We start from the raw sequence: 54,706 nt of genomic DNA, 5'->3' as shown, positions 1-54,706 counted from the left end.
AAAGCCCGCCCGGCAAATACTCGATTGGCTCGGGGAGCGCGAACTATGATCGTGACCTTCCAGTCCCCCGCCTCGGGCGACGTCATCATGTTCGGCGATGTCGCCAAGCGCATGATGAAACTCATGGGCAAGGAGCCGACCGACAAAGGCATCGTAACCGTCGAACAGCTGCCGGAGGCGATCGCCCGGCTCAAGGCGGCGATCGAGGATGACAAGCAGCAGCGTGCCGGCCGCGATCCGGAAGACCAGCCGCAAAGCGAAAAAGCCGAAGGCGGCGGCAGCCGCCCCTATGTCAGCCTGACCCAGCGCGCCGTGCCGTTGCTGGAACTGCTGGAGTGGTCGCTGAAGAAGCAGAAGCCTGTGGTCTGGGGCGTCTGAGCCTTCCGGAGAGACATGCCAGACGGCTGAATATTGCATAGAATCTCGGCTCCCCAAGCAACCTGGAGATTCACGTGCGCGGCCTGTCGGCTTCTGTCCTCACCCTTTTTTCGGCGATCGTTTTCGCCCAGGCACCGGCTCCGATAGAGCGGGTCAAGATTACCGATAACGACCTGACCTGCCTCTCGGCCCACAATGAGCTGCAGGGGATGGACAAGATCGTCGCCGAGGCCAGGGCGGCCCAGGCCTCGGGACAGGACACGGCAACGGCCGGCCAGGCCGCGGGCGTCGCGGCGGAAGTGGCGAGCCGCACAGGGTTGTTTGGTTCGATCGGCGGCCTCACCGGGCATCTGCTCGGCACCGTGGCGACCAAGACCGCCGCCAACGTCGCCGAACAGCAGGGACAGATGAACGCGGCGCAGGCGGCCGAGCGCGAGAAACAGGCGCTGGCCCGCAAGGAGCATCTGACGCAGATCTTCCTTGCCAAGGGTTGCTCGGCGAGCGATCCCTCGGCGCCGGGCAAGGCGCCGAATGCCGCCGCCCCGGTTCAGGCACCGACTCAAGCGGCATCGGCGCCGCCACCTTCGGCAGCGGATGCCAGCGCCGAAACCCTCGCCGGGAAACGGGCGACGCCGATGCCGATCGCCGTCGATGCGATCAATCCAGAAGTCCTGCTGAGTTCGAACAAGACTCTGTTGATACCCACCGCCTACGTCACGCTGGTGACCGAGGGCCGCGTCTCGGCGACCAAGCAGTCCGGCGCTTTCCAGCAGGGAAATGCCACGGCGCGGGCCGCGGCGAATTTCAAGGTGAATGGCATCGACAAGGCCTATGCCCAAAAACTGGCGAAGGCGGCCATTGACAACCTGGTCGGGCAGTTGCGCGGTGCCGGCTATACCGTCCTGACCTATGCCGATGTCAAGGACCGCGACGTGTTCCGCAATGCCGCCCGCGAGGCCGGGCCGAAAGTGGATTCCGAGGGCAGCCTGAACACCCTGACCGTCGCCCCGAGCGACGAGCAGCTGTTCCAGAGCGGTTTCGCCGGGGGCCTGTTCAGCGAATTCATTGCCGGCGGCAAGACGCGCATCGCCGATGCCACGCTGATCATTCCGAACTATGTCTTTCATGCGCCACAAGCCTGGGCCGAAGGCAGCCGCGGCTACAACTCGGTGTCGGCTACCGCCAACGTGGTGCATGGCATGAACATGGCCAGCGCCCGCGCGACCTGGCTTGGCCAGCCGGTGTCGCGCATGATGCGCGGCATTCCCGGCGTGGCGACGACGAAACCCGTTATCAACGTCAGCGAGAAAGTCGGCGCCCTCTCGTCCGGAACCGATGCCTCGCCGGCGGCGGGAAATGCGCTGAGCAGTGCGCTGAGCGTGTTCGGCGGCGGCAACATCCAGCGTTCAGTGACCAACTACGAGCTGACGATCGACCGCGAGGCCTTCGCCGCCGGGGTCATGAACGGCGTGCAGAATTTCAACGCCGAGGTGGCGAAAGTCGCGGCGGCGGCGCAATAGGCCAGGCCGCCAAAAGTCGGTGCCGGCGGGACGCCGATTTTGCTCAGTGCGGCTTCTTCGAGCCGCCGATGAAATTCACCGGGAACACGGCTTCCGGCCCGGCGCCCTTGACCGGCATTTTCTCGTAATCCGGCATCTGCTCGCCGATGCCGGCGGCCTGGGTCAGCTTGCCCAGCAGAACCTGCAACTGGTCGGTAAGCCAGCCGTCCTCGCAGCGCGTCGGCATGAACAGCAGCTCGTGCACGCGATCGGGGATTTCCTCGGCGGGAATCACGTCGTTGGCGGCGTAGGCCGAGGTGAAGAAGGGCCCGGCGATGAAGCGCAGCAGCCAGCCCTCGTCCTCGTCGGGCAGCAGCAGGAAGATGCGGGCGCCTTCGGCCGTGGCGTTCTCGTCGTCGCCATCGTCGCCGAACACCGGCATAGCGGCGAAGGCCGCCTTGCCGGTCTGCTGCACGTAGGCAACGGCTTCGTTGAAGCTCAGCCGCTCAGTTGAGTAAGCCGGGTTTTCCTGCATGGGGTGCTCCTGGATGGGGTCATAACAAGGGGGCGAGCCATTTGCTGGCTTCTGGTAGTGAATACTGGGCCCGGCGCGCCCAATCTTCAAGCTGGTCGCGATCGATCTTGCTGATGGCGAAATAACGCGCCTCGGGGTGGGCCAGATAGAAGCCGGCCACCGAAGCCGCCGGCGTCATGGCGAAACTCTCGGTGAGGCGCATGCCGGCATTGGCTTCGGCGTCGAGTAGTTTGAACAGGCCGCCCTTGGCCGTATGGTCGGGGCAGGCCGGGTAGCCGGGCGCGGGCCGGATGCCGATGTACTTCTCGGCGATCAGCGCGGCATTGTCGAGGGTTTCGTCCGCCGCATAGCCCCAGTGGTTGCATCGGACTTCGCGGTGCAGCCACTCGGCGGCGGCCTCGGCGAGGCGGTCGGCGAGCGACTTCAGCATGATCGAACGGTAGTCGTCGTGCTGGGCCTCGAACTCGGCGAGCTTCTTCTCGATGCCGAGGCCGGCGGTGACCGCAAAGGCGCCGGCGTAGTCGCCGCTCGGGGCGACAAAGTCGGCGAGGCTCTGCTGCGGCTTGCCCTCGGGGCGCTCCTGCTGCTGGCGCAGGCCATGCCAGGTCATCAAGGCGGTACCGTCAGCGCCGAGGAAGGCGATGTCCTCGCCATTCGTGACTGGGCGCGTCACCGGGAACAGGCCGAAGACGGCGTTCGCCGTCAGCCACTCTTCTTCGATGATCTGTCCGAGCATGGCCTGGGCGTCGCGGAAGACATTGCGCGCGGCCTCGCCGACGACGGCGTCGTCGAGAATGGCGGGAAAGCGGCCGGTGAGGTCCCAGGTCTGGAAGAAGGGCGTCCAGTCGATGAACTTCGCGATTTCAGCGAGGTCGAGGTTCTTCAGCCCGGTGACGCCGAGTTTGTTGGGTTTCACGGGTGCATAGTCAAGCTTCGCGGCATTTGCGCGCGCGGCGGCGAGCGTGACCAGCGCCACGCCTTTCTTGTTGGCGTGTTGGGCGCGGGCCTTTTCGTAGTCGGCGGCGATTTCGGCCACATAGCAGTCGCGCATGTCGATCGACAGCAGTTTGGTCACCACGCCGACCGCGCGCGAGGCGTCCGGCACGTAGACCACCGGGCCGTCGTAGTTCGGCGCGATCTTCAACGCGGTGTGGGCGCGGCTGGTGGTGGCGCCGCCGATCAGCAGCGGCACCGCATTGTCACCCCCCATGCCGTTGCGCTTCATCTCGGACGCAAAGTGGCTCATCTCCTCCAGCGAGGGCGTGATCAGGCCCGACAGGCCGATCGCCTGCGCGCCGTGTTCCTTCGCCGCATGCAGGATCTTTTCGGCCGGCACCATGACGCCGAGGTCGATCACCTCGTAGCCGTTGCAGCCCAGCACCACGCCGACAATGTTCTTGCCGATGTCATGAACGTCGCCCTTCACCGTGGCCATGATGATGCGGCCCTTGGAGGTGGAGCCGGTGCGGCGCTTTTCCTCCTCGATGTAGGGGATCAGGTGGGCCACGGCCTGCTTCATCACGCGCGCCGATTTCACCACCTGCGGCAGGAACATCTTGCCGGCGCCGAACAGGTCGCCGACCACGTTCATGCCGTTCATCAGCGGCCCTTCGATCACCGACAGTGGCGGCTTGCCGGCGGCGGCCAGCGCGGCGCGGCATTCCTCGGTGTCGGCCACCACGTACTCGGTGATGCCCTTGACCATGGCGTGTTCGAGGCGCTTGCCAACCGGCCATTCGCGCCAGGCGAGGTCCACCACCTGCTCTTTCGCCGCGCCTTTGACGCGCGTCGCCAGTTCGATCAGCGTGTCACCAGCGCCGACTCTTCGGTTGAGCACGACATCCTCGACCGCCTCGCGCAACTCGGGCGCCAGTTCGTCATACACGCCGAGCTGGCCGGCATTGACGATGCCCATGGTGAGCCCGGCCTTGACCGCGTGGTAGAGGAAGACGGTGTGGATCGCCTCGCGCACCGCCTCGTTGCCGCGGAAGCTGAAGCTGACGTTGGAGACGCCGCCCGAGCTGCGCGCATGCGGCAGGTTCTCGCGGATCCAGCGCACGGCGTTGATGAAATCCACCGCGTAGTTGTCGTGCTCGGCGATGCCGGTGGCAATCGCAAAGATGTTGGGGTCGAAGATGATGTCCTCGGCCGGAAAGCCGTCCTTCACCAGCAAGTCGTAGGCGCGCTTGCAGATGCCGGTCTTGCGCGCGAAGGTGTCGGCCTGGCCCTGCTCGTCGAAGGCCATGACGATCACCGCCGCGCCGTAGCGCCGGGCGAGGCGGGCCTGTTCGAGGAACTTGGCCTCGCCCTCCTTCATCGAGATGGAATTGACCACGCACTTGCCCTGGAAGCGCTTGAGGCCAGCCTCGATCACTTCCCACTTCGAGCTGTCGAGCATCAGCGGCACCTTGCAGATGTCCGGCTCGGAACCGACCAGGTCGACGAAGCGCGACATCGCCGCCACCGAATCGAGCATGGCCTCGTCCATGTTGATGTCCACGATCTGGGCGCCGTTTTCGACCTGCTGGCGTGCGACGGCCAGTGCGTCGTCGTAGCGGCCCTCGAGGATCATGCGGGCGAAAGCCTTGGAGCCGGTGACGTTGGTGCGCTCGCCGACGTTCACGAACAGGCTGTCGTCGCCGATGTTGCAGGCTTCGAGGCCCGAGAGGCGAAGCTTCTTTTCCACCTGCGGCGTCTGGCGCGGGGCGACCCCCTGCAAGGCCTGGGCAATGGCGCGGATGTAGTCGGGCGAGGTGCCGCAGCAGCCGCCGGCGATGTTGATCAGGCCGGCCTGCGCCCAGTCGCGGATTTCGGCCGCCATGGCTTCGGGCGGCTCGTCGTAGCCGCCGAAGGCATTCGGCAGGCCGGCGTTGGGATGCACCGACACCAGGCAGTCGGCCAGCTTGGCGAGTTCCTCGAGGTGGGGCCGCAGGTCCTTGGCGCCGAGCGCGCAATTGAAACCGAAGGACATCGGCCGCGCATGGCGCAGCGAGTTCCAGAAGGCCTCGGCGGTCTGGCCGGAGAGCGTGCGCCCGGAGGCGTCGGTGATGGTGCCGGAAATCATCAGCGGCCAGCGCCGGCCGGCCTCGTCGAAGAACTTCTCGATGGCGAACAGGGCGGCCTTGGCATTGAGCGTGTCGAACACGGTCTCGACCAGCAGGATGTCCACGCCGCCGGCGGTGAGGCCGCGCGCGGCTTCCAGGTAGTCGGACACGAGCTGGTCGAAGCTGACATTGCGTGCGCCCGGATCGTTAACATCGGGCGAGAGCGACGCCGTACGCGAGGTCGGGCCGAGCACGCCGGCAACGAAGCGCGGCTTTTCCGGCGTCGAGTATTTGTCGGCCAGACCGCGCGCCAGGGTCGCGGCGGTGACGTTGAGCTCATAGGCCAGTTCGGCCAGGCCGTACTCGCCCTGCGAAACGCGCGTGCCATTGAAGCTGTTGGTTTCGAGGATGTCGGCACCGGCTTCGAGGTAGGCCTCGTGGATGCCGCCGATGACGTCGGGCCGCGTCAGGCACAAGAGGTCGTTGTTGCCCTTGAGGTCCTTCGGATGGGCCGCAAAACGCTCGCCGCGATAGTCGGCTTCGACCAGCTTCTTCCGCTGCACCATGGTGCCCATGGCGCCGTCGAGGATCAGGATGCGCTGCGCCATCAGGGCGCGCAATTCGGCGCTGCGGTCGGGTTGCCAGTGTTGGCCGGGGGCGGTGTCGGTCGGCTTTGCGGTCATGCGTCTCTCCAATCCATGACCGGGGCGGGGAGCGCGACTCACAATGCGGCTCACCGAAGCCCCGGTTTAACCAAGGTCAGGCGAGCGCCGTTCAAAACGGATTCCGAGCCTAGGGTGATGGCCGGCAGGCCAACCTTGCAGCGCTCCTCGGAAGCGAGGGGCGATTATAACGCCGTGGCGCCGGCGCCGACTTTGTCCCTTGCGCCGTGGCTCAGCACTGCGTCGAGCAGGCGTCGACCGGCAATCCGCGCTTGAGCCAGCCCGGGCCGGCTCCGCTGCCGGCCATGCCTTCCTTGACGTTGTACACCTGCGTGAAGCCTTGGCTTTGCAGGTAGCGCTGGACCTGGGTGGTGCGGTTGCCGGTGCGGCAGATCAGCGCGATCGGCGCGTTCTTGTCGCCTTTCACCTTGTCCAGCAGGGCATTGGTGAAGCCCGGCGCGCCTTGCGGATGCAGCATGTTGATCAAATTGGCACCCTTGGCGACGCCGGTTTCCTTCCATTCAGGCGGCGTGCGGATGTCGATCAGGGTGATCTTGCCGGCGGCCACCGCGGCCGCCGCGTCGGGTGCCGCCAGGTCGGGTTGGGCCTGGGCTGCGGCGGCGCAGGCGAAGAGGGTGGCAAGCAAGGCACCGCGCAGGGTTTGGGTGGCGTGGAACATGGAATCCTTTCGGCAATTCATCAACGGACAGGCTCCGACCGGGCCGGCCGCGCAAGGTTCAACCGACTGGCTGCTCCTCGCGGCGCGAGGTGTGGGTGACAAAGCCGTCGAGGGTGAAATGAACATGGAAAAAAGCGTTGTTGCCCGGCGTCACCGGCTCGACGCGCCACTCGCGCACCACTTCCGGTTTCAGCGGGAATTTCGTTTCGCCCGCGGCCCGGCCCAGCAGACGTCTTACCTGTTCCGCGCTCCAGCCCTTTTCGACGCGCGCGAAGTTGGCTTCGGTCAGCACCTGGTCGATCTTCTGCAGCACGCCGCCCTGGTTCAGCGTCAGCATGTAGCAGCGCGTGCCCTGCGGTTGGCGGGTGTATTCCCAGGTCACGCTGCCGTCGGCGTTGGGCCATTCAGCACCCGGAGCGCCGAGGCGTTCGCGCACCTCCTGCGCCGTCGAAACGCCGGGTTTGAGGTCGGCCAGATGTGCCGCGTCGCAGCCGTAAAAGCCGAGGACGGACGCCAGCGCGGCGAGCATGCGGGTGAGCGGGTTCATGCGACGATGATACCTGCAAACGCCGGCCGGGCCAGCCGCCGCCTAGTTCTGGTCGGGCCCGCCCACCGGCGCTTCCTCGCGGCGCGAGGTCCCGGTCACCCTGCCGTCGGGGCCGAAGTGCACATGGAACCACGCGCTGTTGATCGGCTCCAGCGGAGCGATGCGCCATTCCCATACCTCTTCGGCCTTCTGCGGGAAGCGGACCGTGCCTGAAGGCTTGCCCAGCAGGCGCCGCACCTGCTCCGGGCGCCAGCCGTGTTGGATGCGCGCGAAGTTTTCTTCCGTCAGCGCCTGCCCGATCGATTGCAGCACGGAGCGCGGGTCGAGCGTCAGCATCCAGGTGCGCGTTCCCTCCGGGCCGCGCGGATATTCCCAGGTCACGCTGCCGTCCGGATTAGGCCATTCCGCCGCCGGCGCGCCGAACAGCGCGCGGACCTCGGTGGCCATCGAACTGCCCGGCCTCAGGTTTGCCAGCCGTGTGGCGTCGCAGCCGCTTAGACCTATTGCGAACAGCAGTGGGAGTGCCAGGCAAACGGGTTTCATGGTGCCGAGGATACCGTCAACGCCCCGCCCAGGCATTGCAGTCGGAGTGCTGGGCTAAAATCGAAACATCCGGACAAGGAGTGCCCATGGAACATCTGACCCCGAAAGAAACCGCGCAGTTCCTCCACGACAACCCCAAGGCGCTATTCATCGACTGCCGCAGCGAGATGGAATTCCTCTTCGTCGGCCATCCCGCCGGTGTGCTGCATGTTTCGTGGAACGACGGTCCCGATTGGGATGTCAATCCCCACTTCGTAGGCGAGGTGAAAAAGTATGCGGGCCACGCCCACGACCGCCCGGTGGTGCTGATCTGCCGCAGCGGCAATCGCTCGGTCGATGCGGGCAAGGCGCTCGAGGACGCCGGCTTCTCCGCCGTATACAACGTCCTGCACGGTTTCGAAGGTGAGCTCGACGACAACCACCATCGTGGCTCGATGAACGGCTGGCGGTTCGAGGGACTGCCTTGGGAACAGTGCTGAGGCCGCGCGCGGGATGACCCGGCGCACGTCACCGTTGCGACAAACCTGCTAGCTGCCGCGCGAGTCCATCGACTGCGGCTCCGGCATTGCCACAACCGTTGTCGCCGCTGCCGTCAGAACCGCGGCCTGGGCCCGAGTCAGTGCATCGAATTCGACCAGCGATTCGTTCAGGCTGACCAGTTCCTCGCAGAGGAAAGCCATCTGGTCCCGTACCATTCTTGCGATCGCGGCTAACGCCAACTGCGGCGAACCCGCGCGCCGAATTTCGAAATCGATCTCGCGCTGCAGGCGCCTGCCCAGACGGCGCTGCTCGACGGACGATCCCGCCAGAAAGGCCTCGATGGCTTCCTTGCGGCGAGCCTCGAAGGCCTCGGGAGAAGCCCGAGCCAGTTGTTCCCAATCCTGAAAATCGAAGTCGGTATCCATTTGCAGGCCTCCTTTCGGAAATTTTTGCATGCCGGCGTTGCTCCGGGATTCGGTCGGTGTGGAATAGGTCACGGAGCAACGCAAACAGGGTATCAATTAATAGTGGATTCGACCAGTCGGCTGCCAGCCAGGTCTGGCGCGTGCCGTTTTCAGGGGAAAGCGGCGGCGCACCTTGCACGACGGAGAAAAGTCGGCCCCGGGGAAACGGCGGAGCATCGCGCACGCGTTCCGGCATGATGCATAATTGGCATCCAAGCAGACTCGGAAAGAGCGCTACAACAGCAGTATTCCCGGAGGAGAGTTATCGGGTGGTGCAGCTCCTGCAACTGATCATCAGCGGAGCGGCGATCGGTTGCATCTATGCACTGATCGCGCTCGGTTTCGTGCTGATCTACAAGGCGACCGAGACCGTCAATTTCGCCCAGGGCGACATCATGATGATCGGCGGCTTCGTCGGCCTCACCGCGATGACGGTGGCCGGCCTGCCTTTCTGGATGGCCTTCCTCATCACCATCACGGTCATGACCCTGTTCGGCATGGGCACCGAGCGCCTGGTGCTGCGGCCCCTGCTCGGCCAGCCGGCCTTCACCGTGATCATGATGACCATCGGCATCGGCTACCTGGCGCGCGGCGTGGTGACCATGATCCCCTACTGGGGCACCGAGACGCACACCCTGCCGGTGCCCTGGAAGGATGAAGTGTTCTGGATCGGCGAGACCGGCAAGGGCCTTGTGGTATCCCTCGAACATGTCGCCATCATCGTCGCCACCGTGGCCCTGGTGGCGCTGCTGTTCGCCTTCTTCCGCTACACGCGGCTGGGCATCGCCATGCAGGCGACCTCGCAGAACCAGCTCGCCGCCTTCTACATGGGGATTCCGGTGCGGCGCGTGAACATGCTGATCTGGGGTCTGTCCTCGGCGATCTGCGGCGTCGCCGCCCTGCTGCTGGCGCCGATCACCTTCGTCCATGCCAACATGGGCTTCGTCGGCCTCAAGGCCTTTCCGGCGGCGGTGGTCGGCGGCTTCGGCAGCATTCCCGGCGCGCTGGTCGGCGGCCTCGTCATCGGCATCGTCGAGTCCCTGGCCGGCTTTTACCTGCCCGAGGGCTTCAAGGACATTGCCGCCTACGTCGTGGTGCTGGTGATGCTGGTGTTCAAGCCCAATGGCCTGTTCGGCGAAAACCTGACGAAGAAGGTCTGATGCATTTCATATTCAAGACGGCTTACGCCCAGGATATCGCGCTGTTCAAGCACGGCGGCCAGAAATTCTGGTACGCCCTGCTGGCCGCGGCCCTGATCGCCGCGCCCTTCATTCTTTCCGAATACGCGCTGTCGCAATTCAGCTTCATCGGCATCTACGCCATCGTCTGCCTCGGCCTGATGCTGCTCTCGGGCTTTACCGGACAGGTCTCGCTCGGCCATGCCGGTTTTCTTGCAATGGGCGCCTATACCGAGGCCTGGCTGCAGTCCATGGGCTGGCCCTTCGTGCTCTCGCTTTCCATGTCGGCGCTGGTCGCCGGCATCACCGGCATCCTGGTCGGCCTGCCGGCGCTGCGCGTCAAGGGCATCTACCTGGCGATCGCCACACTGGCCTTCGGCTTCATCATCGAGGAAGCCGTGGTGCGCGCCGAGCACATCACCGGCGGCAACGCCGGCCTCCAGCTCGGCAAGCTGGTCATCGCCGGCATCGATTTCGACGACGGCAGGAACTTCTATTACCTGGTCACCGCCATCACCGTGCTCTGCGTGCTGGGCGTGCTCAACCTGCTGCGCAGCCCGACCGGGCGCGCCTTCGTTGCCATCCGCGATTCCGAGGTCTCGGCGCAGAGCATGGGCATCAACCTCGCCTATTACAAGACCGTAGCCTTCGCGCTGTCGGCGGCGCTGGCCGGCATCGCCGGCGCGCTCTACGCGCACAAGATCCGCTTCATCACGCCCGACCAGTTCGGCTTCCTGCAGTCCATCGAACTGTTGATGATGGTGGTGATCGGCGGCCTCGGCTCGATCCCGGGCGCGATCTTCGGGCCGACCTTCTGGTTCATCGTGCAGCAGGTGATCGTCATCGGCAAGGACTGGCTTCCGCCTGGGCTGGGCCAGCAGACCGGGCTGCAACCCACCATCTTCGGCATCATCCTGATTGCCGTTGTGTTGTTCGAGCCCATGGGGCTCTACGGCCGCTGGCTGAAGTTCCGCACCTTCCTGCAGATCTTTCCCTTCTATCGCAAGGGCATGTTCAAGCGGCAGAAGAGCTACATGAAATCCGAGAGAATGAAATGAGAAAACAGGTTCTCTCATTTCATCTTCGATGGGTTGGGTGGGCTCTCTCCCCGCTCCTCGGCCGGCCCTGCATGGCCGGCTGGCTGCGGCGGCGCAAAGCGGTGCTTTGCGAAACCCCGCCTACGCCCCCCTCTCCGCGAGAGGGGGTGACGGTTGTTCGCGGGCTGCGCCCGCTCGGGGAGGTCGCATGACCGCGCCGATGCTCGAAGCCGTCGACTTGTCGGTCCGCTTCGGCGGGCTGCTTGCGGTCAACAAGGTTTCCTTCGAGGTCTGGCCCAACGAGGTGTTCTCGCTGATCGGGCCGAACGGCGCCGGCAAGACGACGATCTTCAACCTGATCTCGGCGCTTTACCGGCCGACCACGGGCGAGGTGCGCTTCGAGGGCGAGGTGATTTCGCGCATGCCGCCGCATGTGGTGGCGCGCCACGGCATCGCCCGCACTTTCCAGAACATCGAACTCTTCGAGCACGCCACGGTGCTGCAGAACCTGCTGGTCGGCCGCCATTGCCACCGTCATACCGGCTGGGTGCAGGACCTGCTGTTCACCGGCTCGGTGCGCCGCGCCGAACTCGAGTTCCGCCGCCAGGTCGAGGAAGTCATCGAGTTCCTCGACCTGCAGCATTACCGCGACAGCCTCGTCGTCGGCCTGCCCTACGGCGTGCGCAAGGTGGTGGAACTGGCGCGCGCCTTGTCGATGCGGCCGCGCCTGCTGCTGCTCGACGAGCCCTCCTCCGGCCTCAACACCGAGGAAACCGAGGACATGGGCTTCTGGATCGAGGACATCAAGGCCGACCTCGGCATCACGGTGATCATGGTCGAGCATGACATGGGCCTGGTCTCGCGTGTTTCCGACCGCGTCCTGGCGCTGAACCTCGGCGAAGTGCTGACGCTGGGCACGCCGGAAGAAGTGCAGGCGCATCCTGGCGTGATCGAGGCCTACCTGGGGGGCGCCGATGACGACTGAGTCGCCGCCCATCCTGCAGCTCAACAACGTCGAGGCTGCCTACGGCGCGGTCAAGGCGATCCGCGGCGTATCGCTCTCGGTGGCGCCGGGTTCGGTGGTCACCGTGCTCGGATCGAACGGTGCCGGCAAGACCACGATCCTGAAGACCATCTCCGGCATCCTCGATCCGCAGAAGGGCAGCATCCTCTTCCGCCATGAAAAGCTCGAGGGCCGCGATCCGGCCTGGATCGTGCGCCAGGGCCTGGTGCAGGTGCCCGAGGGGCGCGAGATATTCCCGCTGCTGACGGTGCGCGAGAACCTGCTGATGGGCGCCTACACGCGGCCCACCCACGACAGGGACCAGGTGGCGAAGGACATCGAGGACGTCTACGCCTACTTCCCCATCCTCAAGGAGCGCCGCGACCAGCCGGCCGGCCAGCTTTCCGGCGGCCAGCAACAGATGCTGGCGATCAGCCGTGCCCTGCTGGCCAAGCCGACGATGATGCTGCTCGACGAACCCAGCCTGGGCCTGTCGCCCAAGCTGACCAAGGAGATCTTCGAGATCATCATCCGCATCAACCGCGAGCGCGGCGTGACCCTGCTGGTGGTCGAGCAGAACGCCCACATCGCGCTGAAGTACGCCGACTACGGCTACGTGCTGGAGATCGGCCGCATCGTCATGCACGACACCTGCGCCGCGCTGCGCGAGAAGGAGGACATCAAGGAGTTCTACCTCGGCGCCAAGGAGTCGGGCGTGCGCGAAGGGCGGCGCTGGAAGAAGAAGAAGACATGGAGATAAACCATGTGGCAGCTTGACGGCAAGCGCTACTGGGCCGAGGAACGCGTCGTCGTTCCTGGCGACAACATGGCCGAGATGTTCTGGAACGGCGTCGCCCAACGCGGCGAGCTGACGCTGTTCCGGCAGAAGAAGTACGGCCTCTGGCAGAGCCTGTCGTGGAACCAGGTCGGCGTCATCGTGCGCGAGGCCGGCATGGGCCTCATCGAACTGGGCTTCGACATCGGCGAGACGGCCTCGATACTCGGCAACACGCGCCAGGAATGGCTGTTCTCCGACCTCGCCGTGCTCTCCTGCGGCGGCGTCAGCTCGGGCATCTATCCGACCGACGCGTCACCCCAGGTCGAGTACCTGACCGGCGATTCGCACTCCGTGCTGGTCTTCGTCGAGGACGACGAGCAGCTCGACAAGCTGCTCGAAGTGCGCGAGCGCCTGCCGCTGCTGCGCCGCATCGTGGTCTGGGACATGGAGGGCCTGCGCGACCTGCACGACGAGCAGGTGATCAGTTTCGAGCGCCTGCGCGAGCTGGGGCGCGAACGCCTTGCGAGCCTGGGCCAGGCGGCGGCCGATGCCGAGTGGCAGGCGCGCACCGCAGCGCGCAAGCCCGAAGACCTGGCGATCCTGATCTACACCTCGGGCACCACGGGCAAGCCCAAGGGCGCGATGCTCTCGCACGCCAACCTGCTGTCGGCGGTGAAGAGCTTCAACCGTGCCACGGCGCAGAACGAGGACGACGAGCGGATGTGCTTCCTGCCGCTGTGCCACGTCGCCGAGCGCTCCAGCGGCGCCTATTTCTCGCTCTACACCGGCACCAAGCTCAACTTCGTCGAGAACCCGGAAACCATTCCCGAGAACGTGCGCGAAATCGCGCCCACCGTGTTCGGCGCCGTGCCGCGCGTCTGGGAGAAGTTCTATTCCGGCGTCAGCATCGCGCTCAAGGAATCCAATGCCTTCGAACAATGGGCCTACAAGCTGGCCATCGGCATCGGCCTGGAGAAGGTGCGCCGCTACGAAAAGGGCGAGGCCATCGGCAGCGGGCTCGAACTCGCCCACTGGCTGGCGCGGCTGCTGGTGCTGAACAATGTGAGGAAGCTGATCGGCATCCACCGCAGTCGCATGCTGATCACGGGTGCCGCGCCGATCTCGCCCGACCTGGTGCGCTGGTACATGGCGCTGGGCGTGCCGATGCTGGAAGTCTGGGGCATGACCGAGACCGGCAGCGTCGCCGTCGGCACGCCGGTCGAGCGCATCAAGCCGGGCTCCATCGGCATCGCCAACGCGCCCAACGAGGTGCGGCTTTCCGACGAGGGCGAGATCCTGGTGCGCGGGCCCAACGTCTTCATGGGCTACCTCAACCAGCCGGAGAAGACCGCCGAGACCATCGACGCCGAGGGCTGGCTGCATACCGGCGACGTCGGCACGGTGGATGGCGACGGCTACTTCCGCATCTCCGACCGCCTCAAGGACATCATCATCACGGCGGGCGGCAAGAACATCACGCCCTCCGAGCTGGAGAACCAGCTCAAGTTCTCGCCCTATGTCACCGACGCCGTGGTCATCGGCGACAAGCGGCCCTATCTCGTCTGCCTGATCATGATCGACCAGGAGAACGTCGAGAAATTCGCCCAGGACCACGACGTGCCCTTCTCCAACTACGCCAGCCTGACGCGGACGGCGGAAGTGCAGAAACTGATCGAGGGCGAAATCGAGCGGGTCAACAAGCAGTTCGCGCGCGTTGAGCAGATCAAGAAGTTCCGCCTGATCGACAGGAAGCTCGGCGCCGAGGACGAGGAACTGACCCCGACCATGAAACTAAAGCGTAAGCTAGTCAGTCAGAAATATGCCGAGCTGATCGAGTCGATGTACCGGGATTAGCCCGATTGATTCAGCAGTACCCATAACGAGGAGAAACCATGAAGAAAAGCATGAAACTGGCCGTCGCCGCGCTGGCCGTTGCAGGAGTCGGCGCCGGCACCACGGCGATCGCCGCGGAGCAGATGGGCGTCAGCAAGAACGAAATCGTGATCGGCACCATCCAGGACCTTTCCGGGCCGCTGGCCGGCTTCGGCAAGGCCCTGCGCTTCGGCATGCAGATGCGCGTCGACGAGGTCAACGAATCCGGCGGCATCAACGGGCGCAAGGTCAAGTTCATCGCCGAGGATTCCGGCTACGATCCGAAGAAGGGCCTGCTCGCGGCGCAGAAGATGGTGCAGCAGGACAAGCTCTTCGCCATGGTCGGCACCATCGGCACGGCGGTGAACCTCGCCACCTTCCCGACCCTGTTCGACAAGGGCGTGATGAACCTCTTCCCGCTCACCGCGGCGCGTGAAATGTACGAGCCGTTGCACAAGCTCAAGTTCTCCTTCGCCGCGCCCTATTACAACCAGATGCGCAAGGGCATGTCGTGGATGGTCAAGGAGCGCGGCGCCAAGAAGTTCTGCGTCATCTACCAGGATGACGACTTCGGCACCGAAGTGCTCAAGGGCGCCGAGGACGGCCTCAAGGACATCAACATGGCCTTCGCCGAAAAGACCTCCTTCAAGCGCGGCGCCACCGATTTCTCGGCCCAGGTGTCGAAAATGAAGGCGGCGGATTGCGACACGGTCGTGCTCGGCACCATCATCCGCGAGACCATCGGCACCATCGGCACGGCGCGCAAGATGGGCTGGAACCCGAACTTCGTCGGTTCCTCGGCGGCCTATACGGACCTGATCCACAAGCTGGGCGGCAAGGCCATGGACGGGCTCTATGCCTTCCATCAGGTCGCGGTACCGTACGCAGACGACCCGTCGAAGAACGTGCGCGACTGGTTCGCATCCTACAAGGCCAAGTTCAACGAGGACCCCGGCCTGTTCTCGGCCTATGGCTATGTGGCGATGGACATGTTCATGCAGACGGCGAAGAAGACGGGGCCGAACCTGACCACCGACAACTTCATCAAGACCCTGGAGAGCACCACCTTCGCGCGCGACATGTTCGGCAGCCCCGAGTACAAGTTCGGACCCAAGCAGCATCTGGGCAACGACAAGTCCAAGGTCGGCCAGATCCAGAACGGCCGCTGGGTCGCGGTGACGGACTACCTCACGCAGTAACGGCCCGCCCGATCGGGCAGCTTGCGGCAAGCAGCGGGCGTCCGTGGGACGCCCGTATTTTTTTGACGATCCCCTGGAGAATGCGGTGCCACCCACTATTGATGAACTGCTGGCGCGCATTCGAGCCCTTCAGGACGAGCTCGAGGACGAGTATCGCAAGGCGCGCGAGGAGTTCGGCCAGAAGCGGACGCAGCTCGCCGACGAGTTCCTGTGCCAGCAGCGCCGCTACCGGGTCGGCCTGCTCCGCTTCGTGGGGCAGGCGCGGCCGCTGGTCGCGCTGACAGCGCCGCTGATCTACGCCGGCTGGATCCCGTTCCTGCTGCTCGACCTTTTCGTGAGCGTGTATCAGGCGGTCTGTTTCCCTATCTACCGCATCCCGAAAGTGCGCCGTGCCGACTACCTGGTGTTCGACCGCGCCGACCTGCCCTACCTGAACCTGGTCGAAAAATTCAACTGCTTCTACTGTTCCTACGGCAACGGCATCGCCGCCTACACCCGCGAAGTGGCCGCACGCACCGAGCAATACTGGTGCCCGATCAAGCATGCGCGGCGCGTCGAAGCAGCGCACGGGCGCTATCCGCGGTTTTTCGACTACGGCGATGCCGAGGCCTTTCGCCAGGGGCTGGAGCGCTTGCGCAGCCAGTACGTGGGGGGCGAGCGCAAGTAAATCCGGCGGCGGCACGATGTGCCGCCGTGCCGTCGGCGCCGACTCAGCGGCAGCGCGCGATCTCGGCGTCCGTCATTACCGGCTTCAGCACGCAGCGGGGGGTGACATCGGTTTGCTGCCGAGCGACTTCCCTCTTTTTCTTTTCCGCTGCAAGGCGCGCCGCTTCCTGCTTGCGATCCTCCTCGGCTTCCCTGGCCAGCCGCTCGAGTTCCTCGGCCTTGCGCTTTTCATCCGCCCGGCGTTTTTCGTCGGCGATCCGCGCCAGCTCCACCTGCTGGCTCTGCCGGTCCATCTCGCGCTGCGGGTCGTCGGGCGATTTCTTCGCCGCTGCGGATCCTGCGATCGCGCCCGCCGCGACACCGACTGCGGCACCGGCGGCCACACCGGTCGACGATGCGCCACCGGCAGACGAACTGCCGGTATTGATGTTGATATTGATCCCTCCGCTTTTAGCCGGCGTGGCCGCGTCGCGATACGCGCTCTTCGTTGCGGACGGCGGCGGGCTGGCGCTCGACTTCGAGGACGACGAGCGACTGCCGGCACGGCCGGCCTCGCCGGGAGTGGCGAGGCATATCAGGATTGCCGCCAGGGCGGCATGCATTCCAGTCATGTTCATGGCGGGGCTCAGCAAAAAAAGTGGGTGGAAGGCTTCAGTTGTCGGGCTTGCAACCCTCGGCACAACAGCGCCCGGGCTGGCGACCGATGGCGATACGGCACCGCGAGTCGGACAGCATACCCCGGTCAAGCAGATTTTCAAGCAGCTCGACGCGATCGGCCAGCGGATAGCGGCGAAATATCTCCTTCTTCATGGCGGCCGGCGAGCCGCCGCCGTGCAGGCTGATCACCGAATACCAGCCGGCCTGGTAGGAGGCGGTGAGGTCCTCGATGAAGCGCGCCACGGCGATGCGCTTCTCGTAGGGCACGTCCGAGCGCGCGGTCAGCACTTCCGAGATGCGTCCGGCGGTGGCCGGGTTGTGGTCCTCGTCGGGGCCGGGCAGGGTGACGATCAGGCCGCCCGAAACTTCGTGGGCGAGGCGCTGCATGTCGTAGATCTGCGTCGCCAGCAGCAGTTTGCCGATGTTGGCGAACACCGCGTCGGGCATGGCGATGCCACCGGCTTCCTGCGTCGCATACACCGAGGCGGCGACACCGCAGGCATAGAAGCCCTCGACGATGGTGATCAACTCGGTCATGGCTTCGCGCAGGCCGTGGGCATGCCCGGTGTCGAGGCCGTTGGCCTCGGTCATCAGCGTACCGGCGCCGATCAGCAGGTCGCCGTAGCCGGCGCGCGCGGCGATGCAGGTGTGGCGGTGGTGGGTGGCGTAGGCATAGGTGAGTTCCTCGCTGTGGCGCCACTCGCCGGCGAGGAAGACGCGCTCCCAGGGCACGAAGGCCTTGTCGAACAGGCAAACGGCCGTGCTCTGGCCGTAGCGGTTGGAGAACAGCGCTGCGGCCTCGCCGGGGCGCCCCGCCGGGCGCGCCACCAGGGTGAGGCCATCGACGTCGATCGGCACGGCGCAGCAGACGGCGAACTCGGCGTCTGCGTCGGTCATGGCACGCCCCGGCATCACCAGCAATTCGTGCATGTAGGGCCCGCCGGTGACGATGGCCTTGGCGCCGGAAATCACGATGCCGTCGGCGCGGCGCTCGACGATATGCACGTAGGCATCGGGGTTGGCCTGGGCGTGCGGACGTTGCGAGCGGTCGCCCTTGGCGTCGGTCATGGCGATGCCGACGGCCAGGTCGGCGTCGCGGATGTGCTCATGGTAGGCGCGGGCGCGGGCCGCGTACTCGGTACCGTGCACGGCGTCGAGCGCCGGCGCGGCCTGCAGGATGCCGGCCATGGCGTCGCCGGCCAGGTAACGCTGGGCGCAACCGGTGTAGCGGCAGATCAGGCGCACGGCCTCCAGCTTCTGCAGCAGCTCGTCGCAGCTTTGCGGCACATGCAGCATGCGGTTGCAATCCTTGCCGCCGTCGCCCGCGGCCACGCGCATCAGCACGGCGGTGTCCTCGCGCAGTGCGAAGTCGTAACTCAGGCCCACGGCATTGACGCCCGGGGCCAGGGCCGGGTCGTCGGCGACCGACGCCACGGCGAGACCATCGACATAGACTTGGGGCTTCAGGCGGCGCAGGGATTCGCGGTAGGCGTCGGCAGTCATCAGCATGGGTTTCTCCCGGGACTGGCAGCAGATACTAGCCGCCGAAGCTGCTAAAGTGAAGCCAGCCGGCAGGCCAAGACCGGCAGAGGACCCCACGCGATGAACCGACCCCATCTCCACGCCCTGGCGCCGGAACTCGAAACTTTCGCCGCCGAACCCTATTACCAGCCCGTCGGCCGCGAGGTCGAATTGTTCCGCGCGGCGGCGGGCAAGAAGCTGCCGGTGCTGCTCAAGGGACCGACAGGTTGCGGCAAGACCCGCTTCGTCGAATACATGGCCTGGCAGCTCGGCCGGCCGCTGGTCACCGTCGCCTGCCATGACGACCTGACCAGCGCCGATCTCGTCGGGCGCTACCTGCTGGCCGGCGAGGAAACCGTCTGGCTCGACGGCCCGCTCACCGCCGCCGTGCGCGCCGGTGCCATCTGCTACCTCGACGAAGTCGTCGAGGCGCGCAAGGACACCACGGTGGTGATCCATCCGCTGACCGACACGCGGCGCGTGCTGCCGGTGGAAAAGCGCGGCGAGCTGGTGCGCGCCCCCGACAACTTCATGCTGGTGGTGTCCTACAACCCCGGCTACCAGAGCGTGCTGAAGGAACTCAAGCAGAGCACCCGCCAGCGCTTCATCGCCCTCGATTTCGACTACCCCCCGGCGGAACTCGAGGCCGCCATCGTCGCGCGCGAGACCGGCATCGCCGGCGCGGTCGCCGCGCAACTGGTCAAGGTCGCCGGCCTCACGCGCAATCTCAAGGGCCAGGGCCTCGACGAGGGCGCCAGCACCCGCCTGCTGGTGCATGCCGGCCACCTGATCGCCTCCGGGGTGGCGCCGCGCGATGCCTGCGCCGCGGCCATCGGGCGCGCGCTGTCGGACGATGCCGATTCGGTGTCCGCCGTCGACGACCTGATCCGTGCCGTCTTCTGAACCGCTCGATCGCGCCGCGCTGGGCGAACGCCTGGACGCGATCTTCAGCTTCGACGTTTCCTCGGGCCGCAACTACGACGAGCTGATCGAGCCGCTGCTGCCGGCCGAGCGGGCCACCCAGGATTTCGCCCTGCACTGGGCCACGGTGGCGGCGCGCACCCATCTCGAAATCGCCTACCTGGTGATGCTGCTGGCGCCGCAGGCCCTGCGCGCGCTAAGCCTGCGCCAGGCCGAGGCCTGGGTGGTCGCCGCGCTCGACGGCTTCGACCGCGTCGGCCTGCGCGCGGCGGTGATGCGCCTGCGCGACATCGAGGGTTTCGCGCGCGGCGTCTCGCCGGCGGCGGTGAGCCTGGACGCCATCACGCCCCGCCTGCTGCGCTTCCTGCAGGGGCTGTCGGGCCGCCCGCTGCGCGTCGAGGCCGATGCCCGGCCGTGGACCGACACCGAGACCGTGTTCCTGCCACCGCTGGTGGAGCTGGCATCGCGCGAGGCCTCGGCCGACCGCTACCTGGCGCTGGCCGCCATGCTCTGGGCGCAGGCGCGCTGGGGCACTTACGCCATCGACATCGACGCGGCGCTGGCGGATTTCGTGCAACCCGGCCATGCGCTGAACTGGCTGGCCCTGCTCGAAAACCTGCGTCTTGGTGCCAAGCTGGAGCGCGAACTGCCGGGCCTGCGCGCCGAGGTGGCGGCCCTGCTGGCCGACCTGCCGCCGCAACTCGGTACGGCGCGCACGGTGCTCGCCGGGCCTGCCGCCGGAGCGGGCGACAGCATCGCCTGGTTGCGCGATCATGCCGAAATCGCCGTGTCGCCAGCGCCGACTCTTGCCTGGTTGCCCGCGCTGCACCCGGCGGTCGCGCGCGAGCTGCGCGCCGCGCGCATCCGCGAGCAGAGCCAGGTGCTGCGCCTGTCGATTGCCGAACTGCTGGAGTCCATGCACGCCGGCCAGGACGGCGCGCCGCCGGAGCTGGACGTCGATGCCGATCCGGAGCGCCTGGAACTCGACCTGAAGATCGACGGCGCCAGCGTCACCCTGCCGCCGGAAGGACTGGCCGCCGCGCAGTCGCTGCTGCAGGACCTGGGCGAGATCACGCCCGAGCTGCTGGTGCCGGCCGGCGCCGCGGAATGGAAGCCGAATGGGGTTGGCAACGGCAAGCCGGGCACGCTGGAAACCCGCGCCGATGCGCTGTTCGACGAATGGGACTGCCGGCGCCGGGCCTACCGGCGGCAGTGGTGCCACGTCTATTTGCACGCGGTCGGCGGCGGTGACGAAAGCTACGTCCCTGCCGTGCGTGCGCGCCATGCGCCGCTGATCCGCCAGTTGCGGCGGCGCTTCGAGGCCATGCGCGGCGAGGACCGCGTGCTGCGCCGCCAGTCCGACGGCCAGGACGTGGACATGGATGCGCTGGTCGAGGCCATCGCCGATCGGCGCGGCGGCGCCGAGCCCGGAGAGCGCCTGTTCTGCCGCCGCCAGCGCGACGAGCGTTCGCTGGCCGCCGTCTTCCTGGTGGACATGAGCGGCAGCACCCAGGGCTGGGTCAACGACGCCGAGCGCGAAGCCCTGGTGCTGCTTTGCGAGGCGCTGGAAATGCTCGACGACCGCTACGCGATCTGGGGTTTCTCGGGCTGGACGCGCACCCGCAGCGACCTCTACCGCATCAAGGAGTTCGACGAGGCCTACGGCGCCGGGGTGCAGGCGCGCATCGCCGCGATCCAGCCGCGCGACTACACGCGCATGGGGCCGCCGATCCGCTTCGTCACCGAAAAGCTGCTCGCCGAACCGGCCCGCCACCGCTTGCTGGTGACGATTTCCGATGGCCGTCCCGACGATTTCGGTGACGACTACCGCAGCGACTACGGCATCGAGGACACGCGCCAGGCCCTGCTCGAAGCGCGCCGCGCCGGCGTGCGCCCCTTCTGCATCACCATCGACCGCGAAGGCGCGGACTACCTCAAGCGCATGTACGGCCCCGCCGCCTACGCCGTGCTCGACGAAGTGCGCAAGCTGCCGCTGAAGGTGGCGGAGATTTATCGCAAGCTGACGATTTGATGGGCATTGCAAATCTCGGCCGGTCCTGGCGCAGGACGGGCCCGAAAGTCGGCGCTGGCGATACGGCGGTGTGGGCGGTTTTCTCGCGGACTGCCCTGTTTCTCCCTGCGGATCCGCAAAAAATTGACAGAGGCGAAGGGAGTCAAGATACTCACGTGTGTCGCACTGAATTTCCTCTGCCAAACGCTCATGCTGCGCTGACTCCACCCTTGAAGATGAAACACGCGCAAGGCGAATGGATCGCCCCCCACCCCCCATCCCCCGCCCCGGGGCAGGGGCTACCATCTGGCTCGCTACGCTCGATAGTTTTCATAGACATCGCAACGGTTGTTTCACGTTAACGCATGGGCTACATTGCCAGCGGGCGATTGCCGGCGAAGGCCGGCCAAGGATCGACGGCCGGGACGAAATGCCGATAACGCATCTGCGAATGCCCCTGAACTGGCCCGCGGCACTGAAAGGCGCGGTGGCCTTGCTGCTCCTCAACGGACTGCTGAGCTTCGGGCCCTGGTGGCCGACGCCGGGCATCGTTCCGCAGGCCCGGCTGGCGCCGGAGTTCGTCGCCCTGTGGCTGCTCCTGCTGTGGCTGGCGGCGCGCCGGCCCGGACTGTCACGCCGCGCGCTGGGGATCCTGTCGGCCCTCGTGTTGTGCCTGATCCTGGGCCGCTACGCCGATGTCACGGCGCCCAGCCTGTTCGGCCGGCCGGTCAACCTCTACTGGGATCTGCCGCAACTGCCGAGATTCCTCTGGGTGACGGCCAAGGACCACCCCGCGTGGCTGTCCGCCGCAGCGGCGGCGGCAGTGCTCGGCGGCGCCTGGCTGCTCTTTGCCGTCATCCGGCTTTGCCTGTCGACGCTGACGCAGACCCTGGTGCCGTGGTCCTTGCGGTCGTTTCCGGCCTGGCTGATCAGCTTCGGCGCGGCCCTGCTGGCGGCTGCGCACCTGGCGGGGGTCGCCGGCACGGGCCGCTGGGCGTCCGACGCCATGCTGCCGACCTATGCACGACAAATCGGGCTGCTCTGGGATGTACATGCGCCGGGCCGGTTGGCGGGGGCGCTGCCTGCCGTCACGGCAACCGAGGACGCCCTGGCCACGCACGGTCCGCAGGTATTCTCGGCACTGGCCAATCGGGACGTGAGCTTCATCTTCCTGGAGTCCTTCGGTGCGGTGCTCTACGACCATCCCCAGGCGCGACCGGCCTCGGATCCCGCGCGTCGGGCCCTGCAGGACGCATTGACGGCCAGCGGTCGCCAGGTCGTCTCGGGATTCTTCCGCTCGCCCACGGTCGGCGGCGCATCCGACCTGGCGCACCTGTCCCTGCTGTCGGGCATCGACCTGTCGGACCCGCGGCGCCACGACCTGCTGCTGACCACCCGCCGGCCCACGCTGCTGCACCTCTTCAAGCAGGCCGGCTACCAGACCTTCGGCGTGTATCACGCGGTCTCGTGGCCCTGGCCCGAGCATGTGTACTACGGGTTCGACCACTACATCGATGGCCCCGCGCTGCGCTACCAGGGTCCGCCGATCACCTTCTGGAAAATTCCCGACCAGATCGCGCTGGCCCGCTACGAGCAGCAGTTCCCGCGAACCGCCGACAGCCCGCCGAGGGTGCTGTTCTTTCCGACCATCAGTTCGCACTTCCCCTTCAGTCCGGTCCCGCCCTACCAGCCCGACTGGCAGCGCGCGCTGACCGCCACGCCATTCGATCGGGAGGAACTGGAAGCCGTCGCTGCCCAGCAAGTGGACTGGCTCGACATGCGCCCCAGCTACCTGGCCAGCGTCGACTATGTGTATCGCTGGCTGAGCGGCTATTTCAAACTGCCGGAAGCGCGGGAAACCATCTACGTGCTGATCGGCGACCATCAGCCGACGGCCAACATCACCGGCGAGCGACCGCCCTGGGATGTGCCCGTGCACATCATCAGCCGTGACCGGCGCCTGCTCGACCGCTTCAAGGCCCAGGGCTTCTCGGAAGGCCTGTGGCCCGAGCGCACGGTGCTGGGCGGCATCCATCACCTGACGAGCCTGCTGCTCAGCGGTTTCGGCCCCGCCCCGGCGCGGCCCTAGCGCCGATCCAGCCGGCCACTGCAGTGCAAAGACCCATCCCGTCCCCGATGGCCACCACGGCATCGCCCAAGCGCCACGGGCGATGGGCCGCCGCACTGATGATCGCCCTGGGCATTGCCGGCATCAACCTCGCCGTCTGGGCGCTGTTTCATGGGCAGATCCAAGCGCCCGACCACGGCGGGCCGGTCGCCGGGTTCTCCTACAGCGGCGCCGACCGCTGGGAAAGCCCGATCGAGGGAGAGCGCCCGTCGGCCACCGACCTGGACCGGGACCTGGCGCTGCTGTCGCGCCACACGCAGCGCATCCGCACCTATACCGCGGCCGCCCATCCGGAGTTGCCTGCGATCGCCAGCAAGCACGGCCTGCAGGTGATGCTGGGCGCGTGGCTGAATGAAAGGCTGGACGGCAACCAGCGCGAACTCGCCGCCGCCATCGACCTTGCCCGCTCGCATCCGAACGTCCATCGGCTGATCGTGGGCAATGAAACGCAGTTGAAGGCCGCGTTGCCGCCCAACCGCCTCGTCGCCTATCTCGACCAGGTTCGCTTGGCGCTGCGCGGCACGGCGGTCCAGGTGTCGACCGCCGAACCCTGGCATGTCTGGCTGGCTCAGCCGCAGTTGGCCCAGCACGTGGACTTCATCGCCATCCACGTGCTGCCCTACTGGGAGAAGGAATCCATAGACGCCGCCGTGGAAACCAGCCTGAAGCAGGTCGCACGGGTGCAGGCCCGCTTCCCGGAGCGCAAGGTCGTGATCGCCGAAATCGGCTGGCCCAGCAACGGCCCGACCCTGGGCAAGGCCCGCGCCACGGCGGCGAACCAGGCGTTCTTCGTCCGCAACTTCCTGCAGCGGGCTACTTCGCTGGGACTCGACTACTACCTGATCGAGGCCTTCGATCAGCCGTGGAAGATGTCCACCGAAGGGCGCGCCGGCGCGTATTGGGGCCTGTGGGATGCCTGGCGCCAGCCCAAGTTCGACCTGAGCGGACCGGTAGTCAAAGACCCGCGTTGGCGGCACAAGGCCAGGGCGGCCAGTGTGCTGGGCGCGGCGATGATGCTGGCCTTCCTGCTGGCCGTGCCGCGGATGCGGCTGGCGGGGCGGATCACGTTCTGCGCGATCGCCCAGGCCGTCGTCTCGGCGGGCGTCATCCTGGTGTCCATCCCGCTGGCCCACTACCTGACGCTGACCGACGTCTTCGGACTCGTGCTGGTGGTGGCCGCCCTCGCCTTCATCAGCGCCACCCTGCTGGCGCAGGCATTCGAATTCTCCGAGCGCTTCTGGCCGGACGGGCCGGGAGACGTCGCGCCGGCAGCGGAATATTCCCCCGCAGCGCCACCCTTCATCAGCATCCATATGGCATGCGCCAACGAGCCGCCCGGGATGGTCATCGAAAGCGTCGAATCCCTGCTGGCCATCGACTGGCCTGCCTTCGAGGTGATCGTGGTGGACAACAACACCAGCGACCCGGACGCGCGCGAAAAGCTGGCGGCCTGGATGGCTGCCCGGCGGGATTCGCGGCTGCGCTTCGCCCAATGGGTGCAACTGCCCGGCTACAAGGCCGGTGCCCTGAACCAGGCCCTGGCGCTCACCGACCCGGCGGCGCAGTGGATCGCGGTGGTGGATGCCGACTACGTGGTCGATCCGCAGTGGTTCCGTCAGGTGCAGAACCATTTCCAGGATCCTGCGGTTGGCCTGGTTCAGGCGCCGCAAGCCCATCGGCACTGGTCTGCGCGTCGCTTCGACAGGATGATGAACTGGGAGACCGAAGGCTTCTTCCGCATCGGCATGCACCACCGGGACGAGCGCAATGCCATCATCCAGCACGGCACGATGACGCTGGTGCGGGCCGCCGATCTGCGTCGCCTCGGATGGAACGAAGACTGCATCTGCGAGGATACCGAACTCGGACTGCGCCTGCTGCAGTCAGGCTATCGGGCGGTCTACGTCGACCGCCAGCTCGGGACCGGCCTGCTGCCGAGGGATTTTTCGGCCTACACCCGGCAAAGGAAACGCTGGGCGCAGGGCGCGACGCAGATTTTCCGGCTGCACGCCGGTTCGCTGCTGGGCCGCTCGCGCCTGACGCTTGCCCAGCGCTACCACTTTCTGGCCGGCTGGCTGCCATGGCTGGGCGACACGCTGCATTTCCTGTTCACCATCATCGTGATCGCCTTCAGCCTGGGCATGGTCTACCTGCCGACTACCGTCGAGCCGCCACTGTGGCTGTTCGTGTTGCCGCTGATCGCCTTCTTCGCCGCCCGGCTGCTGATCGGCCCGCTGCTCTATACACGGTGCGTGCCCTGCGGCCTGGCCGACCGCCTGGGTGCGGCGGTCGCCGGCATGGCCCTGTCGCACCGCATCGCGCGCGGCGTGCTGCAGGGTCTGCGTAGCCACCGGGCGGTGTTCGAGATCACGCAGAAAGCATCCGCCGCCGCCGACCAGGATGTGGCCGCGGCGGCGGACGCCGCACCGGAAGCGCCAGATTCCGGACCGCGCTTCGTGCGGGGCATCAAGGAAGAGTTCGCGTTGCTCGTCGGCCTGGTGTTCTGCATATGCCTGCTGGCGCTGAGTCGCAGCCCGGACGACACGGGGCGACTGGGCTGGATCGCCATCCTGGCGATCCAGTCGCTGCCCTATTGCGCCGCAGTCGTCTGTCGGCTTGTCGAATCGAGGATTTCGCGTCCATCGCGGATAAACTGCCTGCCGTTCTCTCGGATCGAATGAAATAGCCATGGCCGGTGCCAGCCTGCTTGCGCTGCTCGATGATATCGCCACCATCCTCGACGATGTGGCGCTGATGACCAAGGTCGCGGCGAAGAAGACCGCCGGCGTGCTCGGCGACGACCTGGCGCTGAATGCCCAGCAGGTCGCCGGCGTGCGCGCCGAGCGCGAGCTGCCGGTGGTCTGGGCGGTCGGCGTCGGTTCGCTGAAGAACAAGGCGATCCTGGTGCCCGCGGCGCTGGCGATCAGCGCCCTGCTGCCGGCGGCGATCACGCCGCTGCTGATGCTGGGCGGCGTGTTCCTCTGCTTCGAGGGCGTCGAAAAGCTTGCCCACAAGTGGCTGCACCCGGCCGCGGAGGATGCCGCCCATCACGCCGAGCAGATCGCCCTGCTGGCCGATCCGGCAATCGACCTGGTGGCCATGGAGGCCGACAAGATCAAGGGCGCGATCCGCACCGACTTCATCCTGTCGGCCGAGATCATCGTCATTACCCTGGGCACCGTCGCCGACAAGCCCTTTGCGTTCCAGGTCGCCGTGCTGTCAGGCATCGGCGTGCTGATGACGATCGGCGTCTATGGCCTGGTTGCGGGGATCGTCAAGCTGGACGATGCCGGCGCCTGGCTGCTGGAGCGTGGCGGCCGCGCACAGGCCGCGGTCGGCCGCGCCCTGCTGCTCGCGGCGCCGAAGTTGATGAAGGCGCTGACCGTGATCGGCACCGCGGCGATGTTCATGGTCGGCGGCGGCATCCTGATGCACGGCATGCCGGGCAGCCACGATGTCCTGCACCACCTCGATGCCGCGTTGCGCGCCGTGGCGGGCATCGGCGGCCTGCTCGCCGCCGTGGTGCCGACCCTGCTCGACATCCTGCTCGGAGTGGTGGCCGGTGCGCTGGCGCTGGCGGTGGTGAAGCTGGTCGCGCGCCTGCGCGGCGCCGGTGCGCACTGAGCACGCGGCGGGCCGCCGTCCTCAGTCGCGTTTGCGGCCCCGGACCACGAACAGCGGATCGGCGAAATCACGCACCGTGATGTAGCGATCGTCGGCCGGGCGCGCCGCGCCGCGCAGCGACTCGGTATGCAGGTCGGTAAAGCCGGCCTGGTAAAGCAGGCTCAGCACCAGGCCCATGCGCTCGAAGGCGTGCAGCCGGGACCAGACCGCGATGGCCCGGGTCGGAAACCAGCGGTCGGAAAAGGCCACGGCAAACACGCCGCCGGGACGCAGCACGCGCAGCACATCGGCGACCACCGCAGCCGGTCGCAGCAGGTACTCGATCGATGCGGTATTGAGCACGGCGTCAAAGCCGGCGTCGGGCCAGGGCAGGACGGCGCTGGCGTTCAGGTCCTGCACCACGCGTTCCGTCAGGCGCGGGTTGGCGGCGAGTTCTTCCGCGTTCATGCCGAGCCCGGCCACTTCCAGCCCGGCCGGCGCCGGCGGCAGGTGGCTGTCGACGCCGGCCATCAGGTCGAGCACGCGCATGCCGGGCTGCAGCAGGCGGCCGTAGAGGGCCGCGAGCTCGGCCCGGCAGCGGGCGTCGAGGTGTTGCGTCAGGCGTGGCCGGGCGTAGAAGGCGATGTCGCTTGCCGCGTCGGACCGGTCGAAGGCTCCGGGCGTGAAGTAGGCGAGCGCGGGCGCCGCGGGCAGACGCTGCATGCCGGGTCCGGCAAACAGTTCTTCGAGCCGCAGCGCGGGTGCCGCCGGCGCCGCTGCGGGCGCGAGGATCATGCGAGCTTGGGCGGCGGCCAGCGGATGGTTGGGGTCAAGCTGCAGCGTGCCGTCATCCGCAAGCTCCGCCAGCCGCACGGGGCGCATGTCGCGCGGGCTGCCCGGCGCCCGGCCGAAGATTCCGCGCGGGTAATGGCGGCCGACGGCAAGCTCGGCCGGCAGCCGCAAGCCGGCCCGCGCCAGCGCGAGATTCGGCTGCCCGCAGGGCTGGCACAAGGGCGCCGGGTCAAGCGCGGCGGTGTCGCCGCGCAGCACGTCCTCGCCCGCCGCCCGCCAGCGGTCATCGGCCTGCAGCGCCGGGGGCCTTACCAACAGGCGATCGACATGGGCCGCCTGATCGCTGTGCCATTCCAGGCGCGCCTCGATGGCGACGACGGCGGTTGCGTCCACCGTCGGGCTCAGCCAAAAGTCGGCGCCTGCGACACGGCGCGGCACCGCGTCCGGCAGCGCATGTCAGGCGCGGCCCATGCGCTGCAGGAAACGCATCGGCGCGCCCAGCAGCGGCAGCTTGGCATACAGCTCTTCGGCGGTGTCCCAGTAGTCGCGGTGCAGCACGACCTTGCCGGCGGCATCGAAGCGCAGGTGGCTGGCGCCGCGCACGCGGATCGCCTGCGGCCGCCGGCCGCGGGTGCGGAAGTGGAAGTCCCACAGCAGCATCACGCCATCCTCGCCGCTGAAGCGGCTGTCGATCACGAAGCGCGGTTCATCGACCTGGGTGAACATGTGGCCGAAGATGCGGGCGATGGCCTCCGTGCCGCGCACCTCGTTGAAGGGATCCTTGAACTCGGCGTTTGCGGCGTAGAAGTCCGGCACGCGGTCGACCGTTGCCGGGCTCAGGTGTTCGAACCAGTCGATCAACTCTTGCAGGTGGTTCATGGCGGTCACAACCGGGTGAAGCGCCTTACCAGCGCGAAGTAAACACCGTAGGGCAGCAGGCGCAGCAGCTTGAGCCAGTGCGTGAAGCGGCGTGGAAAGTGAATCTCGAAACTGCCGCGGCCGAAGCCGGCGATGATTTCTTCGGCGGCCTGTTGCGGACTGATCAGCGCCGGCATTTCGAAATCGTTGGCGGCGGTCATCGGCGTCGCGACGAAGCCCGGGTTGATGAGGAAGACCGACAGGCCGCGCGGCGCGAGGTCGAGGTACAGGGTTTCGGCGAAGTTGCTCAGCGCCGCCTTGGTCGGGCCGTAGGCCGCCGCCTTGGGTAGACCGCGATAGCCGGCGACGCTGGAAACGAAGGCGAGCGCGCCGCTGCCCTGTTTCAGCAGGGTCGGAATCAGCCGCGCCGCCGCCGCCATCGGCGCGCGCAGGTTGATGTCGAGCACGCGGTCAATGTCGTTGGCGTCGAGCTGCCAGGCGCGCATCGGCGCATAGGCGCCGGCGCAGAAGACCACCAGGTCGATGCCGCCCCAGGCCTTGAACAGATCGTCGCAGGCACGACCGAGCGCGGCGCGGTCGTTGAGGTCGAAGGCCAGCACGCGAGCTTCGTCATGCCCGGCAACCAGCGCCTGCAGTTCCTTGGCGCGCCGCGCCGAAACGGCGACATGTGCGCCCCGCTGCAACAGTTGCGTCGCCAGCGCGGCGCCGATGCCCGACGAGGCGCCGATGATCCAGACGCGCTGCGCGGTCCAGTCGCGGATGGGCTGGTTCACGGTGTCCTGCGCTTGAGCGAGAGCGTGACCTCGCCCAGGGCGAAGCCGTACTTGCTCATCAGCGAACGGTTGAGCATGACCTGGTCGTCGACCAGGAACATCCAGTCGTCGAAATCGACGTTGATGGTCTTGCCGTCGACGTTGAGCGCCAGCACGTAGCGCCAGCGCAGCGCGTTGCCGGCGGTCTCGCCCAGCGCCTCGCCGACCACGTCGCCGGCGGTGCCGATGAAACGCCCGTTGCCCGTGTCGCGCAGGGTCCACACGCGGCGCGGCGGATTGCCGCCGCCTTCGCCGTCGGACCAGGTGAAGCGCTCGTCCAGCGTGCCGGTGTCGCCCTGCCACTTCGCCTCGATCACGACATGGAAGCGCTTGATCACCTTGCCCGAGCGGTCCTGGAACATGCCCCAGCCGTCCAGCGTGCCGGAGAAGAATTTGCGCAGGTCGAGTTGCGGCTTCTCGGCGCGGTACTGCTCGACGTCGATGCTGGCGCAACCGCCGAGGAAGACGGCGGCGAGCAGCACGATGCCGAGCCGGCGCAGTGTTTTCATCATGATGTCCTTCCTTCGAAATGATGCTGCCAGCGCCACAGCAGCAGCAGGGAAACCACCTTGATCGCGGCCGGCAGCAGGGCGTAGGTGGCGGCCAGGGCGAACAGCCCCTGATTCGCCGTATCGCCGGCGCCGACTTTGTAGCCGAACAGGGCGACCAGCGGCAGGGCGATGCCGGCGGCCAGCGCGAGGTTGAATTTGTTCACGAAATTCCAGACGCCGAAATACGCACCGGCCCCGGCGGCAGCCCGCCCCTTGCGTCTTCCGTCCGCCAGCAGGTCGGCCAGCAGGGCCGGCGGCAGCGCCAGTTCGGCGCCGAGCGCGGCGCCGCTGGCGGCGCAGATCAGGGCGAAGGCGAGGCCGTCGCCGGGTCCGAGCAGGAAGGCCCAGACGAAGCTGGCGATCGCCAGCACCATGCTCGCCAGCCAGGTGCGCACCTTGCCGTAGCGGCGGGCAAGCGCCACCCAGCCCGGCAGGGCGAGGCCGCCACAGACGAAGTAGATGACGAGGAACAGGCCCTGCCACTCCTGAAGTTGCAGCACGTCGGCGATGAAGAACAGCACCAGCGTCGCCGGGATCGCCGAGGCGATGCCGCCAACGGCGAGTACGGTGAGCAGGCGGCGGAAGCGCGGGTCGGCGAACACGGCGGAGAGCGGCAGGCCTTGCTGCGTCGTGCCGGCCGCTGCGTTTGCCGGCGGCGCGCCGGCGAAGGTGGCCAGCGCGGCCAGCGCCAGAATCGGAATGAAGACCCAGCCCAGGTGCTGCATCGCCGTGGCGACATCCTTGGCCAGCAGCGACGGCAGGGCGGCGGCCACCACCACGCCGCCCAGCGCGAACATTTCGCGCGCGGCGGTAACGCGTACCCGCTCCTGCGGGGTTTCGCCGATCTCGGCGCCCCAGGCGTGATAGTTGATGGTGGCCAGGCTGAAGCCGATGAAGGTCAACGCCAGGGTCAGCACCAGCCATGTCGTGCCGCCGTCCGCGGGCGGCGCCAGCAGCGCCGCCAGGCCGAGGCCGAGCAGGGGCAGCGCGATCAGGATCAGCCGCCGCCGGTTGCCGAGGCGATCGCTCCACTGTCCCAGCAGCGGATCGATCAGGGCGTCGGCGAAGCGCGTCAGCAGCAGCACGGCGCCGACCAGCGCCAGCGGCAGGCCGACGCTGTCGGCATACAGGTTGGGAACATGGACGTACAAGGGCAGGGCGGCGAAGGCCAGCGGAAAGCCGAGCGCGCCATAAGCCACCATCTGCCGCGTCGGCATCGCGGCGGCGGACATCATCCGGCTCCCAGAAGGTTCGCGCGCAGCCCCGGTTCGCGGGTGCGCGGGTCGAGCCAGATGGCAAAGAAGGCGCGGGCGAATTCGACGTCCTCGATGCGCCCGGTGAGCCTGCCCTGGTGGTAGAACTCGGCGCCGCGCTGCGGCAGGTGCAGGCCGTGGATCACCTCGCCCTCGCGCACGTCGGGAAACACGCGCTCCAGCTCGAGCTTCCAGCGCGCCAGGCGGGCATCGTCGGCGCTGCCCAGGCGCTGCATTTCCTCGATGCTGGCCTGCACCAGGCGCGCCGAGGGAATGTCGCGCGCATAGCGTAGTTCCAGCGCATAGGGCTGGGCGGCCTGCCAGCGCCCTTCAGGCGCCCACAGGCTGGCCTGGTAGAGGCGGAAACCGAACCAGCGCATTTCACCCTGGCCCTGGATGCGCCAGTCCGGCGGCAGCACCGCCGCCGCGCCGCCGGCGAGCAGCAGCAGGCCGAGGCCGACAAGGTATCGACGCAGGGCGGTCTTCATGCGCGCGGCTTTTCCAGCAGGAAGTGATAGACGTCGATGGCGCCGGAACGGAAGCCGGCCTCGCAGTAGGCGAGGTAGAAGCGCCACAGGCGGCGGAAGCGCTCGTCGAAACCCTGCACGGCGATCTGCGGCCAGGCGGCCTCGAAATCACCATGCCAGTGGGCCAGGGTGCGCGTGTAGTCGATGCCGAAGGCATGGCGGTCGAGCACGGAAAAGTCGGCGCTGGCGGCACGGCGTTCGAAGACCGCGGGCGAAGGCAGCATGCCGCCGGGGAAGATGTGGCGCTGGATGAAGTCGGTGCCGCGCCGGTAGGCGCCAAAACGTTCGTTGGCGATGGTGATGGTCTGCACCGCGGCACGCCCGCCCGGCTTCAGGCAGTTATTCAACTGAGCGAAGTAGCCCGGCCAGAAGCGCTCGCCGACCGCCTCGAACATTTCGATGGAGACGATGTGGTCGTACCGGCCGCGCACATCGCGGTAGTCGGTCAGCGAAAAGTCGGCGAGGTCGGCAAAGCCCTTCTGCTGCGCGCGCGCCCGCGACCACTCCAGTTGCGAAGGCGACAGCGTGATGCCATGCACACGGCAGCCGAACTCGGTGGTGGCGATCTCCGCCAGCCCGCCCCAGCCGCAGCCGACTTCGAGGATCGTGTCGCCCGGTTTCGGCTCGAGCATCTCCAGCAGACGCAGGTACTTCTGGCGTTGCGCCTGCTGCAGCGACTGCTGCGGATCGGTGCCGAACAGCGCCGACGAATAGCTCATCGACGGGTCGAGCCAGAGCTTGTAGAAGTCGTTGCCGAGGTCGTAGTGGGCGAGGATGTTGCGCTTCGAGCCGGCGCGGGTGTTGCTGCGCAGCAGGTGGCGCAGGCGGTGGCCGAGGACCGGTAGCCAGCTGCCATGCACCGCGCGCGCCAGCTGGGCGCGATTCTCGGCGAGCAGGGTCAGCAGTTCGGCGGGGTGGTCGCTGTGCCAGTCGCCGGCTATCCAGCTCTCGCCGAAGCCGATGTCGCCTTCGGCCAGCACGCGGCGGAACACGCGTTCATCGTTGACTTCCAGCGTCGCGCGCTCGGCGCCGTGGCCGAGCATGATGTGCTGGCCATCGGGCAGGATCAGGCGCAGGCTGCCGCCCTCGATGTTCTGCAGCAGCTTGATCGCGGTGCGCGTCGCGGGTGCCAGTGCTGAAGGCACGGCGGCGGGGCGTTGCCGCGACAGGGGAAGGGAATTCGAAACCAGGGTGTTCATCGGGTTGTCTCCTGCAGGGGAGGTTGCGGGCGGGAATGGAAGACGGCGCGTTTCAGCCAGAGCTGTGCGGCCTGCCAGTGGATGCGCCAGACGACGGCGAGGGTCAAGAGCGGCTGGCGCAGCAGCGCGCGCCGCGCGGCGGGGGCGGCCAGCGCCTGCGGCGCACCTTGCAGCGAGGTGGCCAGCACGCGCTCGCCATCGAGCCAGTAGTCGAGCACGACCAGGCGGCGTTCGGCACTCAGGTCGAAGCGGAAGCGGTACTCGCCGGCCACCGGAAAGAAGGGCGAGACGTGGAAGATCTTGCGCGCCGTCAGCGTGTCGGCGGACGTGATCGGGCGCTGGTCGGCATGGGCGACCAGGTAGTTGTGATGGTCGCCAAAGGTGTTGCGGACTTCCGCCAGCACCGCGCGCAGGGCGCCGGAGCGGTCATGGCAGAACCAGAAGCTGACCGGATTGAAGACGAAGCCGAAGATGCGCGGAAAAGTTTGCAGCACCACCTCACCGTCGGCTGCGGTGATGCCCTCGGCGGCGAGCAGCCGGCGGATCCACGGCTCCGGCGGCGAGCCGTCGCGCGCGCCGTGGTCGCGGAAACGCAGCGAGAGCGGCCGCGCTCGCTCGACGCCGAACCAGCGGTTGCCGGCGTCCTGCAACTGCGACAGCGGCAGGGCGAGGAAGAACAGCGGATAGACGAAGCGGTGCGCGGCGGGGCTTTGCCCTGCGGCGAAGCGCGCGTGCATCACGCTGCCGGTGCAGAGTTCGGGTTTCATGCCGCGCTTTCGAGCCCTGCCGGGGCGGACTGCCAGGGCGCGCGGCAGCCGAGACGGTCCGCCACCGCCAGCGCGGAGTTAAGGCCGTCTTCATGGAAACCGTAGCCACCCCAGGCGCCGCAAAACCACAGGCGTTCGACGCCCTGGATGGCATCGAGCTGCGCCTGGGCGCCGATTGCCGCCTGGTCGAAGATCGGATGGTCGTAATCCCAGTCGCCGATCACTTTCGCCGGGTCGGGTTCGACATGCGGGTTGAGCGAGACGATGACCGGTGTTTGCGTCGGTAGCGGCTGCAGCCGGTTGATCAGGTAGGAGACGCTGACAGGCTGTTGGCCGCCACTGCGTTCGCCGGACATGTAGTTCCAGGCCGACCAGACACGCTCGTCGCGCGGCAGCAGGGCGGCATCGGTATGCAGCACGGCGCGGTTGGGCTGATAGCGGATGGCGCCGAGGATGTGGCGCTCTGCCGGGGTGGCCGCGCCGCCGAGCAGGGCCAGCGCCTGGTCGCTGTGGCAGGCCAGCACCACTTCGTCGAAGCGTTCGCATTCGCCGCCGGGCAGGCCCAACCAGACGCCGTCGGCGTCGCGCAGCACCGATTTCACCGGGCTTGCCAGGCGCACGTCGTCCAGTTCCGCGACGATGCGCTCGACATACTCGCGGCCGCCGCCACGCACCGTCTGCCACTGCGGCCGGTCGAAGATCTGCAGCAGGCCGTGGTTGCGGGCGAAGCGGACGAAGGTGGTCAGCGGGTAGCCGAGCATGGCTTGCGTCGGGCAGGACCAGATCGCGGCGGCCATCGGCAGCAGGTACCAGTCGCGAAATTCGGCGCTGTAGCCGTGTTCTGCGAGGTAGTCGCCCAGTGTTACCTCAGGCAAAGCTCCCGCTGTTTCACGGTTGAAGCGCAGGGTGTCCTGCAGCATGCGCCAGAAGCCTGTGCGCGCCAGGTTGCGCTTTTGCGCGAACAGCGTGGCGACGCTGGAGCCCGCCCACTCCAGGTCGGGTTCCACCATGCTGACCGCGAACGACATGTCGCTGGCGACGGTGTCGACCTTCAGTTCGCGGAACAGCGCGGTCAGGTTCGGGTAGGTGCGATGGTTGAATACCAGGAAGCCGGTGTCCACCGGAAAGCGCGTACCGGCCAGGTCCACGTCGACGGTGTGCGTGTGGCCCCCGAGGTAGTCGCCGGCTTCGAACAGGGTGACTTCGTGATGCTGCTTGAGCAGCCAGGCTGCGGCGAGACCGGAGATGCCGGCGCCGACGACGGCGATTTTCATGTCTTGCTCCGTGTGTTTTCAGGTCGGGTGGCGCGTACGCGGGACCGCTCGGGCAGGCGTGCGGCGGCGCGCAGCAGCAGGGCGGTGAGGGCGAGGCCGAGCAGGAAGTCAAACATTGCGTCCCTCGATCAGCGCGTAGGCGGAATGGTTGTGAATCGATTCGAAGTTTTCCGATGCCACGGACCACTCGGCAATGCGCCGGTCGCCGCGCAGGCGCAGGGCGATGTCGCGCACCAGGTCCTCGACGAACTTGGGGTTGTCGTAGGCGCGCTCGGTGACCCATTTTTCGTCGGGGCGCTTCAACAGGCCGAACACTTCGCAGGAGGCCTCGTCCTCGGCGATGCGCACCAGCTGCTCCAGGCTCATGTCTTCCAGCAAGCGCACCCGCAGCGTCAGGTGCGAGCGCTGGTTGTGCGCGCCGTAATCGGAGATTTCCTTGGAGCAGGGGCACAGGCTGGTCGCCGCGGCGGTGACCTCGAGTTCGGTTTCGATCGGGCCGCCCTCGTCGCGCCACACCGTGATCGCGGCATCGAGGTCGAGCAGGCTGGAGACCTTCGAGACCGGCGCCTGCTTGCGGATGAAATAGGGGAACTTCATCTCGATGCGACCGGAATTGGCCTGCAGGTGCAGCAGGGTTTCCTGCAACAGGCGGCGGAGGTCGGCGAGGCTCAGCGCCGCGCGCGGGCGCTCGAGGATCTCGACGAAGCGCGACATGTGCGTGCCCTTGACCTCGGGCGGCAGGCCGACGCTCATGGTCAGCGTGGCGACCGTGGGATGGGCCTCGCCTGCGGCATCGAGCAGGGTCATCGGATAGCGCAGGCCCTTGACCCCGACCTGCTGGATCGCCAGTTGGCGGTGGTCGCGGCTGGACTGGATGTCGGGCATGAAAAATCTTTCGGGTGCATTCACGGCGTTCTCCTCGGTTGGGCGTGGTAGGGGTTTCAGGGCTTTTCCGCCAGGCGGCGCTCGATCTGCGCGATCAGGCGGCGGTCGTCGGGTGCGGTGCGGGTGTCGAAGCTCTCGACCGTGTTGCCGTTGCGGTCGATCAGGTACTTGTGAAAGTTCCACTTCGGCGCGGCCCCGCTCTTGGCGATCAACTGCTTGTAGAAGGGGTGGGTTTTCGGCGCCGCGATGTCGGTCTTGGCCATCATCGGAAACTTGATGCCGTAGGTCATGCGGCAGAAGTCGGCGATCTCCTTGTTGCTGCCCGGTTCCTGTTCACCGAAATCGTTGGACGGAAAGCCGACCACCACCAGGCCGCGACTCTTGTATTTGTCGTAGACAGTTTCGAGGCCTTCATACTGGGCGGTGAACCCGCAGAAGCTTGCCGTGTTGACCACCAGGAGCACCTTGCCCTGGTACTGGCATAGCGACTGCGGGGCGCTGTTCTGCAGGCGCTGGAAGCTGTGGTCAAGCAGGGCCGGGCAGTTCGCGGCAGCAGCGGGCAGCGCGGCGGCGAGTCCGGCAGCGGTCAGGAGCAGCATGGCCAAGCTTTTCATGTTCATTATTTTGTCCTGGACAAATCAATAATTCGGACGTAAGATACGGCCTGAAATTTCTCTTGTCAACCACTTTGTCTTGGACATAAAATAATTTCATGGACAACACCCCGCCTGAAATCACGGCCAGCCCGGCGCAGGGAATCGGCATTGCCGCCGTCGAACGCGACACCGGACTCGGCAAGGACACCCTGCGCGTCTGGGAGCGGCGCTACGGCTTCCCGCAGCCCTTGCGCGATGCGTTCGGCGAACGCGTCTATCCGGCCGAGCAGGTAGAGCACCTGCGCCTGATCAAGCGCCTGATGGATCAGGGCCAGCGCCCCGGCGCCCTGCTGCGCCAGCCGATGGCGGCATTGACCGAGAGGCTGGCGGCATCCCCCGAAAAAGTCGGCGCTGGCGACACGGCGGAGTGGATCGTGCCCCTGCTCAAGGCGCGCGACATAGACACGTTGCGCGCCGAGCTGTCGCAGCGTCTGGCGCGCGACGGCCTCGAGCGCTTCGTCATCGAGACCGTGCCGGCGCTCAACCTGCGCATCGGCGACGGCTGGATGAGCGGGGAAATCGCGATTTTCGAGGAACACCTATACACGGAACTGGTGCAGAACCTGCTGCGCTCGGCGACCCATGGACTGGGCGGCCGCGGCACGCGACCGCAGGTGCTGCTGACCACGGTGAAGGACGAGGAGCACCTGCTCGGCCTGCTGATGGCCGAGGCGCTGCTCGCCGCCAACGGCGCCTTTGCCGTGTCGCTCGGCGCGCAAACCCCGATTGCCGATATCGCCGGCGCGGCGCGGGGAACCCATGCCGACATCGTCGCCCTTTCATTTTCAGCCGCCTATCCCTGGCGCAAGGCGCGCGATGCGCTGGTGGAACTGCGTGCCGCGCTGCCGGCCGCCACCGGACTCTGGGCCGGCGGCGCCGGCCTTGCCGGCCGCGGCCGCAGCGTCGCCGGCGTGCGCGTGATCGGCGCGCTGAGCGACGTAGCCCCGGCGCTGGCCGAATGGCACGCTGCGCATCCGCAGCGCAGCAGGCACTGAGTCGGCCGGTCTGGCGGCGGCAATCAGGTTCGACGCGGACTTCCATTCGTCCCCTCACGAAGTAGTTGACTGTTTTTATCAAGTTAAGTAAATTGCCGCCATCCCAAGGGGGAGTAGCTCTCCGCCGCGGCGTCGTCAATACGGAAATCCTTGTCGCTGAAGGATTCCCCGGCGCCCCGGGTGCTTGTCGCAAGGCAGGTACGAGCAAGACCTTTGCCGCGATGGCGGAGGTTCCCTTGTCGAAAACACGGCCCTTCGTCCTCGCTGGATAAAGGGCCGTTTCGTTTGCAGCGGGAGCTGCGGAGGGAACGGCGAACCGGGTCTGACAAGGAGAGCATGGAATGGAAACAATCGGTACGTGGTGGATGTGGGCGGGATTCCTCGCCATCGTCCTGGTGATGCTGGCGATCGACCTGTTCGTGGTCGGCGGTGGCAAGCAGCACAAGGTATCGTTTCGCGAGGCCGCCACCTGGTCGGCGATCTGGGTCTCCGTATCATTCCTCTTCGCCGCGGCGCTCTGGTGGCATCTGGACGGCAGCGCTGGGCGCGAAGTCGCCAACCAGAAGTCGCTCGAATTCGTGACCGGCTACCTGATCGAGAAATCGCTGGCGATCGACAACGTTTTCGTCTGGCTGATGCTGTTCTCGTTTTTCGGCATCCCGCTGGAATTGCAGAAACGCGTGCTGGTGCTCGGCGTGCTCGGCGCCATCGTGTTGCGCACGGTGATGATCTTCGCCGGCGCCTGGCTGATCACGCAGTTCCACTGGATGCTCTACATCTTCGGCGCCTTCCTACTGGTCACCGGCATCAAGATGTGGTGGTTCGCCGAGGAAAAGCCCGACATGGCGAACAACCCGCTGATCCGCTGGCTGCGGGGCCACATGAAGATCAGCGACGAACTCCACGGCGAGAGGTTCTTCGTCTGGAAGGACGGCGTGCGCTACGCGACGCCCCTGTTCCTGACCCTAATTCTGGTCGAGATCTCGGACCTGATCTTCGCCGTCGATTCGATCCCGGCGATTTTCGCCATCACCGCCGATCCCTTCATCGTCCTGACCTCGAACGTCTTCGCCATCCTCGGCCTGCGCGCGATGTACTTCCTGCTGGCCGACATGGCCGACCGCTTCTCGCTGCTCAAGTACGGCCTCGCGGCGGTGCTGGTGTTCATCGGCGTCAAGATGCTGCTGATCGACCTCTACAAGATCCCGATCGGCTTCTCGCTGGCCGTGGTCGCCACCTTCATCGGCATTTCGATCGGGATGTCGCTGCGCAAGGAAAGGCTGGAACCTTCAGCCGCCGCCGCCAGGCGCGAATGAGGGGTCGCCTTGGAAGGCTTTCATTCATGGGATAACGCCGGACTCGCGCTGGCGCACGCCGCTCGAACACCGTGGCTTGACGGCGTGTTCGCCGCCGTCACCTGGTTCGGTTCGCTGGTGGTGCTGCTGCCGCTGGTGCTGCTGCTCTGGTGGCGGCGGCGTGGCGACAGGAGCGCGGCCTTTGTCGCGCTGGCCCTGATCGGCGCGTCCGCGCTCGGGCATCTGGTCAAGCTGGTCGCGGCGCGGCCGCGGCCCGACCTGTTTCCGTCCTTGATTGCCATGCCCGAGGACTGGAGCTTCCCCAGCGCCCATGCGGCGCAGGTCACCGCCTTTGCCCTGGCCTGGCTGCTGCGGCCGGGAGCGGCGCCGGGGCGGATCGAGATCGCCGTCCTTCTCGCCGTCGTGACCGTAGTCATTGCGTCGCGGCTCTACCTGCAAGTTCACTTTCCGAGCGATGTCGCCGCCGGCGCCCTGCTGGCGACCCTTTGGGTCCTGCTGTTGCGTCGTCTGCCGGCATGGCGGGAGACGTCACGATGAGACACAAGTTTCTCGGCACCGGCGACGCCGGCTACCACCCGCTGCGCAAGGTCCGCACCGTTTTTTCCGGGCTGCGCTATGCCGTGCTCTACGACTGGTCGGTGACCTACAAACTGATCGCTTCGGTGGTGGTGCTGGCGGTTGCCTTCGGCGCCCGTGCCTGGGTCGATTTCCTGCTGATCCTGGTGGTGACCGCCTTCGTCCTGGTCGCCGAAATCTTCAACAGCGCGATCGAGGCGCTGTGCGATTTCGTCGAGACGCGCCACAACGAGAAGATCAAGGTCATCAAGGACATCGCCGCTGCCGGCGTCGGCATCGCGATCTTCGTCTGGATCATCGTGCTCGGCGTAGAGTTGAGCCGATTGCTCGATCTTGCGCTGCCATGATGTCCGTTCTCATTCCAGCAGCGAGGCAATGCCGCCGGCTTGGATCGCCTCGACGGCCGGGTGCTGGATCCGCCGCTGGGTGACAATGGCATACCAGTCCTCGCGCACGTCGGCCAGCGTGCCGAGCGGGCGGGCGCCGAACTGCGCCAGGATGTCGGCATGCATCCCGGACGGTGCCGGAAACAGGCCGAGCCCGGCCCGGCCAAAGGTTTTGAGCAGGGCGCTGTCGGAAAACTCGCCGACGACCTCGGGCTTCAGGTTGTGCCGCGCGAACCAGGCATCGATGGCGCCACGCAGGGGATTGCTGCGTACCGGCAGCAGCACCGGCGCCCCGTTCAAGCGCTGCGGAAAGTCGGCGGCATATCGGTCGTGCAGGCCATCGGCGGCGTACAGGTCGATGCCGACCGTGCCCAGCAGTCGCGACTGAAGCTTGAGATGGGCGTCGGTCGGCGCTGAGCGATCGGTCAGGACCAGGTCGAGCCGGTTCAGCGCCAGTTCGGCCAGCAGGTGGTCTACATTGCCTTCGATGCATTCCAGGCGCATCGACAGCGGCGCCTGCAGCACCGGCTGCAGCAGGCGGTAGGCGACCAGCTTGGGTACCGCCTCGCTGAGGCCCACGGCGAAGCGCCGGCGTCCCGATGCGTGGTCGGCCACGGCATGGCGCAGCCGCTCGCCGAGCAGGAATATCTGATCGGCATAGTCGAGCGCGGCACGGCCGGCCTCGGTCAGCGCCAGCGAGCGGCCCTGCGGCGCGAACAGCGCCTGGCCCAGCTGCTGTTCGAGCAGGCCGAGCTGGGTGCTGATGGTCTGTACCGAGAGATTCAGGCGCTCCGCCGCACGGGTGATGCTGCCTTCCTTGGCAACCGCCCAGAAGTACAGCAGGTGGCGGAAATTGAGTTGGTCCGGGGTCATCGACTGTTCCAGTAAATGGGATCATTCTATCCATAATTATCCATTTATTGGAAGCCCAGGTTTCTCTACAGTGCGCTTCATACGCAGCAAGCCTGCTGCGGAGGATCAACCCACCAAGGAGACGGCACATGATTACCCTCAACGATTGCAAGGCATTTTGCACTGTCGATCCGGCGACTGTGGCGCGCGTGGCGCGGCATGAGCGGCTGCCGGAAATACTGGCGATCGCCTGCGCCCAGAGTCGCGTCTCGAAATCCCGGCGCCTGAAAGCCCGCCAGCCGATGCTTGCCGTGCACGCTGCCGCGCTGTCGCAGCGCCTGGCGGCCTGAGGAGCGAGACGCCATGATGACCCTACAAGCCAGGGAAAGCTTCTCCCCGATCAACTACCCGGGCCGCCCCTTGCGGTCCTACCCGACCGATAGCCCGCGCGCCAAGGCTCGCCTGGTGGTCTTGGCACTGTTGGCCGACGGCCGGATGGATGCTGCCGAACTGGACGGCCTCGCGAAAAACCGGGCCTTTGCCGAACTGGGCGTTACGCGCGAAGCCTTCTTCGAGGTGCTCTACGAATTCTGCGCCGACGCAACGGGATTGCCCGACGGCCGGGGCAACTACCTGCTGTCGCCGGCGCTCCTGGAAACGCTGTTCGCCGAGGTCGGCAGCGTCGCGGAGCGCCAGAAACTGGTGCGCCTGATATTCGACGTCATCCGCAGTGACGGCCACCTGGCCGACGGCGAGGCGCGTCTGATCTGGCATGCGCTCGATACCTGGCGCCTGCGGCTGGACGACGGCATCGAATACCGCCCGCGCGTGGCGGCCTTCAGGCAACGGGGCCGTCAGCGCCAGACGGAATTCAAGGCAATGTCGGGCCGGGGTTGAGCATTGATAGCCCCGCACTATCGAAGCAATAGTTGACTGATTCTGTCGACATTAATATCCTGAAATTGTCGCAACCATGGAGTTACCCATCATGAACACCCTGAACGAACTTTGTGCCATTGCAGAACGTAGCGGATCGGCGAGCTTCCCGCTCCGTCAGGCTTGCGCGCGTCCGCGCTCGGCTGCCGACCAGCGGCCGTTGCCGGTGCCGAGCAGCGAGTCGGCATTCGACTCGTCATGGGAGGCGGTGATGCCCGAGGCGGTGGCTTCCCGCCCCGCCAAATAAGCCGGGGAGCTAAGTATGTCCTCACTCATCAATGGCTTTGACGGCGATGGAACCGTGACGGTCAATCGCGTCGTCCTGCGACCGGAGTTCACCGTCGATGACCTGGAAATGCGGGTCGCCGAAATGTGCGAGAACGTCAAGACATATCACTCCGATACGGGCTTCATCGGTGGCTTCGTGGTCTTGAACACCGGACAGATTTCCAACGAAGGATCCACTGTCGGCCAGGCCGTCGCCTCGCCGCTGAAGGATCGCGAGGCGCTCATCGTTACCTTCTGGAAATCGCTCGAAGAACATGAGCAGAGCCATCGTTCCGCGACCTTCCAGCCGCTGTTCCGGCATGTCCTCGAACTTTGCGAGAACGGCAACGAGGAGATTGCCTATCGCATGCTCTGGTCCGGTCACGCCTACACTCCCGAGGAGGCTATCGAGGCCCGTGCGGCAAAGGAGCGTTACTTGAAGGTAGCCTAGGCGCCGCCGAGACAGGCCGCACCATTCACGAACTCACGGCCACCGCCTGCTCCGCGGCGCTCAAGGGTTCGAACCACCCGAACTGCCTTTCGAGTACATCGACGGTCGCTTCCGAGGCATCGCCGCTGCGCGCCAGCAGGCGCCGACGCAGTTCTTCCGGTGGCGCCTCGGTGGCGAGGATGCTGAAGCCGACGCCGAGTTCCGCCGCCAGTTCCGCAAAGCGGTCGCGCTCGGCGCGCTTGAGGAAGGCGGCATCGACGATCACCGGCCAGCCGGCAAGCAGCAGTTCGCGGCTTAGTGCCTGCAGCCGGGCATAGGTGCGCGCCGTCGCTTCTGGCGTATAGATTCCGCCGTCGGGCGGAGATCTGCTGCTTTCCCCCGCCGCCAGGCCGAACAGGCGTTTCCTCTCGACATCCGAGCGAATGCGCAGCAGACGGCCCGCCTCGGGCCGTTCGGCGTCGAGCAGCCGGGCGCTACTGGCCGTGGTCTTGCCCGAGCCCGACAGGCCACAGGTGATGGCAAGAGTCGGCGCCGGCGGCACGGCGATTTTCCGCGCCAGATCGAGGTAGCCGCAGGCTGTGGCGGTTTCTCCGGCTGCCGCCGCTTCGTCCTCCTGCCGCGCGCGCAGCGCGGCGATCTTGGCTCGCACCACCGCGCGATACACGGCGTAGAAGCGCAGCAGCTTGATCGCCGCGAAGTCCCCGCCTGCTTCCAGCCAGGCATTGAGAAATGCCGCCGCAAGCCCGGGTCGGCCATGGTCGAGCAGGTCGATCCAGACGAAGGCGATTTCGCTGATCGGGTCGTTCCAGCGGAAATCGTCATTGAACTCGATGCAGTCGAAGGCGGTGACATGGCCGTCGATCAACACCAGATTGCCCAGGTGCAGGTCGCCGTGGCCTTCGCGGATGCAGCCTTCGCGCTTGCGCGCGGCAAAGTCCTCGGCACGTCGGGCGAACTCGGTTTCGGTCCAGGACGCGAGCGCTTCGATGCGGGGCTGCTCGGCCCGGGGCAGCAACTGACGCAGTTCGACGAAGTTCTCGCGCGCGGTTTCGGCGATCCGCGCCGGCTCGCCGAAACGGCTGCCAGGTTGAGCGATCGGCGCGGCGGTATGGAATGCATACAGGCTCGCCGCGAGCTGTGCCACCTGTTCAGTCCGCAGTGCGCCGCGTGCCGCGACATGGTCGAGCCGCCCCGCCTCGTCGAAGCGGCGCATGCATACCATCCACTCGATGGCCGGCTCGGCGCCGATCCGTGGGCGCTCCGGGCTGCCGCCTATCGGCACGACGTCGAGGTAGAGCCCCGGCGCGAGGCGCCGGTTGAGCTGCAATTCGGCGCGGCAACAGTCTTCCCGTCGTTCCAGGCTGCCGTAGTCGAGAAACGGCAGGGTGACCGGCTTCTTGATCTTGTAGGCGAGATCGTCGGCCAGCACCAGCCACGAGGCATGCGTCTCGACCAGATCGACCCTTGCCGGCGGCTGGGGAAAGCCCTGCCCGGCCAGCAAAGCAGCAATCAGGGGCGGGTAGCTTGCGGACATGGCGCCGATTATCGCGCCGTGGCAAGTCCGATGCCATGGGTTCGGTTAGCGCTTGCACGGCCAGATATAGGCACTTGACACAAACGAACGATCGTTCTATAAAGCGGCCATGGGCAAAGGCGAACAAACACGGCAGGCCATACTCGACGAGGCTTTCTCGCTGGCGAGTTGCGTCGGCGTCGGAGGCCTGAGCATTGGCATCCTGGCGGAACGGACGAAGATGTCCAAGAGCGGATTGTTTGCCCACTTCGGTTCCAAGGAGGAGCTGCAGCTTGCCGTGCTGCGCGAGGCGCAGCAGCGTTTTGCCGAAGTCGTGCTGCGGCCGGCGTTTCGCCAGCCGCGGGGCGTGGCCCGGCTGCGAGCGATTGTTCTCAACTGGCTGGACTGGACGCGGGTGGCCAATCTGCCCGGGGGTTGCGTGATCAATGCCGCTGCGGCCGAGTTCGACGACCAGCCCGGCGCCCTGCGCGACGAGGTGCGTCGAGGCTTGATTGCCTTGCGCCGCACCCTGGTCGAAACCGTGGCCAAGGCGGTTGAAGCGGGCGATCTGCGGCCGGATACCGATCCTGAGCAGCTTGCCTTTGAACTGGAAGGGATTTATCAGGTGGCGCAGCAAAGTCGGCGCCTGTTGAACGACCCGGACGCGGACCGCCGGGCGCTCTTCGCCTTCGATCGACTGGTCCGCGACTATGCCGTGGAGCGCGGCAAGGAGTGATCATGGAACTGAATCTGACCCCTGCTTTTTTTTGGCCCATTAATAGCACGATCGTTCGCTCCTTTAAGTTCAGGCTCGGTCTGGCCGGGCGGCGCACGTGGTATCGCTTGCTATGGCGGCTTGCGCCGGGAAAGGCCATCGAGTCCGGCGTGCGCCAGTTGCTGACGCCGCCCAGGCACCAGTTTCCGGATGCCGAGCTGCGCCTCATGGAAGATGCCAGCCTGCTGCCGGTGCCCATGGTCACCGGCCGCCTGATTGGCTGGCGCTGGGGGCGGGCACGCGACCCGGTGGTGGTGCTGGTGCACGGCTGGGGCGGGCGCGGCACCCAACTCAGGGCCTTCATCGCACCCCTGCTGGCACGCGGTCTATCGGTCGTGGCCTATGACGCGCCGGGGCACGGCATGACCGGTGGCGCCGAGTCCTCGCTGCCGCATTTTTTGCGCGCGCTGGAGACCATGCTGGACCATCTGGGGCACGTACATGCGCTGATCGGGCACTCGATGGGCGGTGCGGCGGCGGCGATGATCATGTCGCGTCGCGCCGCCGGCGTCGAACGCGGCGTACTGATTGCCCCGCCGGCCAGCCTGAGCGATTCGACCCGCCGCATCGCCGACGCCCTCGGTTGGACGCAAGCCCTCGCCGCCGCCGTGCAGCGCCGCATCGAATACCATTTCGGCCTTGCCTGGAGCGAATTCGAGGCCGAGCGCAGCGGCGGTCGCCAGGAGCTGTTGGTGATCCACGACGGCAAGGACAGCGAAGTTCCCATCGCCCACGGACTGCGCCATGTCCGCGCCTGGCCCAGGGCACGCCTGCTCCAAACCACCGGCCTGGGACATCGCCGTTTGCTTGCGGACCCGACCGTCATCGCCGCCACGGTGGACTTCCTCGCCGGAGAGCGGCCGTGAGCGCGCGCCACCCCTGGGCGATGCTAGGTGAAGGCTTCCGGATACGGCCAGCAACGCAGGCGGACCACCCCGCGCTGGCCGGCCTGATCCGGCAGATGGACAAGTCCGGCCTCTATGAACGCCATTTTGCCCACGGCGATGCGCCCAATCAGGCGCTCTTGCAGCGCCTTGCGGAGGCCGACGGACGCGACCGGGTGGTGCTGCTGGGAGTCGGCGCCGACGGCACGGCGATAGCGCACGCCGAAAATGTCTCCGTGGCGACGGTTGCGGAATTCGCCCTGATGGTGCTGCCGGCCTGGCGCGGCCGGGGGCTTGGCCAGGCCTTGCTTGCCGCCCTGCTGGAGATCGCCGTGCGCAGCGGCCAGAGCCGACTGCACGGGCTGATCCAGGCCGGCAACACGGCGGCGATCCGGGTGGCGCGCGGGCAGGGCTTCACCGTCGGGATCGGCGACGAACGCACGACCGTGATAGTCTCGTGCCACATTGCGCAGGAGCGAACGGCCGATCCGACCGTGCCGCAAACCGGCGCCAGCATCACGATCCCGATACCCGTCCGCCATGACCCTGACCGAACTGCGCTACATCGTTGCCCTGGCCCGTGAACGCCACTTCGGCCGCGCCGCCGATAAATGCAATGTTTCGCAGCCGACGCTCTCGGTGGCGGTGAAAAAACTGGAAGAGGAACTAGGCGTGGCCCTGTTCGAGCGCGGCACGGGCGAGGTTCGCCCCACGCCTATCGGTGCCGACGTGGTGGCCCAGGCCGAAAAGGCCCTGGCCGAAGCCGCGCGCGTGGCCGAGGTCGCCGCCGCCGGCAAGGATCCCTTGAACGGCCCGCTGCGTCTGGGCGTGATTTACACCATCGGCCCCTGGCTGCTGCCCGCGCTGGTGCCGCGAGTCAGGGCGCGCGCGCCGCTAATGCCGCTGTACATCGCCGAAGGCTACACGGAGACGCTGCTCGAGCGCCTCAAGGCCTCCGAACTCGATGTGCTGGTGCTGGCCCTGCCGGTCGGCGAGCCCGGACTGGTCGTCCAGCCGGTCTACGAAGAGGACTTTCGCACCTTGGTGCCGGCCGGCCACCCCTGGGCGACGGCCAAGACCCTGCGCCCGGAGCAACTGCTCGACGAACCCTTGCTGATGCTGGGCGCGGGCAATTGCTTTCGTGACCAGGTGCTCGATCTTTGCCACCGTGCCAGCCAGGGCGAATCGCCGCAGGTGCTGGAGGGCAGCTCGCTGGAAACCATCCGCCACATGGTGTCCTCCGGCGTCGGCGTGACCGTGATGCCATCGAGCAGTGTCGATGGCATTCCGGCCGACGATCCACTGCTGCGCGTCAAGCCTTTCGTCAAGCCCAGCCCGACACGGCGCGTGGGGCTGGTCTGGCGCTCGAGCTTCCCGCGCCACAAGGCCATCGATGTGATGCGCCAATCCGTGCTCGACTGCCGCCTGCCCGGAACCCGGGCAATCCATTGAGCAATAGTCGAGCGCTATCGGGGCAGTGAAAAAAATCAATTAGAACTTGTAACACGCCTGGGCTAAATTGCAATCAGGGCAAGAGGCGTCACGCCCTTTGACTCGGGCTTGCGCGACGGCGCGACCCTTTCCATTCAACGTTGAGGAGAAACACCATGGCAGGACTCAAGGGATCCAAGACCGAAGGCAATCTGAAAGCCGCGTTTGCCGGCGAATCGCAGGCGAATCGGCGCTACCTGTATTTCGCGAACAAGGCTGACGTCGAGGGCTATGCCGATGTCGCGGGCGTTTTCCGCAACACCGCCGAGGGTGAGACCGGCCACGCCCACGGCCACCTCGAATACCTCGAGAAGTGCGGCGACCCCGCCACCGGCCTGCCCTTTGGCGCGACCGCGGACAACCTGAAGTCGGCCATCGCCGGCGAAACGCACGAGTACACCGACATGTACCCGGGCATGGCCAAGACCGCGCGCGAAGAAGGCTTCGATGAGATCGCCGACTGGTTCGAGACGCTGGCCAAGGCCGAGCGCTCGCACGCCAACAAGTACCAGAAGACGCTGGACAGCCTGAACAGCTGATAAAGGCCCGCGGACGGCGGCGGTGTTCCAGCCGCCGTACCGCCAGCGCCGACTCCCGACCCCGACGCCCTATCCCCCGAAAAGTAACGCTCAAGGAAGGACGCCATGCGCGAAGGCAATCTCGAAGCACCGACCCGACACGTCATCGACTGGAAGAACCCCGCGTTCTATGACCAGGCCGCCTGCGAACAGGAGATGGAACGCATCTTCGACATCTGCCATGGCTGCCGCCGCTGCATCTCGCTGTGCAATGCCTTTCCGAAGCTCTTCGACTTCATCGACGAGGCGGGCGACGCCGAAACCGCCGGCGTGCCCAAGGAGAAGTTCTGGCAGGTCGTCGACCAGTGCTACCTGTGCGACGTCTGCTACATGACCAAGTGCCCCTATGTGCCGCCGCACCAGTGGAACCTGGATTTCCCGCACACCATGTTGCGCGCCAAGGCGATCCAGTACAAGACGGGCAAGATGAAGTTCCGCGACAAGCTGCTGACATCGACCGAGCTGGTCGGCACCCTGTCTTCGATCCCGGTGGTGGCGCAGGTGGTGAACGCCGCCAACCGCAATGGCCCGGCGCGCGCCGTGCTTCAGAAGGTGCTCGGTGTCGACGCCCGGCGCCAGTTACCCGAGTTCGACTCGGCCAACTTCCGTGCCGACGCCACGGCCAGCCATAACCACCCGGTCAAGGATGGCGCCAACACGCCCGGCAAGGTCGCCGTGTTCTCCACCTGCTACGTCAATTACAACGAGCCGGGGCTGGGCCATGACCTGCTCAAGCTGCTCGAGCACAACGAAGTGCCCTACGTCGTGGTCAAGGGAGAGACCTGCTGCGGCATGCCCAAGCTGGAACTGGGCGACCTGGAGACCGTGGAGAAGTACAAGGAACGCAACATCCCGCTGCTGCACGATCTGGCGCAAGCCGGTTACGCCATCGTCACCCCGGTGCCGTCCTGCACCCTGATGTTCAAGGCCGAGCTGCCGCTGCTGTTCGCCGATGACGCGCGCTGCAAGGCGGTGGCGGCGGCGATGTACGACCCCTTCGAATACTTCGTGCTGCGCAACAAGGACGGCCTGCTGAAGACCGATTTCAAGGTGCCGCTGGGCAAAGTGTCCTACCACATCCCCTGCCACTCGCGGGTGCAGAACGTGGGCAGGAAGACCGAGGAAATGCTGAAGATGACCGGCGCCGAGGTGAACACCGTCGAGCGCTGCGCCGGCCACGACGGCACCTGGGGCGTCAAGGAAGAGTATTACGAGCTGTCGATGAAAATCGGCAAGCCGGTGTTCAAGGCCATGGCGCAGAACGAGCCGGACTACGTCAGTTCCGACTGCGCCATCGCCGGCCGCCACATCCTGCAGGGCATGAACGAAGCCGGAGCCGCCGGGCGCAAAGAGAAGCAACATCCGCTCACGCTGCTCAGAATTGCCTACGGAATCGAATAAATGGAAACCGCAATGACCATCACCCGCGACTCCCTGATGACCCTCGAAGCCTATGCCAAGGCGCGCACCTCCATGCGCGAGCAGGTCATGGCGCAGAAAAAGCTGCGCCGCGTCAAGCTGGGCGAAAACATCCTGCTGATCTTCGAGAACGAACTGCTGATCCGTTACCAGATCCAGGAAATGCTGCGCGTCGAGAAGATCTTCGAGGAAGACGGCATCCGGCATGAACTGGAATCCTACGTGCCGCTGGTGCCCACCGGCAGCAACTTCAAGGTGACGATGCAGATCGAATACGCCGACGAGAACCAGCGCCGCACCATGCTGACCAAGCTCAAGGGCGTCGAGGACCGCGTCTGGGTGCGCATCGACGGCCACGATCCGGTATTCGCCATCGCCGACGAAGACCTCGAACGCGAGAACGAGGAAAAGACCTCGGCCGTGCATTTCCTGCGCTTCGAGTTTTCCGCCGGCATGATCGCCGCCGCGAAGAGCGGCGCCGCGATCTCGGTGGGCGTCGACCACCCGGCCTATACCGCCAACACCGGCGCCCTGCCGGAAGCGGCAAGGGCGTCGCTGGCTTCCGACCTGCGCTGAGGCCGAAAAGTCGGCGCCGGTGACACGGCGCGCTTTGCCGCAGCGCAGCTTTACGCGCATCGCGGATTCGGTCTCAAACGCCATGGCGTCTGCAGGGCGAGCCAACTCCAATGGTCGCAGGTATCACTCCGAAAGTCGGCGCCGGCAGCACGGTGGTCACTCCGTCGGGTACCTCAATCCCCCACCTTTGACCCTGATCAACTGATTTTTCAGGCCTTTCGTCTACACTCGCGCCCTCTTTTTGGTGGGGGCAGCAATGGCCAAACCTCAACTGGTGTGTCCGGCAGGTAGCCTGGCGGCGCTCAAGGCGGCGGTGGACAACGGCGCTGACGACGTCTATCTGGGTTTTCGCAACGACACCAATGCGCGCAACTTCGCCGGGCTGAACTTCGACGACAAAGCCCTCGCCGAGGGCATCCGTTACGCCCACCAGCGCGGGCGCAAGGTGCTGGTGGCGATCAACACCTACGCCCAGGCCGGGCGCTTCGCCGACTGGACAGCCTCGGTAGACAAGGCGGCCGAACTCGGCGTCGACGCCGTGATCATTGCCGACCCGGCGGTGCTCGACTACGCCGCGCAGGCGCATCCGGACATGCGCCGCCACCTTTCGGTGCAGGCCTCGGCGACCAGCTACGAAGCGATCAACTTCTGTCGCGAGAAATTCGGCATACAGCGCGCCGTGCTGCCGCGCGTGCTGACGCTCGCCCAGGTGGAGAACGTGATCCGCCACACCGAAGTCGAGATCGAGGTGTTCGGCTTCGGTAGCCTGTGCGTGATGAACGAGGGCCGCTGCTGGCTGTCGTCTTACGCCACCGGCGAGTCGCCCAATACCGTCGGCGCCTGCTCCCCGGCCAAGTTCGTGCAGTGGGAGAAGAAGCCGACCGAGATGGACGTGCGGCTCAACGGCATTCTCATCGACCGCTACGGCAATGACGAGAACGCCGGTTACCCGACGATCTGCAAGGGCCGCTTCGAGGTCGCCGGCGAAACCTATTATGCGATGGAGGAACCGGCCAGCCTTAATGTGGTGGAGATGCTGCCGGAGATTATTCGCATCGGCGTCTCAGCGATCAAGGTCGAAGGCCGCCAGCGCAGCCCGACCTACGTCGCCCAGGTCACGCGCAACCTGCGCCAGGCCATCGACGCCGCCGTCGCCGCGCCCGACAAGTTCGTCGTGAAGCCGGCCTGGATGGCTGAACTGGGCAAGGTCGCCGAGGGTTCCCAAATTACTTTGGGCGCCTACAACCGGCCGTGGCGCTAGGTCACATGCAGATAACACTCGGCCCGCTGCTCTTCTTCTGGCCCAAGGCCGAGGTCATGGAGTTCTACGCCCAGGCGGCGCAGCATCCGGCCATCGATCGCATCTACCTGGGCGAAGCCGTATGTTCGCGCCGGCAGCAACTGCGCACTGCCGATTGGATCGGGCTGGCCAAGGACTTGCGCTCTGCCGGCAAGGAAGTGGTGCTCACGGCGCAGGCCCTGCTCGAATCGGAAAGCGACCTCAAGGCCATGCGCCGCCTGATGGCGGATGCCGGCGGGCTGGTCGAGGCCAACGACCTCGGCGCGGTGAAAATGGCACAGGATGAGGGCCTGGGCATCGTCGCCGGGCCGCACCTCAACATCTACAACGAACGGACCCTGGCCTTCTTCGCCGGCCAGGGTGCGCAACGCTGGTTGCCGCCGCTGGAACTCGCCGGCAACATCATCGAGACCCTGCACGCGTCGCGTCCGGCCGGCATGGAGACCGAGGTGTTCGCCTTCGGCAAGCTGCCGCTGGCCTTCTCGGCGCGCTGCTTCACGGCGCGCCACTACGGCCTCAACAAGGACGACTGCCAGTTCAAGTGCCTCGACCATCCCGACGGCATGTTGGTGGATACCCGCGAGGGGCAGCATTTCCTGACGCTGAACGGGATCCAGACCATGTCGGCGCAGACCCACAGCCTGCTCATGCAGATGCCGCAACTGCTGGCGCTGGGCATCGAGGCCGTGCGCATCAGCCCACAGGCGACGCACACCTTCGACATCCTCGACGCCTTCGACCGGGCGCGCAAGGGTGAGCCGGTGGAGGACAATGCGGCCTGGGCTTCGGCGGGGCTGGTGAACGGCTTCTGGTTCGGCCGCGCCGGCACCGCGCACCAGGCGGCATGAGAGGCAGACCATGGCAAATCCGCTGAAACTTCCGACGATTCCCCCCTTCGCACTGCCTACGTTGGTGGCCCGCCTTGGGGCGCGCCTGCCACAATGGCCGCATTCGCTGAACCTGGCGTTGGCGCTGAATGCCGCGAAAAAGCTCGGCGTGCTGCCCGAGGACAGCCTGCGGGAACTGGAAGGCCGGCACTTCCGCGTGACCGTGCTGGACACCGGCATGGTGGCCGATTTCGCCTATCGCCAGGGTGCCTTTCGCCCGGTCTTCGTTTCCTCCGGCCAGCCCGACCTGCACTTCACCGCGCGCCTCTCGGCCTTCCTGCAGATGGTCAGCCGCCAGGAAGACCCCGACACCCTGTTCTTCAATCGCAGCCTATCGATCGAGGGCGATACCGAGCTCGGCCTGCGCGTCAAGAACATGCTCGACGCGCTGGAATGGCCGCGGCTTTCCTGGCAGGGCCTGCGCCCGACCTTCCTCAAGCCCTGAGAGGCCACTCGATCGACCAGCGCGACCCCGGTTCGAGGACAAGCTCCTGGCGGGGGTGGAACAGATCGACCGCGAGCACCCACGCCTGTTCGATATCGCGGCGTGCAGCAGCGGCAGCCTGGGCGCCGACGCGGCCGCCTGACCCGAACTGGAAACGCATCGCAACCAGCACGAGCACTTTCGGTCTGTTCGCGCAGCGGCGGCAACCGGGCTGAGCCTTCACCCCACCGCCGAAGCCGGAACGGTTTTCCGCTGGCGAGCGCATGCGCCAGCCGCTAAGATGGCGGTTGGCGATTTCATGTTCGAGGATGGCAATGAAGAAATGGCAATGCATCGTTTGCGGCTGGGTCTATGACGAGGCCCTTGGCGACGAAACCCACGGCCTGGCGCCGGGCACGCTCTGGGCCGACGTACCCGACAGCTTCGTCTGCCCCGAATGCGGCGTGCCGAAGGCCGATTTCGTCATGATGGAAATCTGACGTCGCATTGAATTGAAAAGTCGGCGCCGGCGGCACGGCGAAAGTAATTCCGGCGCCACGGGCGGCCTGTGTTACAGTCCGCCCCGCTTCACCTCCCTAGCGACCGCGCCCCAGTCTGCCGGTCGTGCCTAAACGGCGACATTCAGTCCCTCGAAGGTTTACACCCCATAGAAGTTTCCGCCCAGATTGGCCTGCACGTTTGCGGGGGTCGGCTTCAGAGGTAATCAACATGCAGTTCTCCGAACTCGGCCTGTCGGCCGAGCTCCTGCGCGCCATTGGCGAGCAGGGCTACACCACGCCCACGCCTGTGCAGCAGCAGGCCATCCCCCACATCCTCGCCGGCCGCGATCTCGAAGCGCTGGCCCAGACCGGCACCGGCAAGACCGCCGCCTTCGTGCTGCCCATCCTGCAGCGCCTGACCGCGGTGCACAGTGGCCCAACCAGCAGCCCGCTGCAGAAAGTCACCCACACCGCACCGCGCGTGCTGGTGCTGGTGCCGACGCGCGAGCTCGCCGCCCAGGTGCTGGAGAGCGTGCGCGTCTACGGCGCCCACACGGGGCTGCGCAGCCTTGCCGTGTTCGGCGGCGTCGGCATCAATCCGCAGATCCAGACCCTGCGCCGCGGCATTGACATCCTGGTTGCCACGCCCGGCCGCCTGCTCGACCACCTCGGCCAGCGCACCGTCGACCTGTCGAAGGTGCAGACCCTGGTACTCGACGAAGCCGACCGCATGTTCGACATGGGCTTCATCCGCGACATCCGCCGCATCATCGAGCGCCTGCCGAAACAGCGGCAGAACCTGATGTTCTCCGCCACCTTCGCCGCCGAGGTGCGCGAACTGGCCCACACGGTGCTCAAGGACCCGGCCATGGTCGAAGTCGCGCGCCGCAACGCGCCGGCCGAACTGGTGGCACACACCGTGATCAAGGTCGACCAGGACCAGAAGCGCGACCTGCTGCTGCATCTCTTCGCCGCCCACGGCTGGCACCAGGTGCTGGTGTTCTGCCGCACCAAGCACGGCTCCGACGCGCTGGCGCGCAAGCTCGAGCAGTCCGGCGTGCGCACCGCCGCCCTGCATGGCAACAAGTCGCAGAACGCCCGCACCCGCGCGCTGGCCGATTTCAAGGCCGGCAAGCTCGCGGCGCTGGTCGCTACCGACATCGCCGCGCGCGGACTCGACATCGACTCCCTGCCGCGCGTGGTGAATTTCGAGCTGCCCAATGTGCCCGAGGACTACATCCATCGCATCGGCCGCACCGGCCGCGCCGGCGCCAGCGGCGAGGCGCTGTCCTTGGTCAGCAGCGACGAGCGCATCCAGTTGCGCGACATCGAGCGCCTGCTGAAACGCGAAATACCGGCTTCGGTCATGCCCGGCTTCGAACCGCAGCACAATCATTCGGTGCCGCGTCCCGCCGCTGGTCGCCCGCCGGCGCAGAAGCCGGCGCCGGCACGCCTTGAGTTTACCTGTAAAACTAAAATCACAAACAGATGATAGTTTATATCTACCGTTAACCGTTGGCAATAAATGGTTTTATAATACTGTTACAAGTGGTGGTTTCCCGACAGTTTATGGCCATTTT

58 protein-coding genes and 1 riboswitch (1 of these 59 cut by a window edge) are annotated in these 54,706 nt (G+C 66.5%); of the genes, 36 read left to right on the top strand and 22 right to left on the bottom strand.

Translation table 11 applies throughout. From position 1 onward, the window contains the following. From J0M27_RS11635 to J0M27_RS11625, 3 genes are all read left to right on the top strand, one after another. Nucleotides 1-49, top strand: partial view of an alpha/beta fold hydrolase gene (locus tag J0M27_RS11635; protein ID WP_294991566.1) — the end only. It extends 755 nt beyond the left edge of the window; 49 of the gene's 804 nt are visible here — the last part of the coding sequence; the start codon falls outside the window, past its left edge; its stop codon occupies nt 47-49. Beyond that, complete coding sequence (locus tag J0M27_RS11630) at nt 46-378, top strand: DUF1840 domain-containing protein (protein ID WP_294991563.1); 333 nt, start codon at nt 46-48, stop codon at nt 376-378. The genes J0M27_RS11635 and J0M27_RS11630 overlap by 4 nt, the downstream gene beginning before the upstream one ends. 74 nt (nt 379-452) lie before the next feature. Further along, entirely contained in the window at nt 453-1,898 is a 1,446-nt protein-coding gene (locus J0M27_RS11625; protein ID WP_294991562.1) for a hypothetical protein, read from the top strand. Between the two features lie 43 nt (nt 1,899-1,941). On the opposite strand, the gene J0M27_RS11620 is transcribed toward J0M27_RS11625, so the two are convergent. The 5 genes from J0M27_RS11620 to J0M27_RS11600 form a co-directional block, all read right to left on the bottom strand. Continuing rightward, nucleotides 1,942-2,412: a hypothetical protein gene (locus tag J0M27_RS11620; protein ID WP_294991559.1), complete on the bottom strand. Its 471-nt coding sequence runs from the start codon at nt 2,410-2,412 to the stop codon at nt 1,942-1,944. Nucleotides 2,413-2,431: 19 nt separating this feature from the next. Then, nucleotides 2,432-6,139, bottom strand: a complete 3,708-nt coding sequence (gene metH, locus J0M27_RS11615; RefSeq protein ID WP_294991557.1) for a methionine synthase — start codon at nt 6,137-6,139, stop codon at nt 2,432-2,434. A 75-nt stretch (nt 6,140-6,214) separates the two neighbouring features. Then, nucleotides 6,215-6,294: riboswitch (S-adenosyl-L-homocysteine riboswitch) on the bottom strand. 56 nt (nt 6,295-6,350) lie between these two features. Continuing rightward, a complete protein-coding gene (locus tag J0M27_RS11610) occupies nt 6,351-6,797 on the bottom strand; it encodes a rhodanese-like domain-containing protein (protein WP_294991554.1) in 447 nt (148 codons plus the stop codon). A 58-nt stretch (nt 6,798-6,855) separates the two neighbouring features. After that, nucleotides 6,856-7,344: a hypothetical protein gene (locus tag J0M27_RS11605; protein WP_294991551.1), complete on the bottom strand. Its 489-nt coding sequence runs from the start codon at nt 7,342-7,344 to the stop codon at nt 6,856-6,858. Between the two features lie 42 nt (nt 7,345-7,386). Then, complete coding sequence (locus J0M27_RS11600) at nt 7,387-7,791, bottom strand: hypothetical protein (protein WP_294991549.1); 405 nt, start codon at nt 7,789-7,791, stop codon at nt 7,387-7,389. A 182-nt stretch (nt 7,792-7,973) separates the two neighbouring features. Between J0M27_RS11600 and J0M27_RS11595 the strand changes: the two genes are divergently transcribed. Then, nucleotides 7,974-8,366, top strand: coding sequence for a rhodanese-like domain-containing protein (locus tag J0M27_RS11595; RefSeq protein WP_294991546.1), 393 nt, complete (start codon nt 7,974-7,976; stop codon nt 8,364-8,366). A 48-nt stretch (nt 8,367-8,414) separates the two neighbouring features. On the opposite strand, the gene J0M27_RS11590 is transcribed toward J0M27_RS11595, so the two are convergent. Next, the gene (locus tag J0M27_RS11590; protein WP_294991543.1) at nt 8,415-8,792 is read right to left on the bottom strand and encodes a DUF3135 domain-containing protein; all 378 of its coding nucleotides are present in this window, start codon (nt 8,790-8,792) and stop codon (nt 8,415-8,417) included. 308 nt (nt 8,793-9,100) lie between these two features. On the opposite strand from J0M27_RS11590, the gene J0M27_RS11585 reads away from it, so the two are divergent. The 7 genes from J0M27_RS11585 (at nt 9,101) to J0M27_RS11555 (ending at nt 16,565) form a co-directional block, all read left to right on the top strand. Further along, complete coding sequence (locus J0M27_RS11585; RefSeq protein WP_294991540.1) at nt 9,101-9,991, top strand: branched-chain amino acid ABC transporter permease; 891 nt, start codon at nt 9,101-9,103, stop codon at nt 9,989-9,991. Beyond that, entirely contained in the window at nt 9,991-11,067 is a 1,077-nt protein-coding gene (locus J0M27_RS11580) for a branched-chain amino acid ABC transporter permease (protein ID WP_294991538.1), read from the top strand. Before J0M27_RS11585 ends, J0M27_RS11580 begins: the two co-directional genes overlap by 1 nt. A 187-nt stretch (nt 11,068-11,254) precedes the next feature. Further along, the gene (locus J0M27_RS11575) at nt 11,255-12,031 is read left to right on the top strand and encodes an ABC transporter ATP-binding protein (RefSeq protein WP_294991535.1); all 777 of its coding nucleotides are present in this window, start codon (nt 11,255-11,257) and stop codon (nt 12,029-12,031) included. After that, nucleotides 12,021-12,809, top strand: coding sequence for an ABC transporter ATP-binding protein (locus J0M27_RS11570; RefSeq protein WP_294991532.1), 789 nt, complete (start codon nt 12,021-12,023; stop codon nt 12,807-12,809). Before J0M27_RS11575 ends, J0M27_RS11570 begins: the two co-directional genes overlap by 11 nt. Before the next feature lie 3 nt (nt 12,810-12,812). Continuing rightward, nucleotides 12,813-14,681: a long-chain fatty acid--CoA ligase gene (locus J0M27_RS11565; RefSeq protein ID WP_294991530.1), complete on the top strand. Its 1,869-nt coding sequence runs from the start codon at nt 12,813-12,815 to the stop codon at nt 14,679-14,681. Between the two features lie 38 nt (nt 14,682-14,719). After that, complete coding sequence (locus J0M27_RS11560) at nt 14,720-15,898, top strand: ABC transporter substrate-binding protein (RefSeq protein WP_294991527.1); 1,179 nt, start codon at nt 14,720-14,722, stop codon at nt 15,896-15,898. Nucleotides 15,899-15,983: 85 nt separating this feature from the next. Next, nucleotides 15,984-16,565, top strand: coding sequence for a hypothetical protein (locus J0M27_RS11555; protein ID WP_294991524.1), 582 nt, complete (start codon nt 15,984-15,986; stop codon nt 16,563-16,565). Between the two features lie 43 nt (nt 16,566-16,608). Here the strand turns inward: J0M27_RS11555 and J0M27_RS11550 are convergent, their stop codons facing one another. Then, on the bottom strand, nt 16,609-17,166 hold the full coding sequence (locus J0M27_RS11550; RefSeq protein WP_294991522.1) for a hypothetical protein: 558 nt from the start codon (nt 17,164-17,166) through the stop codon (nt 16,609-16,611). A gap of 49 nt (nt 17,167-17,215) precedes the next feature. Beyond that, on the bottom strand, nt 17,216-18,730 hold the full coding sequence (locus tag J0M27_RS11545) for a 4-hydroxyphenylacetate 3-hydroxylase N-terminal domain-containing protein (RefSeq protein ID WP_294991519.1): 1,515 nt from the start codon (nt 18,728-18,730) through the stop codon (nt 17,216-17,218). 93 nt (nt 18,731-18,823) lie between these two features. Between J0M27_RS11545 and J0M27_RS11540 the strand changes: the two genes are divergently transcribed. From J0M27_RS11540 to J0M27_RS11520, 5 genes are all read left to right on the top strand, one after another. Then, a complete protein-coding gene (locus tag J0M27_RS11540; RefSeq protein WP_294991516.1) occupies nt 18,824-19,645 on the top strand; it encodes an AAA family ATPase in 822 nt (273 codons plus the stop codon). Continuing rightward, a complete protein-coding gene (locus tag J0M27_RS11535) occupies nt 19,632-21,695 on the top strand; it encodes a VWA domain-containing protein (protein WP_294991513.1) in 2,064 nt (687 codons plus the stop codon). The genes J0M27_RS11540 and J0M27_RS11535 overlap by 14 nt, the downstream gene beginning before the upstream one ends. Nucleotides 21,696-22,125: 430 nt before the next feature. Further along, nucleotides 22,126-23,763 carry a sulfatase-like hydrolase/transferase gene (locus J0M27_RS11530; protein WP_294991510.1) on the top strand — a complete coding sequence of 546 codons (1,638 nt, stop codon included), beginning with the start codon at nt 22,126-22,128 and terminating at the stop codon, nt 23,761-23,763. 23 nt (nt 23,764-23,786) lie between these two features. After that, on the top strand, nt 23,787-26,483 hold the full coding sequence (locus J0M27_RS11525; RefSeq protein WP_294991507.1) for a glycosyltransferase: 2,697 nt from the start codon (nt 23,787-23,789) through the stop codon (nt 26,481-26,483). A gap of 7 nt (nt 26,484-26,490) precedes the next feature. After that, on the top strand, nt 26,491-27,426 hold the full coding sequence (locus J0M27_RS11520; protein WP_294991504.1) for a DUF808 domain-containing protein: 936 nt from the start codon (nt 26,491-26,493) through the stop codon (nt 27,424-27,426). Nucleotides 27,427-27,447: 21 nt separating this feature from the next. Here J0M27_RS11520 and J0M27_RS11515 read toward each other — a convergent pair whose 3' ends face one another. The 11 genes from J0M27_RS11515 to J0M27_RS11465 all read right to left on the bottom strand — a co-directional run bounded on the left by J0M27_RS11515 (nt 27,448) and on the right by J0M27_RS11465 (nt 36,964). Next, nucleotides 27,448-28,590 (bottom strand): methyltransferase domain-containing protein, encoded by a 1,143-nt coding sequence (locus tag J0M27_RS11515; protein ID WP_294991501.1) that lies wholly within the window; start codon nt 28,588-28,590, stop codon nt 27,448-27,450. A 63-nt stretch (nt 28,591-28,653) separates the two neighbouring features. Then, nucleotides 28,654-29,076, bottom strand: a complete 423-nt coding sequence (locus J0M27_RS11510) for a nuclear transport factor 2 family protein (protein WP_294991498.1) — start codon at nt 29,074-29,076, stop codon at nt 28,654-28,656. A gap of 5 nt (nt 29,077-29,081) precedes the next feature. Further along, nucleotides 29,082-29,849 (bottom strand): SDR family NAD(P)-dependent oxidoreductase, encoded by a 768-nt coding sequence (locus tag J0M27_RS11505; RefSeq protein ID WP_294991495.1) that lies wholly within the window; start codon nt 29,847-29,849, stop codon nt 29,082-29,084. Then, nucleotides 29,846-30,400 (bottom strand): DUF3833 domain-containing protein, encoded by a 555-nt coding sequence (locus J0M27_RS11500; RefSeq protein ID WP_294991493.1) that lies wholly within the window; start codon nt 30,398-30,400, stop codon nt 29,846-29,848. The genes J0M27_RS11505 and J0M27_RS11500 overlap by 4 nt, the downstream gene beginning before the upstream one ends. Further along, nucleotides 30,397-31,671 (bottom strand): MFS transporter, encoded by a 1,275-nt coding sequence (locus tag J0M27_RS11495; RefSeq protein WP_294991490.1) that lies wholly within the window; start codon nt 31,669-31,671, stop codon nt 30,397-30,399. The genes J0M27_RS11500 and J0M27_RS11495 overlap by 4 nt, the downstream gene beginning before the upstream one ends. Beyond that, complete coding sequence (locus J0M27_RS11490; protein WP_294991488.1) at nt 31,671-32,180, bottom strand: chalcone isomerase family protein; 510 nt, start codon at nt 32,178-32,180, stop codon at nt 31,671-31,673. The genes J0M27_RS11495 and J0M27_RS11490 overlap by 1 nt, the downstream gene beginning before the upstream one ends. After that, entirely contained in the window at nt 32,177-33,418 is a 1,242-nt protein-coding gene (locus J0M27_RS11485; RefSeq protein WP_294991485.1) for a cyclopropane-fatty-acyl-phospholipid synthase family protein, read from the bottom strand. The genes J0M27_RS11490 and J0M27_RS11485 overlap by 4 nt, the downstream gene beginning before the upstream one ends. Continuing rightward, complete coding sequence (locus J0M27_RS11480; RefSeq protein ID WP_294991482.1) at nt 33,415-34,185, bottom strand: DUF1365 domain-containing protein; 771 nt, start codon at nt 34,183-34,185, stop codon at nt 33,415-33,417. Before J0M27_RS11480 ends, J0M27_RS11485 begins: the two co-directional genes overlap by 4 nt. Beyond that, a complete protein-coding gene (locus J0M27_RS11475) occupies nt 34,182-35,459 on the bottom strand; it encodes an FAD-dependent oxidoreductase (protein ID WP_294991479.1) in 1,278 nt (425 codons plus the stop codon). The genes J0M27_RS11480 and J0M27_RS11475 overlap by 4 nt, the downstream gene beginning before the upstream one ends. A 108-nt stretch (nt 35,460-35,567) precedes the next feature. Next, the gene (folE2, locus tag J0M27_RS11470) at nt 35,568-36,368 is read right to left on the bottom strand and encodes a GTP cyclohydrolase FolE2 (protein ID WP_365962631.1); all 801 of its coding nucleotides are present in this window, start codon (nt 36,366-36,368) and stop codon (nt 35,568-35,570) included. 32 nt (nt 36,369-36,400) lie between these two features. Next, complete coding sequence (locus J0M27_RS11465) at nt 36,401-36,964, bottom strand: glutathione peroxidase (protein WP_294991476.1); 564 nt, start codon at nt 36,962-36,964, stop codon at nt 36,401-36,403. Nucleotides 36,965-37,056: 92 nt separating this feature from the next. Here J0M27_RS11465 and J0M27_RS11460 point away from each other — a divergent pair, with 92 nt between their 5' ends. From J0M27_RS11460 to J0M27_RS11445, 4 genes are all read left to right on the top strand, one after another. Further along, nucleotides 37,057-37,995 carry a MerR family transcriptional regulator gene (locus J0M27_RS11460; RefSeq protein WP_294991473.1) on the top strand — a complete coding sequence of 313 codons (939 nt, stop codon included), beginning with the start codon at nt 37,057-37,059 and terminating at the stop codon, nt 37,993-37,995. Nucleotides 37,996-38,336: 341 nt separating this feature from the next. Next, the gene (locus J0M27_RS11455) at nt 38,337-39,311 is read left to right on the top strand and encodes a TerC family protein (protein ID WP_294991470.1); all 975 of its coding nucleotides are present in this window, start codon (nt 38,337-38,339) and stop codon (nt 39,309-39,311) included. 9 nt (nt 39,312-39,320) lie between these two features. Beyond that, nucleotides 39,321-39,848: a phosphatase PAP2 family protein gene (locus J0M27_RS11450; protein ID WP_294991468.1), complete on the top strand. Its 528-nt coding sequence runs from the start codon at nt 39,321-39,323 to the stop codon at nt 39,846-39,848. Further along, on the top strand, nt 39,845-40,234 hold the full coding sequence (locus J0M27_RS11445; protein WP_294991465.1) for a diacylglycerol kinase: 390 nt from the start codon (nt 39,845-39,847) through the stop codon (nt 40,232-40,234). Before J0M27_RS11450 ends, J0M27_RS11445 begins: the two co-directional genes overlap by 4 nt. 9 nt (nt 40,235-40,243) lie before the next feature. Here the strand turns inward: J0M27_RS11445 and J0M27_RS11440 are convergent, their stop codons facing one another. Then, a complete protein-coding gene (locus J0M27_RS11440) occupies nt 40,244-41,146 on the bottom strand; it encodes a LysR family transcriptional regulator (RefSeq protein WP_294991462.1) in 903 nt (300 codons plus the stop codon). A 128-nt stretch (nt 41,147-41,274) separates the two neighbouring features. Here J0M27_RS11440 and J0M27_RS11435 point away from each other — a divergent pair, with 128 nt between their 5' ends. The 4 genes from J0M27_RS11435 to J0M27_RS11420 all read left to right on the top strand — a co-directional run bounded on the left by J0M27_RS11435 (nt 41,275) and on the right by J0M27_RS11420 (nt 42,779). Continuing rightward, nucleotides 41,275-41,475 (top strand): hypothetical protein, encoded by a 201-nt coding sequence (locus J0M27_RS11435; RefSeq protein ID WP_294991460.1) that lies wholly within the window; start codon nt 41,275-41,277, stop codon nt 41,473-41,475. A gap of 13 nt (nt 41,476-41,488) precedes the next feature. Next, a complete protein-coding gene (locus J0M27_RS11430) occupies nt 41,489-42,022 on the top strand; it encodes a hypothetical protein (RefSeq protein ID WP_294991458.1) in 534 nt (177 codons plus the stop codon). Nucleotides 42,023-42,113: 91 nt separating this feature from the next. After that, a complete protein-coding gene (locus J0M27_RS11425; protein WP_294991455.1) occupies nt 42,114-42,308 on the top strand; it encodes a hypothetical protein in 195 nt (64 codons plus the stop codon). 15 nt (nt 42,309-42,323) lie between these two features. Further along, nucleotides 42,324-42,779, top strand: coding sequence for a ligand-binding protein SH3 (locus J0M27_RS11420; protein WP_294991452.1), 456 nt, complete (start codon nt 42,324-42,326; stop codon nt 42,777-42,779). Nucleotides 42,780-42,804: 25 nt separating this feature from the next. Here J0M27_RS11420 and J0M27_RS11415 read toward each other — a convergent pair whose 3' ends face one another. Continuing rightward, a complete protein-coding gene (locus tag J0M27_RS11415; RefSeq protein WP_294991449.1) occupies nt 42,805-44,313 on the bottom strand; it encodes a bifunctional aminoglycoside phosphotransferase/ATP-binding protein in 1,509 nt (502 codons plus the stop codon). 109 nt (nt 44,314-44,422) lie between these two features. Here J0M27_RS11415 and J0M27_RS11410 point away from each other — a divergent pair, with 109 nt between their 5' ends. The 10 genes from J0M27_RS11410 to J0M27_RS11365 all read left to right on the top strand — a co-directional run bounded on the left by J0M27_RS11410 (nt 44,423) and on the right by J0M27_RS11365 (nt 52,647). Then, nucleotides 44,423-45,028, top strand: coding sequence for a TetR/AcrR family transcriptional regulator (locus tag J0M27_RS11410; protein ID WP_294991447.1), 606 nt, complete (start codon nt 44,423-44,425; stop codon nt 45,026-45,028). Between the two features lie 107 nt (nt 45,029-45,135). Beyond that, nucleotides 45,136-45,933, top strand: a complete 798-nt coding sequence (locus J0M27_RS11405) for an alpha/beta fold hydrolase (protein ID WP_294991445.1) — start codon at nt 45,136-45,138, stop codon at nt 45,931-45,933. Then, nucleotides 45,930-46,535, top strand: a complete 606-nt coding sequence (locus J0M27_RS11400; protein ID WP_294991443.1) for a GNAT family N-acetyltransferase — start codon at nt 45,930-45,932, stop codon at nt 46,533-46,535. The genes J0M27_RS11405 and J0M27_RS11400 overlap by 4 nt, the downstream gene beginning before the upstream one ends. After that, the gene (locus tag J0M27_RS11395) at nt 46,492-47,403 is read left to right on the top strand and encodes a hydrogen peroxide-inducible genes activator (protein ID WP_294991440.1); all 912 of its coding nucleotides are present in this window, start codon (nt 46,492-46,494) and stop codon (nt 47,401-47,403) included. Before J0M27_RS11400 ends, J0M27_RS11395 begins: the two co-directional genes overlap by 44 nt. Nucleotides 47,404-47,558: 155 nt before the next feature. Next, nucleotides 47,559-47,981 carry a rubrerythrin family protein gene (locus J0M27_RS11390; RefSeq protein ID WP_294991437.1) on the top strand — a complete coding sequence of 141 codons (423 nt, stop codon included), beginning with the start codon at nt 47,559-47,561 and terminating at the stop codon, nt 47,979-47,981. 105 nt (nt 47,982-48,086) lie between these two features. Further along, on the top strand, nt 48,087-49,421 hold the full coding sequence (locus J0M27_RS11385) for a heterodisulfide reductase-related iron-sulfur binding cluster (RefSeq protein WP_294991435.1): 1,335 nt from the start codon (nt 48,087-48,089) through the stop codon (nt 49,419-49,421). Between the two features lie 12 nt (nt 49,422-49,433). Further along, the gene (locus J0M27_RS11380) at nt 49,434-50,015 is read left to right on the top strand and encodes a DUF3501 family protein (RefSeq protein ID WP_294991434.1); all 582 of its coding nucleotides are present in this window, start codon (nt 49,434-49,436) and stop codon (nt 50,013-50,015) included. A gap of 256 nt (nt 50,016-50,271) precedes the next feature. Beyond that, nucleotides 50,272-51,276: a peptidase U32 family protein gene (locus J0M27_RS11375; RefSeq protein ID WP_294991431.1), complete on the top strand. Its 1,005-nt coding sequence runs from the start codon at nt 50,272-50,274 to the stop codon at nt 51,274-51,276. 5 nt (nt 51,277-51,281) lie between these two features. Further along, complete coding sequence (locus J0M27_RS11370) at nt 51,282-52,163, top strand: U32 family peptidase (protein ID WP_294991429.1); 882 nt, start codon at nt 51,282-51,284, stop codon at nt 52,161-52,163. 10 nt (nt 52,164-52,173) lie between these two features. Next, complete coding sequence (locus tag J0M27_RS11365) at nt 52,174-52,647, top strand: SCP2 sterol-binding domain-containing protein (RefSeq protein ID WP_294991426.1); 474 nt, start codon at nt 52,174-52,176, stop codon at nt 52,645-52,647. On the opposite strand, the gene J0M27_RS11360 is transcribed toward J0M27_RS11365, so the two are convergent. Continuing rightward, a complete protein-coding gene (locus J0M27_RS11360; protein WP_294991423.1) occupies nt 52,637-52,981 on the bottom strand; it encodes a hypothetical protein in 345 nt (114 codons plus the stop codon). The two genes, J0M27_RS11365 and J0M27_RS11360, sit on opposite strands and share 11 nt — an antisense overlap. Here J0M27_RS11360 and J0M27_RS11355 point away from each other — a divergent pair. Both J0M27_RS11355 and J0M27_RS11350 read left to right on the top strand, forming a co-directional pair. Then, nucleotides 52,962-53,126: a rubredoxin gene (locus J0M27_RS11355; RefSeq protein WP_294991421.1), complete on the top strand. Its 165-nt coding sequence runs from the start codon at nt 52,962-52,964 to the stop codon at nt 53,124-53,126. The genes J0M27_RS11360 and J0M27_RS11355 overlap by 20 nt on opposite strands. Nucleotides 53,127-53,355: 229 nt before the next feature. Next, nucleotides 53,356-54,618: a DEAD/DEAH box helicase gene (locus J0M27_RS11350; protein ID WP_294991418.1), complete on the top strand. Its 1,263-nt coding sequence runs from the start codon at nt 53,356-53,358 to the stop codon at nt 54,616-54,618. The last annotated feature ends 88 nt before the right edge of the window (nt 54,619-54,706 follow it).

The organism is Sulfuritalea sp., from assembly GCF_017302275.1.
Taxonomy (GTDB): Bacteria; Pseudomonadota; Gammaproteobacteria; order Burkholderiales; family Rhodocyclaceae; genus Sulfuritalea.
Note: the sequence above shows the minus strand (reverse complement) of the source record. Positions and strands in the feature narration are given on the sequence as shown.

Excerpts from the sequence above, each read along its gene's own strand:
- J0M27_RS11630 (WP_294991563.1), top strand. The coding sequence starts at position 46 with ATGATCGTGACCTTCCAGTCCCCCGCCTCGGGCGACGTCATCATGTTC.
- J0M27_RS11620 (WP_294991559.1), bottom strand. The coding sequence starts at position 2,412 with ATGCAGGAAAACCCGGCTTACTCAACTGAGCGGCTGAGCTTCAACGAA.
- metH (WP_294991557.1), bottom strand. The coding sequence starts at position 6,139 with ATGACCGCAAAGCCGACCGACACCGCCCCCGGCCAACACTGGCAACCC.
- J0M27_RS11610 (WP_294991554.1), bottom strand. The coding sequence starts at position 6,797 with ATGTTCCACGCCACCCAAACCCTGCGCGGTGCCTTGCTTGCCACCCTC.
- J0M27_RS11605 (WP_294991551.1), bottom strand. The coding sequence starts at position 7,344 with ATGAACCCGCTCACCCGCATGCTCGCCGCGCTGGCGTCCGTCCTCGGC.
- J0M27_RS11600 (WP_294991549.1), bottom strand. The coding sequence starts at position 7,791 with ATGGCCACCGAGGTCCGCGCGCTGTTCGGCGCGCCGGCGGCGGAATGG.
- J0M27_RS11595 (WP_294991546.1), top strand. The coding sequence starts at position 7,974 with ATGGAACATCTGACCCCGAAAGAAACCGCGCAGTTCCTCCACGACAAC.
- J0M27_RS11590 (WP_294991543.1), bottom strand. The coding sequence starts at position 8,792 with ATGGATACCGACTTCGATTTTCAGGATTGGGAACAACTGGCTCGGGCT.
- J0M27_RS11580 (WP_294991538.1), top strand. The coding sequence starts at position 9,991 with ATGCATTTCATATTCAAGACGGCTTACGCCCAGGATATCGCGCTGTTC.
- J0M27_RS11575 (WP_294991535.1), top strand. The coding sequence starts at position 11,255 with ATGACCGCGCCGATGCTCGAAGCCGTCGACTTGTCGGTCCGCTTCGGC.
- J0M27_RS11570 (WP_294991532.1), top strand. The coding sequence starts at position 12,021 with ATGACGACTGAGTCGCCGCCCATCCTGCAGCTCAACAACGTCGAGGCT.
- J0M27_RS11565 (WP_294991530.1), top strand. The coding sequence starts at position 12,813 with ATGTGGCAGCTTGACGGCAAGCGCTACTGGGCCGAGGAACGCGTCGTC.
- J0M27_RS11560 (WP_294991527.1), top strand. The coding sequence starts at position 14,720 with ATGAAGAAAAGCATGAAACTGGCCGTCGCCGCGCTGGCCGTTGCAGGA.
- J0M27_RS11550 (WP_294991522.1), bottom strand. The coding sequence starts at position 17,166 with ATGCATGCCGCCCTGGCGGCAATCCTGATATGCCTCGCCACTCCCGGC.
- J0M27_RS11545 (WP_294991519.1), bottom strand. The coding sequence starts at position 18,730 with ATGCTGATGACTGCCGACGCCTACCGCGAATCCCTGCGCCGCCTGAAG.
- J0M27_RS11540 (WP_294991516.1), top strand. The coding sequence starts at position 18,824 with ATGAACCGACCCCATCTCCACGCCCTGGCGCCGGAACTCGAAACTTTC.
- J0M27_RS11530 (WP_294991510.1), top strand. The coding sequence starts at position 22,126 with ATGCCCCTGAACTGGCCCGCGGCACTGAAAGGCGCGGTGGCCTTGCTG.
- J0M27_RS11520 (WP_294991504.1), top strand. The coding sequence starts at position 26,491 with ATGGCCGGTGCCAGCCTGCTTGCGCTGCTCGATGATATCGCCACCATC.
- J0M27_RS11510 (WP_294991498.1), bottom strand. The coding sequence starts at position 29,076 with ATGAACCACCTGCAAGAGTTGATCGACTGGTTCGAACACCTGAGCCCG.
- J0M27_RS11500 (WP_294991493.1), bottom strand. The coding sequence starts at position 30,400 with ATGATGAAAACACTGCGCCGGCTCGGCATCGTGCTGCTCGCCGCCGTC.
- J0M27_RS11495 (WP_294991490.1), bottom strand. The coding sequence starts at position 31,671 with ATGTCCGCCGCCGCGATGCCGACGCGGCAGATGGTGGCTTATGGCGCG.
- J0M27_RS11490 (WP_294991488.1), bottom strand. The coding sequence starts at position 32,180 with ATGAAGACCGCCCTGCGTCGATACCTTGTCGGCCTCGGCCTGCTGCTG.
- J0M27_RS11485 (WP_294991485.1), bottom strand. The coding sequence starts at position 33,418 with ATGAACACCCTGGTTTCGAATTCCCTTCCCCTGTCGCGGCAACGCCCC.
- J0M27_RS11480 (WP_294991482.1), bottom strand. The coding sequence starts at position 34,185 with ATGAAACCCGAACTCTGCACCGGCAGCGTGATGCACGCGCGCTTCGCC.
- J0M27_RS11475 (WP_294991479.1), bottom strand. The coding sequence starts at position 35,459 with ATGAAAATCGCCGTCGTCGGCGCCGGCATCTCCGGTCTCGCCGCAGCC.
- J0M27_RS11465 (WP_294991476.1), bottom strand. The coding sequence starts at position 36,964 with ATGAACATGAAAAGCTTGGCCATGCTGCTCCTGACCGCTGCCGGACTC.
- J0M27_RS11460 (WP_294991473.1), top strand. The coding sequence starts at position 37,057 with ATGGACAACACCCCGCCTGAAATCACGGCCAGCCCGGCGCAGGGAATC.
- J0M27_RS11455 (WP_294991470.1), top strand. The coding sequence starts at position 38,337 with ATGGAAACAATCGGTACGTGGTGGATGTGGGCGGGATTCCTCGCCATC.
- J0M27_RS11445 (WP_294991465.1), top strand. The coding sequence starts at position 39,845 with ATGAGACACAAGTTTCTCGGCACCGGCGACGCCGGCTACCACCCGCTG.
- J0M27_RS11440 (WP_294991462.1), bottom strand. The coding sequence starts at position 41,146 with ATGACCCCGGACCAACTCAATTTCCGCCACCTGCTGTACTTCTGGGCG.
- J0M27_RS11435 (WP_294991460.1), top strand. The coding sequence starts at position 41,275 with ATGATTACCCTCAACGATTGCAAGGCATTTTGCACTGTCGATCCGGCG.
- J0M27_RS11430 (WP_294991458.1), top strand. The coding sequence starts at position 41,489 with ATGATGACCCTACAAGCCAGGGAAAGCTTCTCCCCGATCAACTACCCG.
- J0M27_RS11425 (WP_294991455.1), top strand. The coding sequence starts at position 42,114 with ATGAACACCCTGAACGAACTTTGTGCCATTGCAGAACGTAGCGGATCG.
- J0M27_RS11420 (WP_294991452.1), top strand. The coding sequence starts at position 42,324 with ATGTCCTCACTCATCAATGGCTTTGACGGCGATGGAACCGTGACGGTC.
- J0M27_RS11415 (WP_294991449.1), bottom strand. The coding sequence starts at position 44,313 with ATGTCCGCAAGCTACCCGCCCCTGATTGCTGCTTTGCTGGCCGGGCAG.
- J0M27_RS11410 (WP_294991447.1), top strand. The coding sequence starts at position 44,423 with ATGGGCAAAGGCGAACAAACACGGCAGGCCATACTCGACGAGGCTTTC.
- J0M27_RS11395 (WP_294991440.1), top strand. The coding sequence starts at position 46,492 with ATGACCCTGACCGAACTGCGCTACATCGTTGCCCTGGCCCGTGAACGC.
- J0M27_RS11390 (WP_294991437.1), top strand. The coding sequence starts at position 47,559 with ATGGCAGGACTCAAGGGATCCAAGACCGAAGGCAATCTGAAAGCCGCG.
- J0M27_RS11385 (WP_294991435.1), top strand. The coding sequence starts at position 48,087 with ATGCGCGAAGGCAATCTCGAAGCACCGACCCGACACGTCATCGACTGG.
- J0M27_RS11380 (WP_294991434.1), top strand. The coding sequence starts at position 49,434 with ATGACCATCACCCGCGACTCCCTGATGACCCTCGAAGCCTATGCCAAG.
- J0M27_RS11375 (WP_294991431.1), top strand. The coding sequence starts at position 50,272 with ATGGCCAAACCTCAACTGGTGTGTCCGGCAGGTAGCCTGGCGGCGCTC.
- J0M27_RS11370 (WP_294991429.1), top strand. The coding sequence starts at position 51,282 with ATGCAGATAACACTCGGCCCGCTGCTCTTCTTCTGGCCCAAGGCCGAG.
- J0M27_RS11365 (WP_294991426.1), top strand. The coding sequence starts at position 52,174 with ATGGCAAATCCGCTGAAACTTCCGACGATTCCCCCCTTCGCACTGCCT.
- J0M27_RS11355 (WP_294991421.1), top strand. The coding sequence starts at position 52,962 with ATGAAGAAATGGCAATGCATCGTTTGCGGCTGGGTCTATGACGAGGCC.
- J0M27_RS11360 (WP_294991423.1), bottom strand. The coding sequence starts at position 52,981 with ATGCATTGCCATTTCTTCATTGCCATCCTCGAACATGAAATCGCCAAC.
- J0M27_RS11350 (WP_294991418.1), top strand. The coding sequence starts at position 53,356 with ATGCAGTTCTCCGAACTCGGCCTGTCGGCCGAGCTCCTGCGCGCCATT.